This window comes from Streptomyces sp. CNZ287, from assembly GCF_007827615.1.
Map to the genome: position 1 here is coordinate 56631 of NZ_VISV01000016.1, position 57671 is coordinate 114301.

The 57671-nt window shown below is 73.1% G+C and carries 43 protein-coding genes, 1 tRNA gene and 4 pseudogenes (2 of these 48 cut by a window edge); 23 read left to right on the forward strand and 25 right to left on the reverse strand.

Going from position 1 to position 57671, the window contains the following annotated elements:
• From FB457_RS25525 to FB457_RS25550, 5 genes and pseudogenes are all read right to left on the reverse strand, one after another.
• Positions 1–34, reverse strand: the start of a protein-coding gene (locus FB457_RS25525; protein ID WP_253911429.1) for a hypothetical protein. The gene continues 200 nt to the left of window position 1, outside the view; only the first 34 of its 234 coding nucleotides appear in the window; it begins with the start codon at positions 32–34; its stop codon lies off the left edge, out of view.
• A 139-nt stretch (positions 35–173) separates the two neighbouring features.
• Positions 174–719 carry a hypothetical protein gene (locus tag FB457_RS25530; RefSeq protein ID WP_145783449.1) on the reverse strand — a complete coding sequence of 182 codons (546 nt, stop codon included), beginning with the start codon at positions 717–719 and terminating at the stop codon, positions 174–176.
• A 306-nt stretch (positions 720–1025) separates the two neighbouring features.
• A pseudogene (locus FB457_RS25535) lies at positions 1026–1204 on the reverse strand (IS1380 family transposase); the annotation flags it as partial.
• Positions 1205–1269: 65 nt separating this feature from the next.
• A complete protein-coding gene (locus tag FB457_RS25540) occupies positions 1270–2319 on the reverse strand; it encodes an LLM class flavin-dependent oxidoreductase (protein WP_047020386.1) in 1050 nt (349 codons plus the stop codon).
• A 192-nt stretch (positions 2320–2511) separates the two neighbouring features.
• Positions 2512–2790: a hypothetical protein gene (locus FB457_RS25550; RefSeq protein WP_145783451.1), complete on the reverse strand. Its 279-nt coding sequence runs from the start codon at positions 2788–2790 to the stop codon at positions 2512–2514.
• A gap of 708 nt (positions 2791–3498) precedes the next feature.
• Here FB457_RS25550 and gndA point away from each other — a divergent pair.
• On the forward strand, positions 3499–4938 hold the full coding sequence (gndA, locus tag FB457_RS25560) for an NADP-dependent phosphogluconate dehydrogenase (RefSeq protein ID WP_047018109.1): 1440 nt from the start codon (positions 3499–3501) through the stop codon (positions 4936–4938).
• A 772-nt stretch (positions 4939–5710) separates the two neighbouring features.
• On the opposite strand, the pseudogene FB457_RS25570 reads toward gndA, so the two are convergent.
• Positions 5711–5809, reverse strand: a pseudogene (locus FB457_RS25570) (CGNR zinc finger domain-containing protein); the annotation flags it as partial.
• A gap of 224 nt (positions 5810–6033) precedes the next feature.
• Here FB457_RS25570 and FB457_RS25575 point away from each other — a divergent pair.
• The gene (locus FB457_RS25575; RefSeq protein ID WP_145783453.1) at positions 6034–7041 is read left to right on the forward strand and encodes an ADP-ribosylglycohydrolase family protein; all 1008 of its coding nucleotides are present in this window, start codon (positions 6034–6036) and stop codon (positions 7039–7041) included.
• A 122-nt stretch (positions 7042–7163) separates the two neighbouring features.
• On the opposite strand, the gene FB457_RS25580 is transcribed toward FB457_RS25575, so the two are convergent.
• From FB457_RS25580 to FB457_RS25595, 4 genes and pseudogenes are all read right to left on the reverse strand, one after another.
• A complete protein-coding gene (locus tag FB457_RS25580; RefSeq protein ID WP_253911646.1) occupies positions 7164–8330 on the reverse strand; it encodes a ferritin-like domain-containing protein in 1167 nt (388 codons plus the stop codon).
• Between the two features lie 5 nt (positions 8331–8335).
• Positions 8336–10309 (reverse strand): GMC family oxidoreductase, encoded by a 1974-nt coding sequence (locus FB457_RS25585; protein ID WP_145783455.1) that lies wholly within the window; start codon positions 10307–10309, stop codon positions 8336–8338.
• Between the two features lie 3 nt (positions 10310–10312).
• On the reverse strand, positions 10313–10996 hold the full coding sequence (locus FB457_RS25590) for a hypothetical protein (protein WP_047018113.1): 684 nt from the start codon (positions 10994–10996) through the stop codon (positions 10313–10315).
• A 620-nt stretch (positions 10997–11616) separates the two neighbouring features.
• A pseudogene (locus FB457_RS25595) lies at positions 11617–11903 on the reverse strand (DUF7873 family protein); the annotation flags it as partial.
• Positions 11904–12153: 250 nt separating this feature from the next.
• On the opposite strand from FB457_RS25595, the gene FB457_RS25600 reads away from it, so the two are divergent.
• The 3 genes from FB457_RS25600 to FB457_RS25610 all read left to right on the forward strand — a co-directional run bounded on the left by FB457_RS25600 (position 12154) and on the right by FB457_RS25610 (position 16392).
• Positions 12154–13404, forward strand: coding sequence for an NAD(P)/FAD-dependent oxidoreductase (locus tag FB457_RS25600; RefSeq protein ID WP_145783456.1), 1251 nt, complete (start codon positions 12154–12156; stop codon positions 13402–13404).
• Positions 13405–13564: 160 nt separating this feature from the next.
• Complete coding sequence (locus tag FB457_RS25605) at positions 13565–14779, forward strand: lycopene cyclase family protein (RefSeq protein ID WP_145783457.1); 1215 nt, start codon at positions 13565–13567, stop codon at positions 14777–14779.
• Positions 14776–16392, forward strand: a complete 1617-nt coding sequence (locus FB457_RS25610) for an FAD-dependent oxidoreductase (RefSeq protein ID WP_486589134.1) — start codon at positions 14776–14778, stop codon at positions 16390–16392. Before FB457_RS25605 ends, FB457_RS25610 begins: the two co-directional genes overlap by 4 nt.
• 50 nt (positions 16393–16442) lie before the next feature.
• Here the strand turns inward: FB457_RS25610 and FB457_RS25615 are convergent, their stop codons facing one another.
• The 9 genes and pseudogenes from FB457_RS25615 to FB457_RS25670 all read right to left on the reverse strand — a co-directional run.
• Positions 16443–17453 (reverse strand): DUF5914 domain-containing protein, encoded by a 1011-nt coding sequence (locus tag FB457_RS25615; RefSeq protein ID WP_145783458.1) that lies wholly within the window; start codon positions 17451–17453, stop codon positions 16443–16445.
• Complete coding sequence (locus FB457_RS25620; protein ID WP_047018117.1) at positions 17450–18445, reverse strand: phytoene/squalene synthase family protein; 996 nt, start codon at positions 18443–18445, stop codon at positions 17450–17452. The genes FB457_RS25615 and FB457_RS25620 overlap by 4 nt, the downstream gene beginning before the upstream one ends.
• Positions 18432–20003 carry a phytoene desaturase gene (locus FB457_RS25625; RefSeq protein ID WP_047018118.1) on the reverse strand — a complete coding sequence of 524 codons (1572 nt, stop codon included), beginning with the start codon at positions 20001–20003 and terminating at the stop codon, positions 18432–18434. Before FB457_RS25625 ends, FB457_RS25620 begins: the two co-directional genes overlap by 14 nt.
• A complete protein-coding gene (locus tag FB457_RS25630) occupies positions 20000–21142 on the reverse strand; it encodes a polyprenyl synthetase family protein (protein ID WP_047018119.1) in 1143 nt (380 codons plus the stop codon). The genes FB457_RS25625 and FB457_RS25630 overlap by 4 nt, the downstream gene beginning before the upstream one ends.
• 136 nt (positions 21143–21278) lie before the next feature.
• A complete protein-coding gene (locus FB457_RS25635; RefSeq protein ID WP_047018120.1) occupies positions 21279–22775 on the reverse strand; it encodes a cryptochrome/photolyase family protein in 1497 nt (498 codons plus the stop codon).
• 960 nt (positions 22776–23735) lie between these two features.
• Positions 23736–28676 (reverse strand): DNA repair ATPase, encoded by a 4941-nt coding sequence (locus tag FB457_RS25650; protein ID WP_047018121.1) that lies wholly within the window; start codon positions 28674–28676, stop codon positions 23736–23738.
• A gap of 48 nt (positions 28677–28724) precedes the next feature.
• Positions 28725–30764, reverse strand: coding sequence for an SPFH domain-containing protein (locus tag FB457_RS25655; protein ID WP_047018122.1), 2040 nt, complete (start codon positions 30762–30764; stop codon positions 28725–28727).
• 34 nt (positions 30765–30798) lie between these two features.
• A complete protein-coding gene (locus FB457_RS25660) occupies positions 30799–31455 on the reverse strand; it encodes a hypothetical protein (protein WP_047018123.1) in 657 nt (218 codons plus the stop codon).
• A 450-nt stretch (positions 31456–31905) separates the two neighbouring features.
• Positions 31906–32366, reverse strand: a pseudogene (locus FB457_RS25670) (transposase); the annotation flags it as partial.
• Between the two features lie 686 nt (positions 32367–33052).
• Between FB457_RS25670 and FB457_RS25675 the strand changes: the two are divergent.
• The 3 genes from FB457_RS25675 (at position 33053) to FB457_RS25685 (ending at position 36139) form a co-directional block, all read left to right on the forward strand.
• A complete protein-coding gene (locus FB457_RS25675) occupies positions 33053–34165 on the forward strand; it encodes a DUF6421 family protein (RefSeq protein WP_047018124.1) in 1113 nt (370 codons plus the stop codon).
• Between the two features lie 116 nt (positions 34166–34281).
• Positions 34282–35115: a DUF6202 family protein gene (locus FB457_RS25680; protein WP_047018125.1), complete on the forward strand. Its 834-nt coding sequence runs from the start codon at positions 34282–34284 to the stop codon at positions 35113–35115.
• Between the two features lie 7 nt (positions 35116–35122).
• Positions 35123–36139 carry a GNAT family N-acetyltransferase gene (locus FB457_RS25685; RefSeq protein WP_052770469.1) on the forward strand — a complete coding sequence of 339 codons (1017 nt, stop codon included), beginning with the start codon at positions 35123–35125 and terminating at the stop codon, positions 36137–36139.
• A gap of 25 nt (positions 36140–36164) precedes the next feature.
• On the opposite strand, the gene FB457_RS25690 is transcribed toward FB457_RS25685, so the two are convergent.
• Positions 36165–37058 (reverse strand): ATP-grasp domain-containing protein, encoded by an 894-nt coding sequence (locus tag FB457_RS25690; RefSeq protein WP_047018126.1) that lies wholly within the window; start codon positions 37056–37058, stop codon positions 36165–36167.
• Positions 37059–37257: 199 nt separating this feature from the next.
• Between FB457_RS25690 and FB457_RS25695 the strand changes: the two genes are divergently transcribed.
• The 8 genes from FB457_RS25695 to FB457_RS25730 all read left to right on the forward strand — a co-directional run bounded on the left by FB457_RS25695 (position 37258) and on the right by FB457_RS25730 (position 48565).
• Positions 37258–38904, forward strand: a complete 1647-nt coding sequence (locus FB457_RS25695; protein WP_047020390.1) for an AMP-binding protein — start codon at positions 37258–37260, stop codon at positions 38902–38904.
• Positions 38901–40529, forward strand: coding sequence for an MFS transporter (locus FB457_RS25700; protein ID WP_052770472.1), 1629 nt, complete (start codon positions 38901–38903; stop codon positions 40527–40529). The genes FB457_RS25695 and FB457_RS25700 overlap by 4 nt, the downstream gene beginning before the upstream one ends.
• Positions 40522–41652, forward strand: coding sequence for an NAD(P)/FAD-dependent oxidoreductase (locus FB457_RS25705; protein ID WP_216725723.1), 1131 nt, complete (start codon positions 40522–40524; stop codon positions 41650–41652). The genes FB457_RS25700 and FB457_RS25705 overlap by 8 nt, the downstream gene beginning before the upstream one ends.
• A 36-nt stretch (positions 41653–41688) precedes the next feature.
• Positions 41689–44736: a non-ribosomal peptide synthetase gene (locus FB457_RS25710; protein WP_052770473.1), complete on the forward strand. Its 3048-nt coding sequence runs from the start codon at positions 41689–41691 to the stop codon at positions 44734–44736.
• Between the two features lie 92 nt (positions 44737–44828).
• Positions 44829–45812, forward strand: a complete 984-nt coding sequence (locus FB457_RS25715) for an aldo/keto reductase (protein WP_047018128.1) — start codon at positions 44829–44831, stop codon at positions 45810–45812.
• Positions 45809–46558 (forward strand): sulfotransferase-like domain-containing protein, encoded by a 750-nt coding sequence (locus FB457_RS25720; RefSeq protein ID WP_047020393.1) that lies wholly within the window; start codon positions 45809–45811, stop codon positions 46556–46558. Before FB457_RS25715 ends, FB457_RS25720 begins: the two co-directional genes overlap by 4 nt.
• 23 nt (positions 46559–46581) lie before the next feature.
• Positions 46582–47418, forward strand: coding sequence for a family 3 encapsulin nanocompartment shell protein (locus FB457_RS25725; protein ID WP_145783460.1), 837 nt, complete (start codon positions 46582–46584; stop codon positions 47416–47418).
• Complete coding sequence (locus FB457_RS25730) at positions 47411–48565, forward strand: MFS transporter (protein ID WP_047018129.1); 1155 nt, start codon at positions 47411–47413, stop codon at positions 48563–48565. Before FB457_RS25725 ends, FB457_RS25730 begins: the two co-directional genes overlap by 8 nt.
• A gap of 40 nt (positions 48566–48605) precedes the next feature.
• Here FB457_RS25730 and FB457_RS25735 read toward each other — a convergent pair whose 3' ends face one another.
• Entirely contained in the window at positions 48606–49025 is a 420-nt protein-coding gene (locus FB457_RS25735; protein WP_253911430.1) for a hypothetical protein, read from the reverse strand.
• A 124-nt stretch (positions 49026–49149) separates the two neighbouring features.
• Positions 49150–49530, reverse strand: coding sequence for a hypothetical protein (locus tag FB457_RS25740; protein ID WP_145783461.1), 381 nt, complete (start codon positions 49528–49530; stop codon positions 49150–49152).
• Positions 49531–49533: 3 nt separating this feature from the next.
• Here FB457_RS25740 and FB457_RS25745 point away from each other — a divergent pair, with 3 nt between their 5' ends.
• A complete protein-coding gene (locus tag FB457_RS25745) occupies positions 49534–49998 on the forward strand; it encodes a transposase family protein (protein WP_145783462.1) in 465 nt (154 codons plus the stop codon).
• Here the strand turns inward: FB457_RS25745 and FB457_RS25750 are convergent.
• From FB457_RS25750 to FB457_RS25760, 3 genes are all read right to left on the reverse strand, one after another.
• Positions 49988–50401, reverse strand: a complete 414-nt coding sequence (locus FB457_RS25750; protein WP_145783463.1) for a PIN domain-containing protein — start codon at positions 50399–50401, stop codon at positions 49988–49990. The genes FB457_RS25745 and FB457_RS25750 overlap by 11 nt on opposite strands.
• Positions 50398–50661, reverse strand: a complete 264-nt coding sequence (locus tag FB457_RS25755; protein ID WP_145783464.1) for a CopG family transcriptional regulator — start codon at positions 50659–50661, stop codon at positions 50398–50400. The genes FB457_RS25750 and FB457_RS25755 overlap by 4 nt, the downstream gene beginning before the upstream one ends.
• 390 nt (positions 50662–51051) lie before the next feature.
• A tRNA-Arg gene (locus FB457_RS25760) sits at positions 51052–51123 on the reverse strand.
• Between the two features lie 163 nt (positions 51124–51286).
• Between FB457_RS25760 and FB457_RS25765 the strand changes: the two genes are divergently transcribed.
• The 6 genes from FB457_RS25765 to thrB form a co-directional block, all read left to right on the forward strand.
• Positions 51287–51739 carry a response regulator gene (locus FB457_RS25765; RefSeq protein ID WP_047018133.1) on the forward strand — a complete coding sequence of 151 codons (453 nt, stop codon included), beginning with the start codon at positions 51287–51289 and terminating at the stop codon, positions 51737–51739.
• A gap of 63 nt (positions 51740–51802) precedes the next feature.
• Positions 51803–52843 (forward strand): DALR anticodon-binding domain-containing protein, encoded by a 1041-nt coding sequence (locus FB457_RS25770; RefSeq protein ID WP_145783466.1) that lies wholly within the window; start codon positions 51803–51805, stop codon positions 52841–52843.
• A gap of 70 nt (positions 52844–52913) precedes the next feature.
• Entirely contained in the window at positions 52914–54302 is a 1389-nt protein-coding gene (gene lysA, locus FB457_RS25775; protein WP_047018135.1) for a diaminopimelate decarboxylase, read from the forward strand.
• Positions 54303–54447: 145 nt separating this feature from the next.
• Positions 54448–55740, forward strand: a complete 1293-nt coding sequence (locus FB457_RS25780) for a homoserine dehydrogenase (protein ID WP_047018136.1) — start codon at positions 54448–54450, stop codon at positions 55738–55740.
• A 36-nt stretch (positions 55741–55776) separates the two neighbouring features.
• A complete protein-coding gene (gene thrC / locus FB457_RS25785) occupies positions 55777–56856 on the forward strand; it encodes a threonine synthase (protein ID WP_047018137.1) in 1080 nt (359 codons plus the stop codon).
• 407 nt (positions 56857–57263) lie between these two features.
• Positions 57264–57671 carry the start of a homoserine kinase gene (gene thrB, locus FB457_RS25790; RefSeq protein WP_047018139.1) on the forward strand. Its footprint extends 564 nt past the window's final position, so the window shows 408 of its 972 coding nt (coding positions 1–408); its start codon is at positions 57264–57266; its stop codon lies beyond the right edge, outside the window.

Below are 57671 nucleotides of genomic sequence, written 5' to 3' on the forward strand. Positions count from 1 at the left end.
CCAGGAAGCCACGGCGGGATGGTCGTTGCGACATGTCGTCTCCAGACGGTCGTGGGGGTACGTCGGCTGACTCGCTCGCGCACCAGAGGTACAGCACACCGGTAGCGCCCCGGTTGCGCCGCCCGGCGGCCATGCAGCGGACGGTGCGTGGGTCCGCCCGTCCCGGCCTGCCGCTATCCGACCCGGGAACGTTGCGGAACGGTGGCCGGGTCGGCCGGGCGGCCGCGGGTGAGGTACTGCGGTACGGGGGTGCGGTTGTCACCGGTGTCGCGGACGAGGCCGTAGCGGACGATGCCCGTCGCCGGGTCCGGCGCGGTGTGCAGGTCGCGCAGGATGGACGCGTGGTCCGTCGGCTGGACGAAGACGTTGTAGTCCTCCCCGGTCTCGTTCTGGTGGAGCGTGACCGCGCCGTCGAGCCAGAAGAACTCGCTCTGCCACATCTGCTGGGCGCCCTCGGGCAGCACGGTGGTGCCGATGCCGGGTGATTCCATCCAGGTCTCGCCGGCTCCGCCCGGCTTGACGTCGTCCATCCGCCGGCCGCCGCCGGAGGCCGCATGGAAGAGCCTGCCCTCCAGGCCCGTCCAGGTGGGCATGGTCAGGCTGCCGCCGGGTTCTGCGGTGACGATCTGCCAGCGGACCAGCACGTATCCCGTGCCGCGCAGGGTCGCGCTCTCGCCGCGGTGGGTGAGGGTGACGTCAGGTCCGACGGTGCTGGTCACGCCCCGTTCCGGCCGGCGGGGCAGTGGGCCGGGCGGCCGGTCGGGGTCGGGCGGGGAGTCGACGGCGTCGACCACGCTGCCGTACCGGGCGGCGGGAGTGGACGTCGGGACCGCGGTGCCCGGTGGGGTGGTCGGCGGCGTGCTCGCCGAGGGGGTGCTCGCCGCCGGCGGGTCCGCCGGCGGCGTACCGGCCCTCCCGGACGTGGGCGGGGCCGGGGAGGGTGGTGTCGTGCAGGGGCGGGTTGCGCAGGCCGGTGACCGGGCGGTCCGGATGCGGTCCTCGGCGCGGGCCCGCCGGCGGTGCCGGGTGCGGATCAGGGTCTGCCACCCGCGCCGGTAGCCTTCGGTAGCTGGGCCAGGGCCAACCGGCAGGTGGTGACGTGATCGGCGGCAGCGTTGCTGCCCGCGTTGCCGGGCCACAGCAGGGCCGCGACCGGCTCGCCGGAGCCGGGACGGCCGTGGTCGGCGAACGCCATCAACGGATGAGGAGCCCGTACGTCGCAGGCCCGGGACATCAGGCGAACCTGGCGGGTGTGGTTCGCATCCCGGGTCAGGTGAAGGCCGTCATGATCCGCTCCCTGATCAGCCGCAGTTGCGTGTTCACGTCGGCCGCCGCGGTGAGGTCGCGGCCGGTGAAGGCTTTGACCATGGTGCGGTCGGTGATGGCGCAGATCATGTGGTTGACACCGCTGGGTGCGATGTCCCGCTGGATCTTCTCCAGGCACTCCTCTGGCGTCCCTGCGATGGAGAGCCGCTCGGCGACCTGCGGCGAGGTCAGTTCGATGCCTCGGGCCAGGTCTCCGGCGGCGATCGCCTCGATGGCCGGCTTCAACTCCGCCGGGTCGACACCGTTGCGGAGCAGCTGCTCCTCGGGCATGGAAGAGGCGTAGATGCCCACCATGCTGCGCGCCGCCTCCTTGGCGACCGCCGAGTCCGGCCCGGTCGCGAAGACCACCCAGGCCCCGATGTCGAGCGATCGCCAGTCCTTGCCGGCACGCTCGGCCCCGGTGCGGATGTGCCGTACCGCGTACTCGTACGCCTCGCGGGTGTAGCTCAGCGCGTGATGGCAGCCGTCCGACAACTCCCCGGCCGCCTCGAAGGACTTGGGCCCGCGCATCGCGCCGAGCTTGAGCGGAACGCGTTCCTGCACGGGCCGCGCGAAGGTGAAGAGCCCGTCGTAGGCGAAGAACTCGCCCTCGTAGGTGAGGGCGCCCTCGTCCAGGAACGTACGCATCACGTGCAGCGCTTCCTTCACGCGCGACAGCGGCTTCGTGCGAGCCCAGTCGATCCGGTACTGGGCGAGCAGTCCGAAGTTGCCGCTGGACAGCACGCCTTCGGCGCGGCCGCCGGTGAGCTCGTCCAGGGTCGCGAGTGCCTGCGCGATCAGCGTCGGCTCCCGCAAGGTCACCGGCGACACACTCGGCCCGAGCCGGATCCGCTCGGTACGGCCGGCTGCCGCCGCGAACAGCAGCCACAGATCCTTGTGCCAGGTCTCGTCGGCCGCGTAACAGGCATAAAAGCCCAGGTCGTCCGCTAATCGAATGGAATCCAAGGACTCGGCCGCGGGGTAGTCGGGGAGCATGGCGTAGCTGAACTTCACGAGCGCCACCTTCGATCGGGGACCTGCATGCGGTGTCCTGCGCTACGTAAGCGCCATGCCCGCATCGAGAGTGCCTCAAGCGCACCGCGTCGAACATCTGCCGGTGGCAATAGCCCTCCGGTCGCCCACCCCGGCCGGCCGGCCGTCACGGCGCCGGCAGCAGGTCCCGCACCAAGGCCCACTCGGCATCGCTCATGTCCGAGCCGTACCGGGCCCGGCGCCCTTCTTCCCCCGGACCAGCAACCCGCCCAGGACTTCTTCCGGGAGAGCCACGTCGGCCGCACGAAGGCCGATCTCCTCACCGGAGTGAAACGCCGCCGACACCAGGGAGAGCGGGAACGGGTAGACGGCGTGCTCGCCCTCGGTATCTTCCTGCACTCGTACGAGCAGGAACCGGAACGGGTGAAGGCATTTCAGGAGTGCGTACGCGCGAGAGCCCCGGATCTCTCCGGGGCCCGCGTCATTCGTCATCTCGGGGTTGCCTACTCGTCCTCTCCGGGCCCTTGCATGATCCGGTCGTTCATCTTCCACACGCCCGAATACGAGGACGCCGCGACGACGTTGCCCCGCTCACCGGCGAAGAGCCGGCCTTACCGAACTCCTTCAGGTGCGCGCAACAGCCGCACGAGCGGCGGAGGAATGGGCACGATCCGCACCTCACCGTCCGCACGTTGCTTGAGGCCGCGCCGGTCGCGCGCCTCGCCGGAGTCGGTCCACGCCTTGCCCGCCGAGGGCCGGGTCTCGGCCAGTTCGATTCGCCGTTCATCCGTACACGAGTGGGGACGTTCACGTGGACGCCGACAACGTGCGTCTGGATGGCAGCGGAGCCGTCGCACTCCTGGCCGACCGTCTGCCGGAAGAAGCGACTGTCGATCCCTCCACGTGCACATGCTTTGCAGTGGCCGACCTCCCGGCGTCTCCCCCGATGAGGTGAGCAATGCCCATGCTGTTCTTCCGCCGCCGGAATCTGCAGGCCAACGGCGTGTAGTACCTGCGCGGCCTGCGAATTGCGCGACTATCGGCGTGATATTGCTGGTGGCGTAATGGCCATGCGGTCCCGGTTACGGGCGCCAATCCGGAGGGCGTCGCCTGACAGCGGCCGCACTGCCGGGTGTCGCGGTGGCGAAGCCCTCGCCAGGATGCGAGCACGGGTAGGGACACCGAGGAAGGACTGCAGTAATGAGCGCTACGGCAGAGATCGGCGTCACGGGACTTGCCGTGATGGGTCGCAATCTGGCGCGCAACTTCGCCCGTAACGGCTATACCGTGGCGCTGCACAACCGCACCGCCTCCCGCACCCGTGACCTGGTGGCGGAGTTCGGTGGCGAGGGAGGGTTCGTGCCCACCGAGAGCGCCGGGGACTTCGTGGCGGCGCTCGAACGCCCCCGACGGCTTGTGATCATGGTCAAAGCCGGCCAGGCGACGGATGCCGTGATCGAGCAGTTCGCACCCCTGCTCGAGTCCGGCGACGTGATCATCGACGGTGGCAACGCGCATTTCGCCGACACCCGCCGTCGCGAGCAGGCTCTGCGCGAGCAGGGAATTCACTTTGCCGGCACCGGCATCTCCGGAGGCGAGGAGGGCGCACTGCACGGGCCGAGTATCATGCCCGGAGGCAGCGTCGAGTCGTACACTTCGCTCGGCCCGATGCTGGAGAAGATCTCGGCGAAGGCGAAGGACGGCGCCCCCTGCGTGACGCATGTCGGTCCGGACGGCGCGGGGCATTTCGTCAAGATGGTCCACAACGGGATCGAATACTCCGACATGCAGTTGATCGGCGAGGCGTTCCAACTGCTGCGGGATGTCGGTGGGTATTCCCCGGGCCAGATCGCGGAGATCTTTCGCACCTGGAACACCGGCCGACTCGATTCGTACCTGATCGAGATCACGGCAGAGGTCCTGTCCCATGTGGACGCGGACACCCGCAAGCCCTTCGTCGATGTCGTCGCCGACCAGGCCGAGCAGAAGGGCACCGGCCGCTGGACGGTGCAGACCGCACTCGACCTGGGGGTACCGGTATCGGGCATCGCCGAGGCGGTCTTCGCCCGTTCCCTGTCCGGGCACGCCGATCTGCGCGCGGCATCCAGGCATCTGGCCGGCCCGAAGCCGCAGCGCCTGAGCGAGGCAGAGACGGACGCGTTCGCCGACCAGGTCGAGCAGGCCCTCTACGCCTCGAAGATCGTGTCCTACACGCAGGGCTTCCACGAGATCGCCGCGGGCAGCACCGCGTACGGCTGGAACATCGACCCGGGCGCCGTGGCCCGCATCTGGCGCGGCGGCTGCATCATCCGCGCCGCGTTCCTCGATCGCATCAGTGCGGCGTACGGCGCCGAGCCCGCATTGATCTCGCTCCTTGCGGACGAGGGCTTCGCGGGTGAGATCGCCGCCGCACAGAACGACTGGCGGGCGGTGCTGAACACCGCGACCGCCCAGGGCGTCCCGACACCGGGCTTCGCGGCGGCGCTGGCCTACTACGACGCGCTACGCGCCGAGCGGCTGCCTGCGGCGCTCACCCAGGGCCAGCGTGACTTCTTCGGCGCCCATACCTACCGGCGAAGCGACCGCGAGGGGACGTTCCACACCCGCTGGGGCGGTGATCGCGCAGAGGTGCCGTCCTGACTGCGACCTCGCGCTTTCACGGGATGCGTCGTCCGAGACGTGATCCCCCGGCCAGCGCCCCTTCGAAGTTGGAGCACATCCATGCGTTCACCGCATCCCGGTCCGGCCGACGAGCCCTCCTTGAGCCCGTCCCGGCGCGGCCTGGTGCGAACCGCCACCACCGCCGGACTGGCGACCGCCGTACCGGTCGTCCTGGGTACGGACCTCGCGTCCGCCACGGCCTCCGCCGGCGATGTCGGCCCGCTGCACCTGCCGCAGGCCACCGCCGGATCACACCGCTGGACCTGCGCGTGCGTTCGTGAAGGCGACCGGCCCCCTGACCGACCCCGCGGCGCACGGCGGCAGCCCGCCCCTCGCTGCCGGGGTTCGGCTTCTCCGACCGGCCCGGCACCACCGGCTGGACCAACGCCCGCATCGCGGCGGCCTGGGCCGCCCTCATGGAACGCCCGGGCTACACCCGGTACATCGCCCAGGGCGGCGACTGGGGCGGCGCCGTCACCACCCAACCGGGCAAGCTGCGGCCCAAGGGCCTGCCGGGAGCGCAGCTGTACTTCCCCGAGTACACCTCACCCCGCCGGTCACCGGCACGACCACTCCCGCCGAACAGACGGCACTCGCCCAGATCCAGACCTTCTTCAGCCGGCTCTCCGGCTACTCCCTGGAACAGCCGACCCGTCCGCAGACCATCGGCTACGCCCTCGCCGACTGGCCCCCGGATTCGGGTCACGGCTGCTGATCCGCCGGGTGGCGGACGAGGCCGGGGTTCGGTGGGTCAGCGGGCGGTTCGGGCGCGGTGTCGGCGTACCGCGTCGCGGTTGGCGCACCGTTGGGAGCAGTAGCGCTGCCGCCCGGTGCGGGAGGTGTCGGCGAAGTCCCCGAGACCGGGAACTTCCAGGCGCATCGCCGGCCTCACTCTGAACCGGAACCCAGGGCCGCTCGAAGACCGCGTCAACCGAGCACTCATCGTGCCCGCTCCACCAGAGTCGTGCCGGAGCCCCTCGAAGTGAACGAACGCAACCATGACGCCGCCGCCGGCGTCGTCGTCCAGGGCGCCCAGGACCGGTGGGCCGGGACGACGTTGGGGGTGGGTGCGGGATGACGCGTGCGACGGGGGCACTGCTGGGGCTGGCCATCGGGGATGCCATGGGCTTTCCCACGGAGTTCAACACTTTCGCCCGGATCGAGGCGGAGTTCGGGGAGTGGCGTTCGCTGCCGCTGCCGGTCTCCTCGGGCACGGCGTACGTCACGGACGACACGCAGATGACGCTCGCGCTCGGCGAGGCGCTGCACACGGTGCTGGCCGGCGGGCCGCTTACCGCCGGGCGCATGGAACCGCCGGTGCGGGCGCACTTCCTGAGCTGGTATCACTCGCCGGAGAACAACCGGGCTCCCGGGGGGACGTGCCTGCGCGCGTGCGAGGCGCTGGAGCGGGGCGGTCCCTGGCAGCGGGCGAGCGTGGTGGGGTCCAAGGGCTGCGGGGCGAACATGCGGGTCGCGCCGATCGGCCTGGTCCCGGGGCTGAGTGCTGAACAGCGCTCCGGCGCGGCCCAGTTGCAGTCGGGCCTCACCCACGGGCACCCCACCGCGCTGGCAGCCGGCGATGTGACCGCGCACACCGTCCACCTGCTGGTCCAGGGCACGGACCCGCAGGACTTGCTGCCTCTGCTGCGTGCCTACGCGGAGGCGAACCGGACGGTGTACCGGGCCGACTGGCTGGGCGATCTGGCCGAGCACGCCCAGGATGTGGACCGGGTCTCCTTCATCTCCCGCGGCTGGCAGGAGTGCCTGGCCGTCCTGGACCGGGTCGAGGCCGCGCTGCCGGACGCCGATCCGGACGCCGACCCCTGCCTGGCCACCGGCGAGGGGTGGATCGCCGAGGAGGCGTTCGCCACCGCGCTGTTCTGCTTCCTCCAGCACCCCGACGACCCGCCGGCCGCCGTGCGCCGCGGCGCCTACTCCGGCGGGGACTCCGACTCGATTGCCGCGCTGGCCGGGGCGTTCGCCGGCGCGTGCCACGGGGCGGCGGCCTGGCCGCCGGAATGGGTCGAGGTCATCGAGTACCGCGAGCGCCTGCTGGCGCTCGGCGCGGCCTGGGACCAGTAGCCCGCCGCAGCGCCGGATCCCCCAGGTGCCGTGAACCGGCCGGAGTCGGTGCAGGCGCCATAATGGAGCGGCAGGCTGTAGGGGTACGCGAGCGGGGAGTCGGCCCTCGTTGGTCGTGGTGCTCATGAGTGCTGTTCTTCCTTCTGCGCGCCGACCGGCCCCGTGGCTGTCTGGGCGGGGATCTCCGGGGGAGCGGCGAGCAGTTCGGTGAGGTGTTCCCTCGCCCGCCGGAGCCGGGAGTCGTCCAGTTCGAAGGTGGGGCTGGCGTGCAGACCCGGCTTGTCGGCCGTGTCGGGGTGCGGATTGCGGTAGATCCGCTGGGCGAGGTCGCGCAGCTCCAGCATCAGCGGCACCGCCTTCTCCATCTCGCGCGGCTTCCCGTCGAAGACCCTCTCGAAGAGCACGAGCAGCCGGGCGTAGGTGTCGTTGAAGTCCTCGACCGCCCGATGGATCTCCGGGTACGGCGCGAAGTGCGCCGACTTCGCCTCCGGATCGATGGGGTACGCGTCCTGCCAGGTGACGTCGATCAGCGGGCCGCTCGGCTGCGTACGCGGCAGGTCGTGGGGCCCGTAGCTGCGGCCCGTGACGATTTCGTTGAAGCGGAAGTAGTGGGCCACCTGCCGCTGTTCGCCGAAGATCTTGTCGTCGCTGTCCCAGATCGAGTCCTGGGCCCCCTCGCCCTGCTCGCTGATCACCTCGATGGCGAGCAGGGCGCTCTTGAGGTCGGTGATGCGGAAGGTCTCGCCGCCGGAGTTGTAGAAGTCCTCGGGGCCCACCTGCTCTGCGGGGTCGCCGGTGAAGATGGTCTGCTCCGCGCTCCGGGCGGTTTCCTCCAGGGCGATGATGCCGCGCCTGATCGCGTCGTAGAACTGTCCGATCGAGGTCCAGCCGGTCTCGTCCGGATTCGACGGCACGAAGGAGTGGGGGCGCTCGATGAGCAGGAACGTCTCCAGCGCGTCCGGCGAGAAGTGCTGGAGCGCGATGGGCGGAAGGCTCGCGTCGCCGAAGGGCAGCCGGGCCGGGTATCCGGGGGTGAGCTTGCCCATGTCCGGGGTGCCGCCGACCGCGTTCAGCAGGTTGCCCGCGAGCGTCATGTGCAGCATTTCCTCCAGGAGGACGCTGCGGATCACCTCGCACGCGTAGGCGTTGGTGCCCGGCACGATGGAGTACAGGCCCGACATGTAGACGGGGATCGTCAGGTGCTCGATCTCCACCGCGGCCTGGAGGTACGTCTTCAGCTCGGGCAGGTCCTTCGGCGGCCGGTACTCCTTGGCCGCCAGGTCGTACATCGTGGTCACTGCGCCACCTCCTGGATGCGGGCTGCGCGCGGGCCCGCGACGGTGACCGGCTGGTGCAGCTCTGCCAGGTCGCGGTGGATGCGCTCGGCGCTGCGCAGGGCCAGCGCCGCCATCGTGAGCGTCGGGTTGCTGGTGCCGACCGACGGCATCGAGCCGCAGCCGACGGCGAACAGGTTGGGGTGGTCGTGGGTGCGCTGGTAGGTGTCGACGACGGATGTGCCCCGCTCTGCACCCATGACGTGCGTACCGGCCCCGTGTCCCGCCCCGTGGTACACGAGGTCCAGCTCCTCCAGCACGCCGTCGGGGGAGTGGCGGTAGTGCCCCAGCGGATAACTGCCGTCGGCCTGCGCGCCGTACGAGCTGCGGTCGGTCGCCCCCAGCAGCTTGAAGATCTCCAGCGCGGCGAGTCGCGCGGCGTACATCCCGTCCCTGACGTGCTTGGCCAGGTCGTAGTGGATGATCGGGCGGGGGTTGCCCATGGCGTCGCGGTGGCGGCTCGGGTCGATGGTGACCCGGTTGGCGGGGTCGGCGTGCTGCTCGACGGCGATCTGGAGCTGCACCTGCCGGTTGAGGTGCGAGCCCAGCGCGCTGCGCAGCGCAGGGCCGTAGCGCCCGTCGGGGTTCACCTCTCCGTCGGCATCCCCGCCGAGGCCGAGCATCCCGCTCACGCTGCTCATCGGGGCTCCCGTGGCCCAGCCCCAGCCCCAATTGCCGATCTCGACCCGGAAGGGCGCCCGCTGCCTGCGGCCCTCCGCGGTGCGGAAGCACTCCAGCCCCGAGGTGTGACCCGGGCCCCGGTACGGGCCGACCGGCATCTCCGGAGGCGTCTCGGCCCAGGCCAGCAGGGTGGGGTGGTCCATGAGGTGCTTGCCCACGTTGCCGCTGCTGTTGGCCATGTGCGAGGCGAGCAGCAGGACCGCGTTCTCGATGGCGTGCGCGGCCAGCACCACGACATCGGCCTCGGCACGGTACGCCCGGCTCGCGGGCGTCGCCGGATCGCCGTACTCGCGGAACTCCACACCCCGCACGGTGTTCCCGCGCCCCGGCAGCACGCGGCTGACGACGCAGCGCGTCGCGATCCGGACCGTGCCGGTGAAGTCCTGCTGGAGCCGGAGCGGCGAGGACTTCGCCTGTACGGGGCAGACGGGCACGCAGCTGGCGTTGCCCACGCAGCGCTCGCCGAAGTTGGGCACACCGACCGCACCGCGCGGCTTGTAGGTGCTGCCGTCGGCGGTCGGGTAGCCGGCGTTGGGCGTGCTGTTGCGGGCTTGCGGCAGCCCGTACACCTGGAGCCGGTACTCCCGGTTCCCGGCGACCTTGTCGATGACCGTCCTGGTGTCGAGCTTCTTGTGGAAGAGCTTGTCCTGGTAGCTCGGCGGGATCTGCTCCATCGGGTACTCGTGGTCCGCGGGCACGGTGCCGAGCCGGTGCTGCTCACGGCTTTCGCCAGCCGTGCCGAGCAGGTACTCGGCGTCGCGCAGGTGCTGCTCCAGGTCGGCGGCGCCCAGCGGCCAGTCCAGGCCGTAGTGGTACGCCGTCCGCGTCGAGAAGTCCTCGGGGAACATCCTGGGGACGGCACCCAGCCAGTGCATGCCCGCGCCCCCGAGGACGCGCAGGTAGTCGGTGCCGTAGGGCAGTGGCCCGGTCTGGAGGAAGTGGCCGGTGGCGCGGTAGCCGTCGGGGTTCCCGGGGCCGCCCGGGCTCAGTTCCAGGACGTCGGGGGAGGGCGCCGCACGATTGGGCCGGTACGCGGAGTTGGGCACCTTGGCGACGGCGGATGAGAAGGTGCGTACGGAGTCCTGGTAGTCCCCCCAGTTGTCGGTGCCGCCGTTGCCTGCCTCCAGCACCAGCACGCGCCAGTTCTTCCTGCCCAGGTGGCGGGCGACGAGGCTGCCCGCCCAGCCGCTGCCCACGACGATCGCGTCGTAGTGGCGGCCGTCGACGGCAGCGCCGGTCGTGTGGACGCTCATCGGTCATTCACCTGCTTCCGGAGAGGTCTCCCGCACGGGATGGGACGAGGCGGGTGGTACGGCGGACGGGGAGACGGCCCGGGAGCTGCGCGGTCCGGGCAGCAGATGGGCCGGCGTACTCCCGCCGGCTTCTCCGGCCGAGCCGTACGAGCCGGCGTCGTACGGCACGGCGCCGCCGTGGCCCGCATCCTCCGCGGCGATCCGGGCGGCCAGTTCCGCCTCGGTGGGGAGTTCGGGCGGTTCATCCCCCCAGGTTCCGAAGCCCGGGGGTTTCGCGCCCGCCGGGTGGCCGCCGAAGGCGCGCCACACCAACCCCTCGGGATAGCTTTCCGGCGAGGCGACGAACTCCTGGTTCGGCCGGTCCCGGCGCAGCTCGGCGTGGGCGGCGGGCGCGATGCGCGGGAACGCACCGGTGTACCAGAGGTAGATCAGCGCTCGCGCCAACTCCCGCTCCAGCGCGGGGAGCCGGGACGGACCGAGGCCGCCTTTGTGGGCCTCTTCCCAGACGCCGAGGAAGGCATCGAGGCTCCGGTGGCCGATCTCCCGGCGTGCGGTGTCGAAGTAGAGCTGCGCCATGCCGGTGCTGCGCAGCTCGTACGCGGTGAAGCCGGTGAGCGGCACGCACAGCCTCACGAAGCGGTCGAGGGGGGCGGGGCCGGCGTTCTGCGCGGCGTCGTGATCAGTCATGCGAACCCCTCACCGAAGGGACTGTGAGAGCAGGTGGGCGGCATGCGCCGCGCGCCGGCGCGCCGAGGTCGTGCACCGTCGGCGACGCCGGCCCGGGGCCGGTTCGTGGGCCGGCGGCCGTCCCGGAGGGCCTCCGAGGGGTCTGGCATGTGGGGGGATCTCCTTCCGCAGCGGGCAGTGCGCCTCAGCCGGATGCCAGGTGTCTGCCACACGCACGCGTCGCAGCAAACGCTCGAACCGGGAAGCGGGCGAGGGGACGCGGACCCGTGCGGCGCCCGATCCTCCGGGCGGCACGGCGAGAGAAACGGTTCTCCTCCCTGGGCTCAACGCCCCTTTCGGGAAGGAGATTTCATCACTGCGGGGGAGGGTTCGGACGGTTGAACGCGCACGCCGGCCGTGGTCAGACGGAGCCCGGGAGCATGTCCAGCTCCCGGGCTCCAGGTTGCCGCCCATTTGCGCACACCGGCGGCGTTGAAGAGCCGCGGGTCATGTGGAGATCGACGTGTTCTGCCTTTGAACTACAGCCACGGGAGAGGCGCCGGAGGGACTTGAACCCCCATCCGTCGATGTTCGCCCACGCTCGGTCGGTCCGGTGTCCGGCGGCGAATGCTGAGACTGGAGCGAGAGCGGATGGCCCGCACCGGGTCCGTCTTCCACGAGTCCGTCGAGGGGTCCAGGGTCCACGCCTCGGAGGCGTCGAGCACCGGCAGCTTGCGCACGAAGGTGTGCAGGTCGGTGAGCTGCTTCTCCAGGAACAACAGGTACGGGACGGGCACCTGGGGCAGCAGCACCGTACCGTCGACCACCACGTCCGCGGCCGCCAACCGGTTCGCCCACTCCCTCGTCGCGGTCACGTCGAAGAGCCGCGTCAGCGTCCCGCGGTCGCCCGCAGCGCGTCCCCCGCTCTGGAGTCGCCGGTGTCCCCGTGACGTGTTGTCGTCCGATGGCACTTGGTCGTGGCGCCTGGGCATCGGGCTGTGGACGTGGTCCGCTGGGCCGGTGGCCGCGGCCCCGCCGTCCGGCGGCGGGCGTTCGCCGCGCTCGCCGTACGCTCCGGCGTGGCCCGGGCCGGCCGGTCGCGGGTACCGGCCGAGGAGAGGCCGAGCGGGCGGCCTCCGCCCCAGGTGCCACGGACACGGCGTCGACCGAGGAGACGTATGAGTGACGAACATCGCCGGGCGCCGGACGCAGTCGTCGTCGGTGCGGGCCTGGCCGGCCTGGCGTGCGCCCTGGACCTGTGCCGCGCCAGATGGCGCGTGACCCTGCTGGAGGCGTCCGACGGCGCGGGCGGCCGGATGCGCACGGACCGGCGGGACGGATTCCTGCTGGACCGGGGCTTCCAGGTGTTCAACACCTCGTATCCACAGGTGAAGCGGCGTCTGGAGCTCAGCAGCCTGCGACTGCGGCCCTTCACCGCGGGCATCATCGCGCACACCCCGGACGGGCCTGTGCGCCTCGCCGATCCGACCAGGGAGCCCCGTGCGGCATGGACGCTGCTGCCGGGGCGGGTCCTGACGGCCCGCGATCTGGCCGCGATGGCGGCACTCACCGTACGGGACGCCGTTCTGCCCGTGTCCGTCACCGGAAGGCGCCGGGACCGGTCCACCTCGGCAGCCCTGTCCGGGGCGGGACTGTCGGACGCCGTGATCGCCGGCATCCTGCGGCCCTTCCTCTCCAGCGTCTTCCTGGAGGACCGGCTGGAGACCTCGGCGCGGTTCTTCCACCTGGTCTGGCGGAGCATGGTCCGCGGGTCCCTGTGCCTGCCGGCGGAGGGCATCGGCGCCGTACCGGCCCAGCTCGCCGCCGGCCTGCCCGATGGCGTCCTGCGCCTCGGCACGCCCGTCGAGGAGGTCACCGACGACGGAGTGCTGCTCGGGAACGGGAGTGAGGTGCCGGCCCGGGTCGTCGTGGTGGCGACGGAACCGGCGACCGCCGCCCGCCTGGTGCCGGACCTGACCGTGCCGGACACCCGCACCGTCACCACGTACTACCACGCCACCGGCCGCCCGCCGGCGGCCGAACCGATCCTGAGGGTGGACAGCACCGGAGCGGTCCTCAACACCTGCGTCCTCAGCGAGGTCGCTCCCACCTACGCGCCCCCCGGCACCGGACTGATCTCCACCTCCGTCCTGGGCACCGACCGGCCCGGCAGGGCACAGGCGGTGCTCCGGCGTCTGGCCGAGCTGTACGGCACCGACACCGGCACGTGGGAGCAGGTCGCTGCCCGCACGGTCGAGGGTGCGCTGCCGGCGATGCTTCCCCCGTGGTCTCTGAGCCGCACCACCCGCCTCGGCCCGGGGAGGTACGTGTGCGGGGACCACCGGGCGACCGGCTCCGTGCAGGGCGCCCTGGCGTCGGGTACGCGCGCCGCGCGAGAGGTGAGGGCCGACCTGGGACCGGAGAGGTGACGCCGGGGTGCGGGCGGGGCCGGGCCGACGCCGCACGGGTATGTCCGGTTACTCCGGCCGCCGGCTTCGGCGCCTACGGTCCCGGGCCGTGTGCTCGGACTGTGCACGAAGCGCAGGCGGCCCTTGCAGGGCTGGACGCCCTCGTCGAACGGCGAGCCCGGTGACCCCCCGCAACACCGGGGACTCCGACGTACTCGTCATCGGCGGTGGTGCGGCCGGTCTCAGCCTCGCTCACCGGCTGACGGAGGACGGCGCTGCCACCGTGACGCTGGTCGAGCCGCCGGACGGTCCGCTGCGTCCTGCAGAGCGGACCTGGTGCTACTGGGGGGCGGGCGTCGACGGCCTCGAAGAGGCGGTCAGCGGCTCCTGGTCCGTGCTGCGTCTGCATGGCACCGACGGCCGGCCGGTCACCGTGGGACCGGCACCGTTCACCTACCGCATGGTGCGCTCCGCCGACTTCGAGCGGATGGTCCACGGCCTGCTGGGCCGTACGGACCGCGGACGTCTGCTGCGAGCCACGGTGGAATCGGTGCGCGGTGTACCCGGAGGCGCGGAGGTCCGGTGCACGCTGCCCGCGGGCCGGTCCCTGACGCTGCACGCCCGGAGGGTCTTCGACTCGAGGCCGCTGCCCGGTCTGCCGCCGGCGCGCACGCGGCTGCTGCAGCACTTCCGCGGCTGGTTCGTACGCACCGGCACCGACCGGTTCGATCCCGCGGTCGCGGATCTGATGGACTTCCGGGTCCCCCAGCCGGCACACGGGCTCGCCTTCGGCTACGTCCTGCCGCTGGCGCCGGACCGGGCGCTCGTGGAGTACACCGAGTTCTCCCGCACCGTGTTGAGCACCCGGGCGTACGAGTCGGCACTCGGGCACTACTGCCGCGAGATCCTCGGACTCGGCGCGTTCACCCCGGAGCGGACGGAGCAGGGAGTCATCCCCATGACCGACGCCCGCTTCCCGCGGCGCGCCGGCGCCGCCGTGTTCCGCATCGGGACCGCCGGCGGCGCCACCCGTCCCGCCACCGGCTACACCTTCGCCGCGGTGCAGCGGCACAGCAGAGCCGTCGCCGCGACCCTGCGGGACGGCCACGGGAACGTCCCGGCACCCCACGGGCGCCGGGCGCTGGTCATGGACGCGGTCCTGCTGCGGGCCCTGGACACCGGACGGATCGACGGACCCGCCTTCTTCACCGGCCTGTTCCGCCGGATCCCGGCCGAACGCCTGCTGCGGTTCCTCGACGGCACCACCTCACCTCGGGAGGAGTGGGGCATCGGACTGCGCACCCCCGTTTGGCCGATGCTCCGTACGGCGGTCGAGGTGCCCTTTCTGCCGCGCCGCTCCGAGCCCGCCGCCCGGATCGGAGGAAGCGGCCGATGACCCGCCCACGACGCCCGCTCGACCACGACAAGGAAGTGCGCCCTGTGCCCCCCCGCCGCACCACCGCCCCCCGCCGGGGCCGCGACCGCAAGGCCGAGATCCTCTTCCCCGCGCCCGGTGCGGAGCGATTCCGACGCGGGGACGAGCCGTCCGTCGCGGTGATCGGCGGCGGAATCGCCGGACTGGCCGCGGCCACCCTGCTGGCCGAACGCGGCGCGCGCGTGACCCTCTACGAGAAGGAGGACTCACTCGGCGGCAGGCTCGCCGGGTGGCGCACCACCCTCGCGGACGGCAGCGCGGTGACCATGACCCGCGGCTTCCACGCCTTCTTCCGCCAGTACTACAACCTTCGCGGACTGCTCCGCCGCACCGACCCCGGCCTGGAACGCCTCACCCCGCTGCCCGACTACCCCCTGCGGCACAGCGGCGGCCCGGCCGACAGCTTCGCCCGCGTCCCCAGGACCCCGCCCCTCAGCGCGCTCGGATTCGTCGCCCTCAGCCCCACCTTCGGGTGGCGGGATCTCGCCGCCATGGACGCGCGAGCCGCACTCCCGCTCCTCGATGTGCGCGTCCCCGAGGTCTACGAGCACTTCGACACCGTCACCGCCACCGGGTTCCTGGAAAGCGTGCGCTTCCCCGACGCCGCGCACCACCTGGCCTTCGAGGTGTTCTCCCGCAGCTTCTTCGCCGATCCGCGCGAACTGTCGGCCGCGGAACTGCTGCTGATGTTCCACGTCTACTTCCTCGGATCGGCCGAGGGCCTGCTCTTCGACGTACCGGGCGATCCCTTCCCCCAAGCGCTGTGGGACCCGCTCGGCGACTACCTGCGGTGCCTCGGAGCGAGCGTGCGCACCGGCACCCCCGTGCTCGGGGTCCGCACCCGCGACGGCGGGGGAGCGGACGTGATCACGGATACCGGTACCGACGGCCACCAGGCCGTGGTGCTCGCCCTCGACGCCGCGGGCCTGCGCCAGGCCGTCGCTGCGTCACCCGGCCTGGGCACTGCCGCATGGCGTGACGACATCGCCGCCCTGCGCACCGCGCCGCCGTTCCTCGTCTCCCGGCTCTGGCTCGACCGGGCGGTCCGCGCCGACCGGCCCGGATTCCTCGGCACCAGCGGCTACGGCGGGCTCGACAACATCAGCATCCTGGAGCGGTACGAGGGCGAGGCCGCCCGCTGGGCGGCGCGGACCGGGGGCTCGGTCGTGGAACTGCATGCCTACGCCGTAGATCCGGCGGCGGAACAGGAACAGGAACAGGACGTGCTCGTCGACCGGCTGCACCAGGTGTACCCGGAGACCCGCGAGGCACGCGTCGTCGACGCGCGGCACGAATGGCGCTCGGACTGCCCGCTCTTCGCGGTCGGCTCCCACCGTCGGCGCCCCACCGTGCGTACCCCCCACCCATGGCTGACCCTGGCCGGTGACGGAATCCGCTGCGATTTGCCCGTGGCCCTCATGGAACGAGCCGCCACCACCGGCTTCCTCGCCGCGAATGCCCTGCTCGCCGACCGGGGGGTACGCGGACAGGTGCTGTGGACGGTTCCGCGCTCGGGCCGGTCACCCCTGCTTCGGGCACTCGGGGCGGTCGCAGGACGGCATCCGGTCCGCTGACCCCGCGCCGCTCCCGGGTAGCCGAGAGGGGCGGCCACCGGGGCCGCGCGTCACCCGGGGAACCGCCCCGTGCTGCGCAGCGTCCAGCGCCGTTCGGCGTAGGCCAGGTCGTCGCGCCACAGGCGCCCGGCCGTACGGCGCATCAGCGGGCGCAGCACGGGGGCGGCGGCTCGCGCCACGGCGAAGCCGGGCCGGTCGGACGCGGCGACGACCGCCTCGACCACGGCGGTGCGCGGACGCTCGTGGTCCGGCCCGGTCAGCGGTGTCGCATGCGTCTCGACCACGGACGTGGCGCCCTCGCCGCCGGTGATGCGCATGACGACCGTGCGCGGCTCCGGCGCCGTGAACTCGGCCCGTACGGGGACCACGAGCCGCCCGGCCACACGGAATGAGACATCGACGACGAAGGCGTCGTCCTCGTCGCCCTGCGGCTCCCGCACCACCGACAGGTCGACGAACGCATACGGGTGGAACCACGAGCCGTGCCACGGATCGAGCCGGTTGGCCACCACGTCCTGCGGTTCGCACCGCCCCGCCGCCGTGAAGACCGCGTCCACCCCACTGCCCGTCGTGGGCCGCGGGGGCACGACAGGCAGCTCCGTGGGCTCCTCGCCACCCACGTCGTCCAGCCGCACCCAGACGAGCACGCCGTCGTCGTGCACGGGAAACGGCTCCCAGCCGGCGGCCGGGGAACCGTCCAGGGCCAGCCCGTGCCAGCGGCAGACCAACGTGCCGCACACCACCCGGCCGTCGCGCAGGGGGGCGCCCAGGTGCGGGCAGACACCCGAACCGGCGTGGGGCTCGCCGTCGTCCGAGCGCCACAGCACGACCTCCACCCCGCCGACCGTCCGGCCGTACGGGCGGTCGCCCGCGCGCACGTCGCGGGAAGCGCCGGCCACGAACCAGTTGCCGGACGGACGGGCGGATGCCCGCTTGAGCGCGTCGGCGATGAGCGCCGGGCGCGCCCGGCGCCACGTCGCCTCCTGCGCCGTCCAACCCGGCCCGGAGCCCCGCCGCCGCAACGGCGGCGACCAACGCTTGCCGCCCCTTCGACCGCTCACCGCACCGGTCCCTTCCACTCGACTGCCGCTCCGGCCGCCGGGCCCGCCCGCCACGGGGCGCGGGTACGCCACCGGGCGCTGGCCACGCCCAGTACACCGCCCGCGGCGGTTGCCGCGCGACGCCGGCGCGACACCACCGCGCGACGATGCAGCACGGTGTAGTCCTGCTCGGCGATCGCTTCGAGAATCCCGCCGTAGAGGGTGAACGCGGCACGGATGCAGGGGCGCACCCGCGGATCGAGTATGGCGATGCCCGGCTCCGCCGTCCGGTACACGTCCCGCGTCATGGCCTCCGCCGCGACGAGAGCGGCGCGGATCCGGCGGTCACGGCGCCCGGTGCGCCTGCTCCACTCCAGCAGGGGCCTGTCCACACCGTGCGCGGCCAGCAGGTCGCCGGGCAGGTAGACACGGCCCCGGTCGAGATCCTCGCCCACGTCGCGCAGGAAGTTGGTGAGCTGGAACGCCACACCGAGCGCGGCTGCGTGCGGTGCCGCCTCCTCCCGAGCCGTGACCGTGCCGAGGACCGGCAGCATCTGCAGGCCGATCACCGCCGCCGAACCATGCACGTATCCCTGCAGATCGGCGTACGTGGGGTAGTGGGTCACGGTCAGATCGGCACGCATCGAGGACAGGAAGTCGGCGAACAGCGCGTGGTCGATGTCGTACCGGTCGGCGGTGTCCGCGACGGCCCGGACCACCGGTTCGCCGCCCGCTCCGGTGCGCAGTCCGCCGGCCAGGTCGCTCTCCAGGCGGCGCAACTGCCGGTCGCGCTCCTCGGCCGTGCGATGCCGGTCGTGGTCGTCGACGATGTCGTCGGCCCGGCGGGCGAAGCCGTACAGGGCGTGCACGGCCGAGCGGCGTTCGAGCGGCAGCAGCCGGGTTGCCAGGAAGTAGGTCTTGCCGTGGCGGGCGTTGAGCCGCCGGCACCGGGTGTAGTCGGTGCGCAGCGCGGGATCGGTGATCCCGGCGGCGTCCAGTTCACGACGGGTCATCGGCACCTGCTGGGACCGGAACGGGAGCTGTGCCGGGGACGGCCGGGGGCCGGCGCGGCGGGGCGGGCCGGGGGCCGCCTCCGCCGGTGACGCGGGCGGCGGCGAGTTTGCCGCTGATGAGGACGGTCGGAATGCCGACCCCCGGAGTGGTCCCGCAGCCTGCGAGTACCACGTTGTCCAGCCCCCGTACGAGGTTGCGCGGGCGGAACGGTCCGGTCTGGGCGAAGGTGTGGGAGACCGAGAAGGGGCTGCCGGCGGCGTGGCCCTGCCTCGCCCAGTCGAGCGGCGTCACCAGGAGCTCTTCCCGGACACTGTCCGCGAACCCGTCCAGGCCCCGGCGCTCCAGTTCGCCCACCAGGCGGTCGCGGTAACGGGGGCCGAGCTCCTGCCATGCGAGGGCCGCGGGACCGACCGCGGTGTTGGGACAGGGGGCGAGGACGTAGTGGAGATGGCGTCCCGGCGGTGCCAGGGCGGGGTCGTGTGCGGTGGGGCGGGTGATCAGGAGGGAGGGGTCGCTCATCAGCTTGCCCGTGCGGGTCAGCTCCTCGAAGGTGCCCTCCCACGCGGCGCCGAAGGAGAGGGTGTGGTGGGCGAGGTGCGGCCAGGTGCGGTCGGTGCCCGCGTGCAGGATCACGGCGGACGGTGAGTGACACAGCCGGGCCGGCCGCCGGGGCGTCCGCCCCAGCAGCCCGTAGGCGGCAGGCAGCTCACACGTGAGCACCACCGCGTCACAGGGGATGCGGTCGCCGGAAGCCAGGCGGACGGCCCGTACGCGACCCACGGAGTGCTCCAGCGCGCGTACTTCGGCCTTCCAGCGCAGATCGGCACCCGCTTCCGCCGCCGCATCGGCCATGGCGCGGGGGAGAGCGTGCACGCCGCCCTTCGGGAACCAGACGCCGGCCACGGTGTCCATGTACGCGATCACCGCGTACGCCGCGAGTGCGCGGGCCGGGGTCACCCCGGCGTACAGCGCCTGGAAGGAGAAGATGCGGCGCAGGCGCTCGTCGGAGAGGAAGCGGCCGATGCGGCCGTCCAGCCGTCCGAAGCCGCCCAACGCCGCCAGCCGGGCCAGATCCGGGTGCAGCAGTTGGAAGGGTGAGTCGAAGTTGGCGTCGATGAAACGGCTCATCTGTGCCCGGTAGAGGCGTTCCAGCCACTGCCGCAGGTCGCGGTAGCCGGCCGCCTGTGCCGGTCCGGCGAAGCGGCGCACCTCCGCCTCCATCGCCTCGCCGTCGGTGTGCACGTCGAGCGAGGACCCGTCCGCGAAGCAGGCACGGTAGGCCGGATGCAGAGCCGTCAGCTCTACCCGGCGGTGGAGGCTGTCGCCGACGGCGGCGAACGCCTCGTCGGCCAGGTGCGGCATGGTCAGCACGGTGGGGCCGGTGTCCATCTCGTAGCCGCCCTGCAGCACGCGGCCGGCCCGGCCGCCGGGGCCGGCGTCCCGTTCGACGACGGTGACGCGGCGGCCCGCACCCAGCAGGTGCAGGGCGCAGGCCAGTCCGGACAGCCCGGCCCCCACCACGACGACATGGCCGGTCGGTCCCGGCACCCTTTTCACGCGGCCTCCTCCCCTCCGCGCGGGTCCACGCGTGTCGCGCGCTCGACCAGCGCGGCGAACTCGTGCCGGGGGGCAGGGGGCGCGCCGGAGCGGTCGAAGTGCACGAGGCTCAAGCCCGCCAGTTCCTCGATCTTCGCTTCCACCAGATCCCGGGCACCGATCCGGCGCAGCGCGGACCGCACCTGCCGCACGGCCTTCCCGGACCCCGGGTCCGCGTCCGGGGCCAGCGCTGCGGCGGCCTGGTGATCACCGGTTGCGTCGGCGAGCCGGACGGCGACGGCGAGGAGGTAGGTGAGCTTGCGGGAGCGCAGGTCGTCGTCGGCCGGTTTGCCGGTCAGCGCCGGGTCACCGAAGGCACCCAGGAGGTCGTCACGGAGCTGGAAGGCCAGCCCGGCGCACCGGCCTGCCGCCCGCAGCGCGTCCAGCGCGGGCGTGTCGGCCCCGGCCAGGGACGCTCCCAGCGCGAGGGGCCGGGCGGCGGTGTACAGGGCGCTCTTCAGGGTGGCGATGGTCAGCGCCTCACCGACACCGGACGCACGTGTGGCCTGGGCGCGCAGGTCCCGGTACTGTCCGGCGACCATCTCGGTGCGCATGGCACGCCACTCCTCGCACAGACGCGAGCCGTGCGGCGTACCGAGCGCCGTCTCGGTGAGCACGTCGTCCGCCCAGGCAAGCGCCAGATCACCGGTGAGAACGGCGGCCGAGGTGCCGAAGGACTCCGAGGAGCCGTGCATGCCCGCTGCCCGGTGCCTGCGGGCCATGTGGACGTGCAGGGCCGGTGCGCCCCGTCGCCGCACTGATCCGTCCATCACGTCGTCGTGCAGGAGGGCGCACGCCTGGAGCAGTTCGAGGGCTGCACCCGTCCGCAGGAGGGCGGTGGCTTTCCCCGAGCCGCCTGCGGCGCGCCAGCCGCAATGGGCGAACGCGGTGCGCAGCCGTTTGCCGCCCTGCACGGCCAGTGTGGCGAGGCGGTCGGCCAGCTCCCGGGCGAAGACGGGATCGACGGCACGGGAGTGCCGCAGCCGTTCGCCGAGTACCTGCTTGAGGACGGTGCCGACGGCGTTCGCCGCGTCGGTCGCGGTGAGAGGGGCGTCGACGGGGTCGGCCGGCGGGGCCGCCGTCGGCGGCAGTCCAGTCATGCGGAGCCCCCTTCTCATTCTTGGTCGTCCGGACCCCGCTGCCTGCGCCGGGTGCCCTGTTGCGGATGCACTGATTCCTTCCCGGTCCGGAGCTGAATCCGGCCGAACTCACCTCAGTGGCGCAACGTCATGGGGCTCATGGCGGTATGTCGCCCCGCGCGTGTTCCTGTTCGCGTACGTCCGTGAGGTCGGCGAGCCGGTCCAACTGCCGCAGCGGCCGGGCGACGCGCTGGTTGCCGGCCAGCAGGTCCCGGTGGCGGTCGAAGAAGGCCCAGTAGCCGGCGGTGTACGGGCACGCGTGGTCGCCGGTGCGGTCGCCTGGCCGGTAGACGCAGGGGCCGCACAGGTCGCTCATGCGATTCACGTAGGCGCCGCCCGACGTGTAGGGCTTCGTCGTCATCCGGCCGCCGTCGGCGTACTGGGACATACCGACGACGTTGGGCAGCATCACCCAGTCGTAGCCGTCCACGAAGCAGCGGTGGAACCAGTCCGTGACGGCGGCGGGGTCCCAGCCTCGCTGGAGTGCGTGGCTGCCGAGGATCATCAGCCTGGGGATGTGGTGCGTCCAGCCGGTGTCACGCACCTGGGCCAGGACGGTGCGCAGGCAGTGCGCCCGGACGGCATCCGCGTCCAGGTCGTTCCACCAGTCGGGTGGCGGGGCGGTGTGCCGCAGCTCGTTGGAGCGCCGGTAGTCCTCGCCGAAGTACCAGTACACCTGCCAGACGTACTCGCGCCAGCCGGCGATCTGGCGCACGAAGCCCTCCACGCTGTTCAGCGGCGCCCGGCCCGCGCGCCACGCCTTCTCGGCCTCCTCGACGCACTCGGCCGGGTCGAGCAGGCCGAGGTTGAGGGATGAGGAGAGCAGGCTGTGGCTCATGACCGGGTCGGCGGCGAGCATGGCGTCTTCGTACGGCCCGAACGTGGCGAGCCGCTGATCGACGAAGCGCCGCAGCGCGCGCTTTGCCTCCGCCCGGGTAGCGGGGAACAGGCGCGGCCCGTCCCGTCCGACGAAGGAGACGTCGCCGTCGCGTTCCCAGCGGTCGAGGTCGTGGCGGACTTCGTCGTCGATGTCGTCCTCACGGGGCCGGTACGGGCGGGCGACCTGGAGGGCGGCGGTCTCGCGGGGCGGGGGCTCCCGGTTGTCGTGGTCGAGGTTCCACCGGCCCGCCACGGGCTGATCGCCGTCCATGAGCAGGTCGTGTCCGCGACGGACCCAGTGGTAGAAGTGCTCCTGCCGCAGGCGCCTGCCGCCCTGACCGTCCGCCCAGGCGGCGAAGTCGGCCATCGGCACGAGGAAGCCGCGGGCGGGGCCCACCGTCACCCGGGGCAGGCCGCGCACCAGGCGGAGGGCCGCGTACGAGGTGGGGTGGTGGACGCCGACCGGGCGGCCACGAGCGGCCCGGTCCAGGCCCTGGCGGTAGGTGTCGGCACGTACATACGCGACGCGGTCGCCGAGTTCGGCCGCGCGGTGGCGCATCGCGGACAGCACGAGGTGGGCCTTGGCCCGGTGGAAGCGGCGCCGCCGGAACACGGAACGCGCCTCGATCATGAGGAGGGGAGTGTCGCGAGCGGGTCCCTCTTCGCCCGGGGTGAGGAAGTGGGGGCCGAGTTGGTCGCCGAAGAGCCAGTGCATGACGGGTGCCTCCTCAGTCGCGGCCGCGGGCGTGCTCGGAGCGGGCGAGCCCTTCGGCGAGGTCGATGAGCGGGTCCGGGTGGTCGAGTCCCTCCGGCCTGGACGGGGGAGCCGGCGACGGCACCGGCGTCACGAGGCGGACCCGGTGCCCGGATACCCGTCCCGCTGTCCGTGTGGCGCCACGGTCCTTCCTGTCCGGCTCGCTCCAGGACACACCGCCCTGTCGACCGATCATGCGCCCCGCAGCGTGACGGCGCCTGTTGTGGAGAGGCGGCCCGGGACCCGAACCCCGCCACTGGTCCACTCCCTGCCGGCGGACAGCCCTCAGGTCTCCTGCTTTCGGTACCGGTCTGTGGTTCCACCCGGTGGGCTGCACCTGCCGCCGGGACATGGCGGCGGTGATGAACGACGCGACAGCCGAGACCAGCAAGATCGTAGGGTGAGGGCGGCGAGCCGGTTGCCCTCGACGGAACGTGCAGCCGTTCACGGCCGGACTCCGGACTCTCCCGGGTGAACCGCGGCGCGGGCGGCCCGGCGACCGTGGGCGGGTACTTCGACCGTGCGGGCTACCGGGCCGCGGCCGGGGGCGGGGGCCGGTGTAGCGGAGGATCCACAGGCCCTGGTTCTTGTCGGAGATGCAGATGTAGCCGCGGCGGTCCACGACCACGTCCTCTGCCTGCAGCGCGAGTTCGCCTTCGGGCATGGGGCCGTAGCGGCGGGTCGGTGCGGGGGGCATGAAGTGGCCGGCCTCGCGGTCATCCAGTTCCCGCGGGAGATCAACCCGTCGCTCTTCGACGACATCGTCGGGGGCGCAGCATGCGGCGCTGCATTCGATGGTCATCGCCCGCATCCGGACGCTGTCCGAGGGCCGGGGATGACGTTCTCCGAACCATCACGCCGCTTGTCGATCTCTTGAGACGTGAACGGCAGAGACGGACCGGGGACCGGCCGGGGAACCGCCTACATACGCGCGGATGAGACGTACGACGCCTTCACCGCCTCCCAGCGCTCCTCCTGCCGCGCCGTCAGCCGGCCGCGCAGTTCCGCGAGTTTCAGCAGGTTCGCCTCCGCGTCCTGGGCGAGCATCTGGGCCTCGCCCCGGTAGTGGTCGTCGATCAGCGCCTCCACCTCGTCGTCGTTCATCACCGGCATGATCCGCTCGGCGAGCTTGTTGGTGTTCCGGTACGAACCCTGCAGCTTGAACGGCGGTTCCGTGCGTGAGGCGTCGGTCTGCGCCGCGGAGGCGATGTACGCCGCGTTGACCGTGAGCACGGTCTGCCGCACGTGCAGCAGCCTGCGCAGCACGCCGAGGACCTGGTCCAGTTCGGCCGTGGCGTACGGGTGGGCGAGGCGGTCGGCGCGGGCGTCGGCGTCGCCGTGGGCGAGGCGGACCAGCAGGTCGATGTCGGTGCGCTCCCGGGACGTCAGAGGAGCCAGCACGGGGTTGGAGGTGAGTGCGTTCTCGATGTGGCTGAGGGCGAACAGCCGCTCCTTGCCGGACAGGACGTCGCCGAGGTTCCAGACGTCGGCGCGGTTGGCGAGCATGTCCGGTACCTGGAAGCGGGCGCCGGACTCCGTGAACGGATTGCCCGCCATGCACACCGCGAAGCGCTTCCCGCGCAGGTCGTAGACGCGTGAGGCGCCGTCCCACACGCCCTCCATGCGGCGCTGCGCGTCGCAGAGCGAGACGAACCGCTGCAGCAGTTCCGGCGACGTGTGCTGGATGTCGTCGAGGTGGAGCAGGGTGTTGTTGCCCAAGGCGAGGGCGAAGTTGATCTTCTCGACCTCCCGGCGGGCGGCGGCGTCCGGGGCCGCGGCCGGGTCGAGGGAGGTGGTGCCGGTGCCAAGCGCCGGGCCGTCGACCTTGACGAAGACCAGGCCGAGCCGCGCGGCGACGTACTCCATCAGCGACGTCTTGCCGTACCCCGGCGGGGAGAGCAGGAGCAGCAGCCCCTGGCTGTCGGTGCGGCGGGCGCCGGACTCGCCGCCGGCGGCGCCGAGTTGCCGGGAGAGGTTGTCGCCGATGAGCGGCAGGTACACCTCGTCCAGGAGGCGGTTGCGGACGAACGCCGGCATGACCCGCGGGCGGTACGCGTCCAGGCGCAGCCGCTCGCGTTCCGCGCCGACGAGGGCGGTGCGCCGGCTGAGGTACGCCCGGTAGGCCGGCACCCGTACGTCGCGGAACTCGGCGGTGCGGGTGAGGAACTCGTCCAGGCGCACCGCGAGCCGCCCGCCGTCGATGCGGCGGTGCGCGCCCAGCAGCCCGTCGACGGCCGTCTCGGTGGCGGCGTCGGAGTCATGCCGGGCGAGGGCGTCGCCGGTGGCCTCCACGGCCACGGCCTCCGCGAGGCACCAGGCGTCGGCGCCCGTGCCGGCCGCGTACGCGCCGAGCCAGGCGGCGGCGAGCTGGTGGCGGGCGGCGGGGTCGTCGGCGAGGGCACCGAGGTCGTGCTCGTACTCCTTGGCGGCGCCCGCGCCGAGCGCGTCCCGGAAACCGGTGCGCAGACCGCGGGCGGCGGGGCTGGTGACGAACGCGGGCGGGTCCGCGGCGGCCAGCTCCTCGAAGAGGTAGGCGCCGACGCCGGCCGGGGCCGGCGCGCCCGGGCAGGGGAGTCCCGCCGCGGCGAGGAACTCCGCCGCGCGGGCGGCCAGTTCCGCCGCCGGCTCCACCGCGACGCCGTCGAGGCCGAACGTCGCCCGCGCGCGGGCCAGCGACCGGGCCCGCGTCGACCAGCCGGCCCGCTCCTCCGCCCCGGTCCCGTACGCCCAGAACAGCTGCGCCGCGGCCCGGACCTCCGGCGTGAACCGCAGCAGGCCGCACTCCTCCCGCAGCCGCAGCAGCGCGCCGAGGATCGCGGCGGCGTCCTGGTCGTGGACACCGCGGTCGTACCCCTCGTCGTACGCCTCCTCCGCCGCCCGGCGCGCCAGCTCCGGCAGGCCGCCGCCCGCGGCCGCCGCCGCCAGCTCCGCCGCCGGCGTGCCGGCGAGCAGCCGTGCCGCCAGGTACTCGCCCCGGTAGACCGCCGGCGACTCGGAGACCAGCGGCTCGTCCCAGAAGGCACGGGTCTCCGCGAAGCCGGGGTCCGCCACCGGCGCCCGGTAGTCCGTGCCGGTGATCACGAACACCGGCTGCCCGTCCTGCGGCACGAGCGTCAGCTCCGCCGGACGGGTGTCGACGGCGAACCGGTGCCGCCCCAGGCGCAGCGTCCCCTGCCCGTCGTAGAGGTCGGTGCGGTCGCGCAGGGCCCGGGCCGCCTCCTGGCGGGCGGCCTTGAGCCGCCCCTCCAGCTCCTCGGCGTGCACCGTGCCGCCGAGCGTGCGCAGCTCCGCGGCGGTGGTACGGACCTTGGCCACCAACGGGTCGGAGGCGAAGAAGGTGTGGACGTCGTCCGCCGACGGCAGGGCCGCCGCCCGGCGGGAGACGGTGCCGAGGATCCGCCCGGCGGACCGCGCCAGCCGGTCGGCGTGCCGGGCACGCTCGTCGAGCTGCGCCTGCTTGCGGGCGGAGAACGACTCGTAGACCTCCTCGCGCTTCGCGGCGATCTGCTCGGCGAAGTCCTCCGCGGAGCCGAACTTCGCCTCCAGGTTCTCCAGCCGCAGCATGAGCCGGCCCAGCTGGTCGTCGCAGTCCTCCGGCGTGCCGGCCGCGGCCAGCCCTCCGGTCACCGCCTGGCCCAGCAGCGCGAACTCGGCGGCGAACTCGGCCCTGCCCTCGCGCTCGTGCAGTTCGCGGCGGCGGCCGTCCAGCAGGGCGCGGGCCCGGTTGGCGGCGCCGAGCACCTCGCCGATACGGGCGAGGATCGAGGTCCGTACGGTCGCGTCCGCCAGGTCGAGCGTGCCGACGACCTCGGTGACCGCCTGCAGCGCGCCGGCCTGCTCGTCGATGCGCTCGGCGACCGGTGCCGCCGCCGCTGCCGTCCCGACCGCGGCGGCCTCGGCGGCCAGCTCGTCGACGGCCCGGCGGGCGGCGTCGAAGGCGGTCTCCTCGCCGAGGAACGCCACCGCGCGGCGGCCGAAGGCCGCGAGCGACTCGGCGAGCTGCGCGTCGAGTTCGCCGATGCGGGCCAGGTCGGCGTAGCGCTGCTCGCGCAGTGTCTCCAGGCGGCCCTGGGAGCGGCGGAGCCCGGCGAGCCGGCGCACCCAGCCGTCGGCGGTGTCCGGGGAGGTGCCCCGGGCCCGGCGCACCTGGCCGGTGATCCGTTCGGCGGCCTCGGCGACCGCCGCGGCGGCCTGGGCACGCAGCTCCTCGACGCGCCCGAACTCGTCGATGACCTGCGCGGCGGTGGTACGGACGGCCGCCAGCGGCTCGGCGAGGTCCCCGCAGGCCGCCTCGCCCAGCCAGTGGTGGCGGTCGGCGACGCGGACGGCGGCGGCGACGATGGCCTCGAAGACGGCGCCGTTCGGCTCCATCCCGTCGGCCAGCCGGGCCACCGACAGGCAGTCGGAGACTCCCCGTACGAGTTCGGCGTTGCCGATCCGGGCGAGGGGCCCGGTGCCGGCGGGCCGGGCGGCGGCGTAGGCGTCCGAGACGTACGGCGTACGCCAGACCTGCACGGGGTGCACGCGGGTCGGCTCGCTGCCGGCCGCCGTCCTGAAGACGATCAGCGTGCCGTCGTCGAGGAGCGACCAGCCGCGCGTCTGCCAGAGGGTGGCGACCTCCTTGCGGATGACGTTGTACGGCAGCAGCAGGGTGCGGCCCTCGGCGCGGGCGTGGAAGACGTAGAGGACGTCCTCGCCGTTCGGGGAGCGGACGAGGCCCTCGTATGCGAGGTCCTTCGTCTCGGTGTCGAAGGTCCGCGCGGCGCTGCCCGCGGGGACGTCGGCGAGGTAGTAGCCGCCGGGGAAGACGACGCCCTGCTCGTCGGGCAGCCGGCGGCATCCCCGGCCGAGGCCGTCGAGCCGGACGACTTCCGCGGTGCGGGTGTTGTAGACGAGGTGGCGGCGCGTCTTCTCCTTGTACGGGAGGATCCGCAGCAGGACGAGCGGGCCCACGACGGCGTACTCGATCTCGGCGTCCGCGAGCGACTGCAGCGGTTCGTCCACGGGCTCGCTGTGGACCCCGGCGCCGGTGCCGGTGCTGTCCTCGGCCTTGAGGGTGAGGGTGCCGCCGACGCACGCGACGAAGACCAGGCCGCGGACGGAGACGTGCGGGTGGCGGCCCTGCACGTGGTCCGCGCGGGTGGTGGCCGTCCACTCGACGTCGTCGGCGGGCCGGACGGCGTGGTCGCGCTCGCCGCGGTCGTCGACGTAGGCGACGGAGCCGTCGGGGGCGACGCGCCAGCGCAGCACGCGGATGTCGGTGGGCGCGTTCCCGGTCCGGAAGACGGCGAGGAGGTGGGAGCGGGCCAGGCGCAGCTGGAGGAGCCGCGTCTCGCGGTAGTAGCGGTACAGCTCGGCGAAGTCCCGGCGGAAGGCGGGGTCGTCGAGCAGACCGGGTACGGAGTCCTGGGGCGCGGTGCGGAACCGTATCGCCGCGCCGTCCCCACTGCCCCCGTCCGCGTCGCCGTCCCCGCTTCCTCCGCCTTCCGCGCCCTTCCCGCCGTCCTCGTCGGACCCGGTGGATCCGGCGAACTCCAGGTGCTGCAACGAGAACACGTCGCCGACGCCGGTCCCGGGGCCGCGGCCGGCGGGGGCATTGGAGCCGAACAGCAGCATGCCGCCGATCTGCACGATGTCGCGGGGCACGCAGTCGTGGTCGGTCCGGATGTGCCCGGTGCCCGCGAGCCGCGCCCCGGAGCCGCCGAACTCCGCCACGCGGCGGGCGTTGAGCGCCTCCGTCCGGCGGGCCAGCTCCTCGGCGGCCGTGCGCAGCCGGTCTCGCAGCACCTCGTACGTGCCCGCCGTCAGGGCGTCCGGGCTGCCGTGTACCTCCGGCGCGGGGGTCTCCACCTCGTCCTCCACCTCGTTCTCGTCGTCCGTTCCCGTCGTCCCACTCCCCGTCGCCCGGAGCTACTCCTTGGCCAGGGACGGCGCGCCGTTGACCGCCGCCCGGCCGGCCAGTGCCGCCACCGGGAGATCCGCCGCTCCGCTCGCCCGGGCCGCCTCCAGCAGCCCCGTCAGGGCCGCGGTGTGCGGACCGTCCGCCGCGATGAGGCGGGTGAGCAGGCCGGCGAGGCTCAGGTCCCGCAGGCCCGTCGCGCCGAGTCCGGCCGTCATCGCCGTCAGGTCGGACGTGAACGTGCTGTCGGGCCGCAGCCACGGACCCGCCATCGCCTGCACCGACTCGGAGCTGCCGACGAAGCCGTCGACGCTCTTGCCCATCGACACGGCGTTGACCAATTTGTCGAAGAAGACGCTGTCGCCGCCGACGATGCTGATGTCCGCGTTCTCCAGCCCGGTGGCGAGCACCGTCGCCTGCGCCTCGGCGATCTGGCGGCCCACGTCGACCTGCGCCAGCCGGATGTCCTTCTCCGCCTCCAGCCGCAGCCGGTACTCCTCGTGCTCCCTGCTGGCGGCGTCCAGCGCGGCCATCGCCGCGGCCTTCTCGTTGATGCCCGCGGCCTCCGCCCGGAACTTCTCCCGCATCCCCTCGGCGCCGGCGAGGGCCTTGTCCCGCTCCACGTCGGCCTCCGCCCTGCCGACCTTGGCGATGGCCTCCGCGCTGCGCTCCTGCACCTGGGCGGCGGCGAGCCCGGCGGCTGCCGCGTCGGCCTGCTTGCCCTCGGCCAGCCGGATGGCCGCCGCCGCGTCCAGCTCCGCGGCCTTGCGCCGGGCCTCCGCCATCGTGAGCTCCTCCGCGGCCCGGTGGTCCGCCGCCTGCTCGGCGGCCTCGGCGGCCTTGATGTCCTTGACCAGCCGCTCCTGCGCCTCCGCCTCCGCGGCGATGATCAGCGCCTGGCGCTCGCGCTCGGCCTCCTCGACCGTACGCAGCTTCTTGATCTCCTCCTCCTGCTGCGCCACGGTCTTCTCGACCGCGATCCGCTCGCGTACGACGTCGGCGATGTCCCGCTTCTCGCCCTCGACCTCCTTGTCCTTGGCGATCCGGGACAGTTCGGTCGCCCGCTCCCGGGCGATGACCTCCAGCAGCCGGTCCTTCTCGATCTTCTCGTTCTCGATGGCGACGACGCGCTCCCGGTTGAGCTGCGCGACCGCGATCTCGCGCTCGCGGTTCTCGTTCTGGATGCCGAGCTGCTCCTCGGTCCTGATGTGCGCGGTGTGCGCCTTGAGCCGCTCCTCGGCCTGGACCTTGGAGGTCTCGGCCTCCTCCCGCGCCCGTACGATCCCGACCTCGCGCTGCTGCTTCGCCTCGGCGTCGGCCTGGCGGCGCTCCAGTTCGAGGACCGCCTCGCGGGCCTCGACGTTCTTGCGGGTGATCTCCTTCTCCTCGTCGCGCCGCAGCTCGTTGGTGCGCACGTTCTCCACCGCGGTCAGCTCGGTGATCTTCCGGATGCCCTGGGCGTCGAGGATGTTCTCCGCGTCGAGCTGGGCCATCGGGGTCTGCTCGAGGTAGTCGATGGCGGCGTCCTCGAGGCTGTAGCCGTTCAGGTCGGTGCCGATGACGCGGATGATCCGGTCGCGGAACTCGTCGCGCTTGGTGTAGAGGTCGGCGAAGTCGAGCTGCTTGCCGACGGTCTTGAGGGCCTCCGAGAACTTGGCGTTGAACAGCTGCTGCAACGTGTCCTGGTCGCTGGCCCGCTCGGTGCCGATCGCCTGCGCCACCTTGATGACGTCCTCGACGGTCTTGTTGACCCGGACGAAGAACGAGATGCGGATGTCGGCGCGGATGTTGTCCTGGCAGATCAGCCCTTCCTTGCCGGTCCGTTCGATCTCCATGGTCTTCACGGAGATGTCCATCAGCTCGGCCTTGTGCAGCACCGGCAGCACCACGGTGCCGGTGAAGGTCACGTCGACCTTGCGCATCTTGGAGACGATGAGCGCGTGGCCCTGGCGCACCTTGCGGAACAGCCTGCTCACGGCGAACAGCAGCGCGAGGGCGATGAGCAGGACCACGGCTACGAGCACGCCGAGCCCCGTGGTGATGGCAGTCATGGGTACTTCCTTCTCTGCGGTACGGACGTGCGTGTCAGCCGAAGGAGCCGGAGGCGCCGGGGACGCCGTCGGCGGGTGCGACGCGGAAGAACTCGCCTTCGGCGTCGTATGCGAAGATCAGCGCGCGGCTGCCGGCGGCGAGGCCGTTGCCGGCGTCCGCCCTGACCTGGACGGTCGCGCTGGAGCCGTCGGCCGCGGTCACCTCCGCCTGGCCGTACGCGGGCGTGACGCCCGAGGTGCGCACGACGCAGGTGCGGCCGACGAAGTCGCGGCGGCCGACCGGCCTGCCGGTGCCGCCGAGGCGGCGCAGCGGGCGGGCCAGCAGCCAGGTGGCGTACCAGCCGGCGGCCAGGGCCAGCACCAGGCCGGCCGTCCTGGCCGGCCAGTCGAGCCACACGGGCGGCCCGGCGGCGCCGACGGCCACTCCGGCGGCCAGGGCGGTGAACCAGGCCACCGCGACGACCAGCGACAGCACCACCGTCACCGGCACGCCGCCGAGTCCGAGGGCGGCCGGCAGGACGGTGAACCCGCCCGCGCCGCGGCCGGCTGCCGCCATGTCGCCGTCCGCGCCGACGGCGTCGCCGACGAGGCCGGTCACCGCGGCGAACAGCCAGTAGGCGATCACGACGAGCAGCGCGAAGCTGAAGACGACGGCCGGAAAGCCCAGCGCCGCATCCACGAAAGCACCCATCACCGCCCCCCTCCACCACGCCGAACGGAGGCCCCCCGCCGTCGGCGCCGACGGAACTCACCTTGTCAGCAGGCGCGTTCGAAAACATTTCCTGGTTCCGGCAGGGTTTGTGCACCGTGACTGCACGGATACGGTGAGGCACGGCCGTTCCGGGCATCCCGGCCGGGGAGCGCTCCGCGGCGGCCCCGGCGTCCGGGTGACGGAGCCGGGTCGCCCTTCTCGTATGGACCACCGCCGAGTGCGGGGACACCGGTCCCGCCACCGACCGAGCGTGTGTCCGAGCAACGCGAACGGGGGGCCCGCCCTGCCGCGAAATCCACCTCGAAGCGCACTTCCGGGACGGGAGCCGACCACGCGGTCGACGGGCCCGGGGAGGCCGCCCGTCCACCTCCACCCGCTCACGAGCGGCGACCTCCCGCGCCTCCGACAACCCCCGCATCAAGCCGAGACGAGCGGCCGGTTCTGCCACTCGGCCATGCCGTCCATCACGCTGTCGGTGATCGTGGTGATGGTCGGCTTCGACACGCCCGCGCCGTAGACCTCGGCCAGGTGGCGGAGATCTCGCCGTGCGTGAGGCCCTTGGCGGACAGCGACAGCACCCTCTCGTCCACCCCGGTCGGCCGCCTCTGCCGCTTCTTCACGATCTGCGGCTCCAGGCTGCCCTCGACGTCCCGCGGGACGCTGATCTCGACCGGGCCGACGTCGGCGGTCACCGTCTTCGAGCGGCGGCCGTTGCGGGAGTTGCCGCCGTCCCGGCCGGCCGCCTCGTGCTTCCCGTAGCCCAGGTGGTCGGTCATCTCGCCATCGAGAGCGGACCCGACGACCCGCTTGGTCAGCTGCGGCAGCAGCCCGCCCTCGCCGGTCAGATGCAGCCCTCGGCCCGGACCCGGTCGACCAGCATCCCGACCAGCCGATCGTCCACGACCGGCACCCCAGCAGCCCCCGGCTCCGGCGGCTTCACGTTCTCAACCTCAGGTACAGCATCCGACATTCGGTGTCACTCCGTGATCCAGTCCACCGTCTGTCGTACACGCCCGCGATCGAGGCGACGGGAGTGCTGGGCCGCGATAAGGCTGGCGCGGGCTTCGGCGATACGAGAGGCGTCACGCTCCTGCGCCCGTGCGGCCCCGCCTGTCACACGAGGTGCCGCCTGCCATGCCCGGTCACGCAGGTCCGCCGCCTCCTGCCCGGCCCGTCCCATGCCCCCGGCCGCGGCGGCGACCGCCTCGCCCGTCGCCGCCCCGCCGCGGAACGGACTGCCTCGGCAGGACCCCGGCCGCCGCCGGCGGCTCGGGCTCCCCGCAGCCGCTCCCGGGCCCTCGCTCCTCCCGCGGCTCCCGCTCGGCCGGCGCGAGCTGCTGGGCGGAGACGAACGCCGCTGGCTCCCACGCCGTGTTCTCCGCACGCCGCCGCCCCTCCTCCCGTGTCGCGGCCGGCGGGGCACTGCTCGTGCTCCCCGGCCGCGAAGGCGCTCTCGAATGGTAATGCGCACGTACCCTAGCCACGGTCTTGACACGGAGTTAGGATCCCCTGGTCGACTCGCGATTCCGCGACTCCGCTCGTTCACCTGAATCCCGCTCCGGTCCGGAGGCATTGGATGGATCCGCTGAACTCGCTGTGCGCAGAGACCGATGAAATCCGCCGGGACCTCGGCGACCGTGCCTCATTCCGGGATCCGGAGATGCTGGCCCGACTCGCCCGCCGCATCGAGGAAATGCCGGGACTGTGCCGGGAACCCGCGGTCCGTGCCTTTCTGGACGACATACGTGACTTCATCCCGGGTCGGCGGCTCTCAGCCGTCAAGGAACACATCAACACGAGGCGGGACAACCGGCTGTTCTCCCTGTTCGACGCCTCGTACTTCCCCTCGCTGCGGTTAGAGTTCCTGGCGTACGAAACCCTGCCCACGAATCCGCACATGGCCGATCGGTATGCCAGTAATACGATGCCGGTGAACATCGTGGCCCGCTCCGCGGGATTCGGCAGCCGGCCGGTGGTGGCACTGTTCCCGGAGAATCACATCGACGGGGTGCAGGAGCCGGACGACCAGATCTTCTACTTCATCGACAAGTTCGTTGAGCGGCATCGCCGAATTACCCGCCGCATGCTGGGACCGGTCCTTGCGGAAGGGAGTCTGCCACTTGTGCAGAAAGCCACGGACACGGAGATAGAGCTGGCCTCGTCCTGGTGGGTGCGACTGCACGAATACCACCACAGGCAGGGCGATATGCCCATCCCGGAGTTCCTCCCGGCGAAAAAGTCGAAGCCGCTGGCCGGGCTGGAGGAGCTGCGCGTCGACGTGTCCGGCATGCTGGCGCTCCTCGGCGACGCCGCGCTGCCGGCGGAGCCGGCGCGGTTGACGTACGAGTACATCCTCGCCGAACGGCTGCTGCGCTACGCGGTCGAGGGCATACCCCGCCCCAACTACGACGCCGTCGCCTCGCAGCTTCTCTTCTCCTATCTCACGGAGCACGGCGGGCTGCGGCTTCGGGGCGGCCTGATCCACCTCGACCGGGACCTCCCCCGGGTACTGGCCGGGTTCCTCGGCGAGATCGAGGCGATCGAGCGCAGGATCCACCAGGAGCCGGTGGCCGCGGTGAAGAAGCGGCTGCTGGAGTTCACCCACGCCTACACGGACTACGACGCCGAGGCCGGCGACTACCGGCACATCCCGTACTTCGCGGCGGTCAAGGCATCGCTGGGCGTGTAGGGCACGGCCCGGACCGGCCCGGCCGCCGCGCGTCACCGCGCGGCGGCCGAAGGAACGGCGCGACCCGCACGGAACGGAAAACAGGAGCACACCCCGACGGACACCCTGGAGTGCATGTGACTGCTGCAGCGGAACTGCCCGCGGTCGACCGGAACCGGCTCGACGACCGGGTGGAGGAGCAGATCGACAAGGCGCAACTGCGCCGGACGGACAACCCGTTCTTCGCCGCCGCGCGCGACGCCGGCTCCGTCACCCCGGAGGCCGGGCTCGACATCGCCGTGTGGTGGCGGGCGATGACCAAGGGCTTCATGTTCACCACGCTGGCCGGGCTGGGGGTGATCGCCCGTTCCTTCGCGGCGGACCGCGACCCGTCCCGTACGCTCCTGGGCGCCCTCCAGACCGTCTACCGCGTCATCGGCGACGACCTGGACAACGCCGCCCCCGAGTTCAGCTCGGTCGCGCCCCGCGGGCCGGCCGGCATCCACTACGTCTGGTGGGACGACACCATCACCGCGCCCCTCGCCGCACGCGTGGACGAGTCGGCGCGCGCCCGGGCGCAGGAGCTGCCGGGCCCGGTGGCGGAGCTGCTCGCGAACATGGACCGGCTCGCCGACTCCCCGCACGGCGCCGCCGTGCAGTTGCGCGTCGTGGAGACCATCGCGCTCGACATCGCGGTGGCGTTCCGGCGGATGTACGGGAAGGTGACGGCGGGCGGCGAGAAGGTCTTCACCGAGAAGGAGCAGTTCACCTGGATCGACGCCCACATCAAGGCGGAGACGGTGCACGCCGCGCAGGTCAGCGATGACGAGACCGGCATGACCACGCTGGTCACGGACGACGCGGAGGCGGCGGAGTTCCTGCGGCTGGTCGAGGAGTACGCCGGCAGCTTCTCACGCGCGCTGCAGTGCTTCGCCCGGCGCCTGGCCGAGCCCGCAGCGGCCGGCGCGTAGCCCGGACATGGAGCTGCGGGACCACTACGGCCTGGCGCTCGCCGTGATCGAGCCGGCGGAGCTGGACCGCCGGCCCTGGGCACAGGTCCGGGAGCGGATCGACGTGGTCCGGCTGCCGGAGCCGCCTCCGGGGCTGGCCGGTGAGCTGGCCGCGCGCGGCTTCGTGGTCAAGCCGTCCGCGGTGACGTGGCTGGCGGAGCTGGGTGTGGACGAGGCGGCGTTCCTGGGCAGGCTGGAGCGGGCCGACCGGCAGTCGATCCGCAGGGCGCAGCGCCGCGCCGCCGCGGCGGGGCTGCGGGAGGTGGTGGCCGACCCCATCACTCCGGAGCTGCTGGACAGCTTCCTCGTCCTGTACGCGGCGCGCGTGGCGCGGATGCGCTTCGGCGTGCCGTTCGCCCTGGACTACCGGGACACGGTCCTGAACGGCCCGGACAAGTTCTTCGGCGTCTTCGCCGTCGCCGCGGACGGCGTCGGCGGCGAGGGCGTGAACGGCACCGACGTGGTCGGCGGCGTGCTGGTGCTGGAACGGCCGGACATCCGGACCGCGGTGCTGCGGTTCTCCGCGGTCAGCGCGGGGTGGCGGCGCCGCAGCCTGCCGCGGGCGCTGTACACCGCGGCGCTGCGCATCGCCCGGGAGAAGGGGTACGAGTACGCCACGCTCGGCGACGAGCCGAACCTGTCGGGGCACCTCACCAAGCCGGGCCTGTTCGTGTTCAAGGCCGGGCTGGGCTTCCGGCCGGTGCCCGCACAGGACTTCACCGACCCGGCGGTTACGGACGAGGCCGACTTGGTGCTTCGGCTCGGCGCACTCAGCGACCCGACGCTGATGCTCGGCTATCCGGTGTCCGCGCCGGGCGGCGAGCACACCGGCGCGGGCGGCACGGACGGCGGGAGCAGCCCTCCGGCCGCCGCCGGCGGTCCGCGGCAGCTCGCGGTCAACCTCGTCTGCGAGTCCCCGGTGAACTCCGCGCTGTACGCGGCTCCGTCGCTGGCGCCGACCGTGCTGCGCCGACCCGGCGGTTGACGGAGAGCCCGGCGGCGGTGCCCGCTCAGCCCGCCGCCATGCTCCGCTCCACCCAGTCGAACACGCCGCCGAGCACCTGCCGGTGCTGTTCCCTGCCGAGCAGCGACAGAAAGCCCGGCACCGCGTTGACCTCAAGGATGACGTAGCCGTCGGAGGTCGGCAGGACGTCGAGTCCGGCGAGTGTGAGGCCCATGGCGCGGGTCGCCGCCACCGACAGCTCGATCAGCTCGTCGGGGGCGTCGAAGCGCTCGAAGCTGGAGCCCTCCAGCGTCTTGCAGCGCCAGGACCCGGCCGCCGGCAGCTTCAGCATGTTGATCGGGGCGACCTCCCCGGCAACGGTGATCCGGTACTCACCGCCCTCGGTGGGGTAGTACGGCTGGCACACCAGCGTGCGGTGACGGGAGAGGAGTTCCTCGGCGAGTGCCTTGCCGGCGGCGTAGTCGGCGATCCGCTCGACATCCTGCCCGCGGTAGCCGAACGACGGCTTGATGATCACCGGGCCCCATTCGGCGCACGCCGCCTCGACCTCGGCGGTGGTGGTCACCGACCGCAGCGGCGGCACGGGCAGCCCGGCCGCCGCCAGCCGCTGCGCCATCTGGAACTTGCTGTACCCGGTCAGCCACGCCTCCGCGGGGTCGAACATGCGCGGGCCCGGGGTGTCGCTGAGCATCGTCAGCCGCTCGACCCGGTCCTGCCAGTCGTCGCCGTACAGCTTGGCCCGGTTCAGGATCGCGTCGAAGGCCGCCGCGGGCTCCCCGCGCAGCGACAGCTCCACGTCGCCGCCGGACCCGGTGCGGTACGCGATCTCCTCCAGCGTGAAGAACGACATCTCGTGCCCGCGTTCACGCCCGTACTCCACGAGGCTCGGGCCGTCGGGATCGATACCGGTGTAGTCCCAGCCCAGCAAGCCGATCTTCACGGTGCTCCCCTCGGGTGCGTGGCCGCGCGGCCCTCCGCCTTCCCGTGCCGGAGCCTCCCGGCAGGACGAACTCCCTGTCAAGGCCGTTGGCAGCACAAGAATTTGGCCACACAAGTGGTCTACCGCTCGGCCGCACCGTCCCGTTAGCATCAGCCGCCGTATTCGTGCTCGCGTACGAGGGGGGATTGCTGCCGTGGGCATGTGGGGAACGCTCGTCAGGCCAGGCCGGAAAGAGGCCGACGCGTACCGCACGGCGGGCTGGTGGCGGGACGAGACCTTCCTCGACGACCTTGAGGCGGCGGCCCGTTCACGCCCAGCTCACCCCGCGATCATCGCGTACGAGGGTCGTGATCACGCCAGGACGCTCACCTACGCCGAGCTTGCGGACGTCGTCGAGCGGTTCGCGGCGGCGCTCGCGGCGCTCGGCGTCGGACGCGGCGACGTCGTCGCGCTGTACATGCCGAACCGGTGGCAGCTCACCCCGCTCTTCCTGGCGTGCCACCGGATCGGCGCCGTCACCTCACCGGTGATCCCCGCGCTCGACGTGCGCGAGTTGGCGTACGTGCTCACGGAGAGCGGCGCGAAGGTCTGCGTCACGGTGGACCGGATAGGCGAGACCGACTACGGCGCCCGGCTGGCCGAGGCCGCGCCGAAGACGCTGGCGCACCGGGTGGTGATCGGCGACGCCGCCGCGTCCGGTGCGCTGGACTTCGAGGGGTTCTTCGTACGGACCGACCACCCGCCGGTGGCATCGGCCGCCCCGCTCGGACCGGACGACCCGTCACTGCTGCTCTACACCTCCGGCACCACCGGCCGGATGAAGGGCGTGGTGCACAGCCAGAACACCCTGCACGCCGCGGTGCTCGCGGTCTCCCGGCCGCACCGGCTGACCGCCGGCGACATCATCTCGATCCCGGCCTTCGCCACGCACATGGCCGGGTTGACCTACGCCTGCTACATGCCGCTGCTGCTGCACGCCACCTGCGTCACGCAGTCCGACCACCTCGACGTGGAGCTCTTCCTCGACCTGCTCGCCGAGCACCGCATCACGTGGGCGTACGCCGCGCCGGCGCGGCTGGTCGACATGCTGGAGATCCAGCGCGCTCAGCCGCGGGACACCTCCGCCGTGGTGCAGGTCGTCTCCGGCTCGGCGCCCATTCAGCCGCGGCTGATCTCGGAGATGCGGAAGGTCTTCGACCTGCCCGTGCGCGCGCTGTGGGGCATGACCGAGAACGGCGCGGTCACCGTGACCCGGGACGGCGACCCGGAAGGCTGGGCGGCGCACAGCGACGGCCGGGCGGAGCCGTCGATGGAGGTGCGCATCGACGCCGGGCCGGGCAAGCCGGAGCCGGCCGTGGGCCGGCTGCTGGTCCGCGGCGCCTCGCAGTGCCTGGGCTATCTGGGCCAGCGCGAGGTGTACGAAGCGTGCCTGGACGCCGACGGCTGGTTCGACACCGGCGACCTGGCGCGCCACGACGGCCGCGGCGGTATCCGCATCACCGGCCGCCGGGTGGACCAGATCAACCGCGCCAACGGCCAGAAGATCGCCACACTGGAGGTCGAGTCCGTCCTCACCCGGCACCCGAACATCAGGGAGGTCGCACTCGTCGGCTACCCCGATCCTCAGCTGCCCACCGCGGAGCTGGTGTGCGCGGTCGTGGTGGCGGACGGCGAACCGCCGACGCTGGAGTCGGTGCACGCGCACCTTGCGGCCGAGAAGATGGCCCGGGTGCTGTGGCCGGACCGGGTGCAGTTCGTCTGGGAGCTGCCGAAGAACTCGCTGGGCAAGGTGCTGCGCCATCCGCTGCGCGAGCGCCTCGAGATCGAGTACGCCGCCCGCCGATGACGGCCTCGCCGGGCTCCCCGCCCCCCTGGGGGTCCTCCCCCCCGGCGGGCTCCGCGGAGCCCGGCGGCGTCCCCGCGTCCCACGCGGCGCGCAGGCGGCGCTCGGTCGCGCTCCTGGTGATCTCCACGGCGCAGTTGATGTTCCTGCTCGACGCGACCATCGTCAACGTCGCGCTGCCCAGCATGCAGCGCTCGCTCGATCTGTCGGGCTCCGACCTGGAGTGGGTCGTCGCGTCGTACTCGATCGCCTTCGGCGGGCTGCTGATGCTGGGCGGCCGGTGCGGCGACATCCTGGGCAGGCGGCAGGTGTTCACCGCCGGCATCGCGCTGTTCACCGTCGCCTCGCTGCTCGGCGGCATGGCCTGGGAGCCGTGGCTGCTGGTGGTGTGCAGGACGGCGCAGGGCGTGGGCGCGGCGGCGGCGTCGCCGGCCGCGCTCTCGCTGATCGCGGTGACGTTCCCCGAGGGGCCGGAGCGCAATCGGGCGGTGGGCTGGTACACGGCGGTGGCCACGGCGGGCGGCGGCGTCGGCATCATGGCCGGCGGGCTGATCACGTCGTATCTCTCCTGGCGCTGGGTGCTGTTCGTCAACGTCCCGATCGGGGTGGCGATCCTCGCCGTGGGCCGGCGGGTGCTGAAGGAGACGGAGCGGCGGCGCGGCGCGTTCGACGCGGTGGGCGCCGTCACCGGGACGCTGGCGGCGCTGCTGCTGGTCTACGGGCTGATCGACGGCGCCGCGGACGGCGGCAACTGGAGCTCTCCCGCGGTCGTCGGCGCGCTGGTGCTCGCGGCGGTGCTGCTGCCGGTCTTCGTGCTGGTGGAGAAGCGGAGCAAGCAGCCGCTGGTGCCGCTGCGGCTGTTCGCGGGCCGCACCAGGCCGGGTACGTACGCGGTGTTCGCGCTCACCAGCACCGCGATGTTCGGCATCTTCTTCTTCCTCACGCTCTTCCTGCAGCGGGTGTGGGACTACTCGCCACTGAAGACGGCGTTCGTGTACATCCCGCTGACCGGCCTGCTGGTGCTGGGCGCCAAGGTCAGCTCGCGCCTCGTGGCGGTGGCCGGCACGAGGCCGCTGGTGTGCGGCGGGCTGCTGGTCGCGACGGTCGGCATGCTGTGGCTGTCGCGGATCGGCGACTCCGCCGGGTACACCACCGGGATGCTGGTTCCCACGGTGCTGACGTACGCGGGTCTCGGTGTGGTCAGCGTGCCGCTGACGATCGCCGCGCTCGCCGACGTACCGGACGAGGACTCGGGCGCCGCCTCCGGCCTGTTCAACATGTCCCGGCAGATCGGCGGCGCCACCGGCCTGGCCGTGCTCGGCACGGTGGTGTGGGCGACGGTCGAGGCGCAGGACCACGCGGACGCGGAGGCCGCGCTGTCCGAGGGCGTCGGCCGCGGGTTCCTCGTGGCGGCGGGCGTCACGGCGCTCGCCCTGCTTCTCGCGCTGCTGACCGTGCCGGGGAGGGCCGAGCCGGGAGCCCCGGCGGACGTGCGCACCGCGGCGGGCGGTACGGACGGGCCGAAGACGACGGACGGGCCGGCGGCCGGAACCGCCGGTCCGGCCGAGCCGGCGGCTCCCGGTGCCGCGGGTCCGGCGGAGCCGGGAAGGGCGGGTGACGGTGGCTGACGTCCTTGTCATCGGGGGAGGCATCGCGGGTGCCGCGGCGGGATGGTTCCTCGCCAGGCAGCGCGGCGGCAGCCGGGTGACCCTGCTGGAGGCGGAGCGCGCACCGGGGATGCACGCGACCGGGCGCTCCGCGGCGCTGTTCAGCGAGTACTTCGGCAACGCGACGGTGCGGGCGCTCACCGGGCACAGCCGGGCCTTCTACGCGGCGCCGCCCGCGGGCTTCGCCGCCGGCGCGCTGCTCACGCCGCGCGGCGTGCTCGCCCTCGGCACCCCGGAGACCGCCGCCGCCTTCGAGGCGGCGAAGGCCGCGGGGGCCGGCGCGCCGCGGCCCGCGGTGGAGCTGACCGCCGCGGCGGCGCTGGCGCTCTGCCCCCTGCTCCGCCCCGGCGCCTTCGACCGGGCGCTGCACAAACCCGGCGCCTGCGACATCGACGTGGGCGCCGCGCACCAGGGCTTCCTGCGCGGGCTGCGTGCCGCCGGCGGCACGGTGGTGACCGGTGCACGGGTCACAGGGCTCTGCCGCCGCGGGGGCCGGTGGCACGCCGCCACCTCCGCCGGCGGTTTCTCCGCGCCGCTCGTCGTCAACGCCGCCGGCGCGTGGGCGGACGACGTTGCGCACCTGGCCGGCGTGGCGCCGGCCGGGCTCGTCGCGTACCGCCGCACCGCCGCCCTTGCGCCGGTACCCGACGGCCACGACGTCACCGGCTGGCCGATGGTCACCGACGTCGCCGACACCTTCTACGCCCGCCCCGAGCCCGGCGGCCTGCTGCTCTCCCCTGCCGACGCGACGCCGATGGTGCCGGGTCGAGCACGGCACGACGATACCGACGTGGCGCTGGCCATCGCGCGGTTCGAGGCGATGGTCGCACTCCCGCTGCGGCACGTCACGCACGCCTGGGCGGGGCTGCGCACCGCCGCGCCCGACGACACCCCCGTGATCGGGCCCGACCCGGACGCGCCGGGGTTCTGCTGGCTCGCCGGACTCGGCGGCTACGGCATCCAGACAGCCCCCGCGGCCGGCGCGCTGCTCGCCGCCCTCGCCGCGGGGGACGCACCACCCACCGCACTGCGCTCGCTCGCCACAGACGTCACCCCTGTCCACACCCGCACGGCACCTCTCTGACCTCAACCCCCTTCCGGGAGAGAGAGTTCGCTGGACATGTCGGATACGATCTGGCACCTCGCCGGTGGCCGGGCCGACCACGGCCCGTACCGTCCGGTGACCGCCCTCATCGAACAGCAGCGTGCCCGCACGCCGGACCGCCCCGCCGTCACCTACCGCGGCACGACCGAGACCACGCTCACCTACGCGGAGTTCGACGCGCTCGCCAATGGCCTGGCCGCCGAACTGGCCGAGGCGGGCGTGCGCGCCGGAGACGTCGTGCCCGTCGTCCTCGGCAACAGTCTCGAACTGCCGCTGTGCATGGTGGCCCTGATGAAGCTCGGCGCCGCCTTCACGCTCTGCGACCCCGCCTGGCCCGAGGAGCGGCTGCGCGCCGTGCTCGTGCACCCCGCCCCGCGGCTGGTGCTCACCGCGACCGCCGCCGTCGTGGAGCACGGCGCGCACGTGGTCGCCGCGCACCGCATCCGTCCGCGTGGGCGCGGGCCCGACGTGCCGGCGCCGGGCGCGGACGCGGTGGCGTACGGGGTGTTCACCTCGGGCAGCACCGGTCCGCCGAAGTGCGCGCTGAACCTGCACCGCGGGCTCGCCAACCGGCTGCGCTTCATGACCCGCTGGTTCGCCGCCACCGGCGACGAGGTCGTCCTGCAGAACAGCCGGCACACCTTCGACTCGGCGATCTGGCAGTTGCTGTGGCCGCTGACGACCGGCGGTCGCACGATCGTCCCAGAGCAGGGCGAGTTCCTCGACCTGGAGCGGACGGTGGAGATCATCCACCGCTACCGCGTCACCGTCACGGACTTCGTGCCCGCGATCCTCGGCATGCTGCTGGCCCTGCTGGAGGCCGAGCCCGCGGCGGTGGCGAAGGTGGCGTCGCTGCGTCACCTCGTCGTGGGCGGCGAGGAGATCATCCCGCACGCCGTGCACCGGCTGCGCGACCTGGTTCCGGGCCTTGAGATCACCAACGGCTACGGCCCGTCCGAGACCGCGATCGGCATGGTCTTCCACCGCATCGCCGGCGACGAGGGCGACCGCATCCCGCTCGGCCGCCCCATCGACAACTGCTACGCGGTCGTCGCCGACGACACGCTCACACCGCTGCCCGCCGGCCGCACCGGGGAGATCCTCGTCGGCGGTGATTGCGTGGGCGCCGGCTACCTCGGCGACCCGGAGCGGACCGGGCAGGTCTTCGTGCCGAACCCGTACCCGCAGATCCCCGGCCCGCGGCTGTACCGCACCGGCGACCTCGGCTGGTTCGACGAGGCGGGCCTGCTGCGCTTCACCGGCCGCCGCGACCGGCAGGCGAAGGTGGACGGGGTGCGCATCGAGCTGGCCGAGGTCGAGACGGCGGCCGAGGGCTGCGCCGGAGTGATCCAGGCCAAGGCGCTGACCGTGCGGCGGGGCGGCCGCAACAAGCTGGTGGTGGCTGCCGCCGCCGAGGAGGGCACCGCGCCGGCGGCGCTCCGCGCGCACCTGACGTCGGTGCTGCCGCGCATCCACCTGCCGCAGCACTGCATCGTCGTGGAGTCGCTCCCGCTGACCGACAACGGGAAGGTCGACCTGGAGGCGCTTCGCCGGATCGTGGCGGAGAAGCTGGAGGCCGGCGTCCGATCCGCCGCCCGCGACGACGATTCGCCGGCGGAGCGCGTCGCGGACATCGTGCGCGGCGTCCTCGGGCTGCCGGACTTCGGCGTGGACGACGACTTCCTCGCCCGCGGCGGCGACTCGCTGAGCGCGCTCGGCGCCACCATCGCCGTGCGCGACGCGCTCGGCGTGCCGGTGACCGTCTCCGACCTCTACACCCACCGCACCCCCGCCGCGCTCGTCGTCGCCGTCCTGCGCCGTCCTGCGCGGGACGGCGACGACGGCGCGCAGGAGGAGTCGGCGCTGATGGAGCGCGACGCGCTGCCGCCGGCGGACCTGGCGCACGCGGCGGCCCGCGCCGCCGGTGCCGCCGCGGTGCTGCCGCCGCGTACGGTGCTGGTCACCGGGGCCACCGGCTTCGTCGGCTCCCGGGCGGTGCACCGGTTGCTCGACGGCACGCAAGCCCGGGTGGTGTGCCTGGTGCGCGCCCGCGACGACGCTCAGGCCAGGAGCCGGATGGTGGCCGCGCTCCGCGCCCAGGGGCTGTGGGAGGAGTCGCTGGGGCAGCGGCTGGACGCCCGCGCCGGCGACCTCGCCCTGCCCCGCTTCGGCTGGCCCGAGCGGCGGTGGGAACGGTACGCGGCGGAGTGCGACGCGGTGCTGCACGCCGGCGCGCTGGTCAATTTTCTGCTCGGCTACCGGGACCACCGCGCCGCCAACGTCACGGGGACCGCCCACGCGCTGCGCTTCGCGCTCGCCGGCCGGCCGAAGCCGCTGCACCACGTGTCCACCCTGGGGGCGCTGGACCGGCATGCGCTGCACGCCGGCGCACCGCTCGGCGAGGACACCGACCCACGGCGGGTGACGGTCCCGGCCAGCGGCTACAGCCGCTCCAAGCTGGTGGCGGAGAAGATGCTGATGCGGGCGCGCGAACTGGGCGCGCCGGTCACGATCTACCGGCTCGGCGAGATCATGCCGGCCGCGGACAACGGCGTGCCCAACCCGCGGGCGCTCACCCACCTGTTACTGTCCGCCTTCCACGAGGCCGGGGTACGGCCCGCGGTGCCGATGCGCACCGACTACACGCCGGTCGACGAGACGGCCGCCCGGCTCGCGGCGGGGCTGGCCGAGGGGCCGACCGGTGCGGACTACCACGTCTTCCGCACGGAGAGCGTCGACCTGGGGACCGTCGGCCTGGCCCCGGCCGGCGAAGCGGACGCGGCGGACGGCGGAGCGCGCCCGCTGCCGCCGCGGGAGTTCATGGCCACGCTCGCCGCGGCGGCCGAGGCCGACGAGCGGTCGGCCTCCGCCCTGCTGCACGCCGTGCTGACCTCCCTCCCGGCCACCGGGGCGGACGGAGTACCGGACTTCGCCGGGCTGTTCGTCGACAACCCGCGGCTGTTCACCAGGGCCGGGTGCGCGGCGCTGGACGAGCGCCACGGGCTGCGTGACGGCCCACTCGACAAGGCGTTCGCCGCCTACCGCGCCACGCTCACCGGCTGACCGCGAGAGCGGCCCGGCCGGCGTGGCGGCCGGGCCGGAGGTACCACAGGCAACCCGACGGAACCGAACGGAACAGCGACGGAAGGGAACTCGTGCAGAATCGGACCATGGGCCGGCTCGGCTGGCAGGTCAGCGAAATCGGCTACGGAATGTGGGGCATCGGCGGCGGCCCCGGCGGCTTCACCGGCTGGGACTACGACGTCGCGCCCGACTGCCTGGACCTGGCGGTGGAGCTGGGCTGCACCTTCTTCGACACCGCCTGGGTCTACGGCAGGGGAGTCAGCGAGCAGTTGCTCGCGGCGCTGCTGAAGCGCCACCCCGAGCGGCGGCTCTACACCGCGACGAAGGTGCCGCCGCGCAACCGCGAGTGGCCGCCCGGAAAGGACGACACGCTCGACGACGTCTTCCCGCCCGACCACGTGCGCGAGTACGTGCACCGCAGCCTGGAGAACCTCGGCACCGACAGCATCGACCTGCTGCAGTTCCACGTGTGGGAGGACAGGTGGGCCGGCGACGAACGCTGGCAGCGGGTCGTCGCCGACCTCAAGGCGGAGGGTGTGATCGAGGGCTTCGGCATCAGCGTCAACCGCTGGGAGCCGGAGAACTGCATGCGGGCACTCGACACCGGCCTCATCGACGTCGTCCAGGTGATCTACAACATCTTCGACCAGGCGCCGGAGGACGAGCTGTTCGAACGCGCGCAGCGCGACGGCATCGGCATCATCGCCCGCGTCCCGTTCGACGAGGGCGGGCTGACCGGCACGCTCACCCGCCAGACCTCGTTCCCCGAAGACGACTGGCGCGCGGTCTACTTCGGCCCGGACAACCTCGGCCCCACCGTCGACCGGGCGGAGGCGCTGAAGAAGGTGCTCCCCGAGGGGATGACGCTGCCCGAACTCGCGCTGCGCTTCATCCTCCACCACCCGGCCGTGAGCACGGTCATTCCCGGCATGCGCAAACCCGCTCACGTGCGCGCCAACGTCGCGGTCTCCGACGCCCCGCCGCTCGACGCCGGGCTGCTGGCCGAGCTGCGCCGGCACCGGTGGGACCGGCGGCCCACGGCCTGGTCGATGTGAGCGGGGGCGACGGCGCGGGGGCGCGGGCGGGCGTCATCGCCCTGTGGGCGCACCCGCGCTCGGTGTCGACGGCGTTCCTGCGCATGATGGCCGAGCGCGGCGACGTCACCGTGGTGCATGAGCCGCTGGTGCTGCTCACAGATCACGGCGAGGTGGCGCTGCCGGGCACCGGCGGCGGCACGACGACCGTGCGGTCGTACGCGGAGCTGCTCGCGCACCTGGCCGAACTGGGCGCGGCGGGCCCGGTGTTCTTCAAGGACACCCTGGAGTACCGCTACGACCACCTCTTCGCGCACCCCGGGTCGATCGCCGGCTTCCGGCACACGTTCATCGTCCGCGAGCCCGCGGCGACCATTGCCTCGCACCACGCCGTCAAGCCGGAGTTCGCCTGCCGCGAGGTCGGCTACGAGCACCAGTGGGCGCTGTTCGAGCTGGCGTGGAAGACCACCGGCGTCCGGCCCGTGGTCGTCGCCGCGGAGCGGCTGCTCGCCGACCCGGCCGGCACGGTCGCCGCGTACTGCGCGGCGGTCGGCCTGCCCTTCCTGCCCGCCGCACTGACCTGGGCCCCGGGCGAGCTGCCCCAGTGGCGGCAGAACCGGCGCTGGCACCTGGACGCCAGCGCCAGCTCCGGCTTCACCGCCCCGCGCTCCCGGCACCGGGTCGCCGTCGAGGACGACCCGCGGCTGCGCGCGTACTACGACCACCATCTCCCCTACTACCAGCGGCTCGTCGAACACGCCCTCTGAAACCCCGGCACAGGAGGAGAGACATGCCCGCGACGGAGATCCGCACCGCCACCCCCGGTGAGCAGTTCGCCCACGCCTTCCGCACCGACCCGGCGTCGGCGGAGGTCCGCTTCGACTTCACGCTCAGCGACGCCTTCCAGCCGACCGCGGACCGCCCCCGGCTGACCGTGCGCAACCTCTTCCGCAAACAGCGCGTCGACACCGGCGCGCTCGTTTCCTGGTTCGAGTCGCGGCCCGGCGGGTCCGCGCCCCGCACGGCGGGCGAGCGGCTACGGGAGGCGGACTTCCGCTTCGCCACGGCGGCATACGGCGTCGCGCCCATCGCCGGCTGGGTGCAGATACCCGACCGGCTCGCGGACGAGCCGGAGGCGCTGGCGTCGTTCGTCGACCGCCGCCTGATGGTGCGGCTCGGCACCGCGGAGAACCGCGCGCTCACCGTCGACCTGCTGCGCCACCCCGACCTGGCGCCGCTGCCGTACTCCGGCTCGTACGCGCAGGGGGTGCTGGCCGCCTTCGACGAGATCGAGCAGACCGGCGGCACCGGGCACGCAATGATCGTCAACCCCCGGGACTACTACGGCGAGCTGGTCGGCTCCGGCAGCCTGCTGACCGACCTGGCCCGGGAGAAGGTCATGATCTGCCGCAACCGGCACGTGGCGCCCGGCCACGCGATCGTCGGTGACTTCGCGATGGCGGCGCGGCTGCTGGAGGCCGGCCACTCCTTGATCAAGGTGGCGGAGCCGCCGCCCGGGACCTTCGCGGCGCCCGGCACCGCCGTGTGCGCCGAGGTCTACGAGGGCGTGGCCCTGCAGTTGCCGACGCACTTCTACCACGTGGTCCCGGGCGGGGCACATGACTGAACAGCGGTGGCCACGACGCACCTTCGCCGGCCTGATCGCCGCGCTGCTCTGCACGTTCACCGCCGTCGGCATGGTGATCCCGATCATCCCCAAGCTGGTCACCGCCGAGCTGGACGGCTCGGCGTTCGAGGTGGGCGTCACCTTCACCGTCTCCGGCGTGGTGGCTCTGCTGGTGCGCCCGTACGCGGGGCAGCTCGCGCAGCGCACCGGCTGCCGCCGGGTGATGCTGTGCGGCGCGGTGCTCATCGTGGCCACCGCCGGCCTGTACGCGCTGCCGTTCGGCCTGCCCGGCCTGTACGCGGCGCGGGTGCTGCTGGGCGTCGGCGAGGCGATGCTCTTCATGGCCGGGTCGCTGTGGACGGTGTCGCTGGCCCCGCAGGACCGGCGGGCGCAGATCGTCGGCTTCTACGGGCTGGCCATGTGGAGCGGCTTCGCCCTCGGCCCCGTGCTCGGCGAGCTGGTGCACCGGGCGGGGTCGTTCGGCGCGGTGTGGGCCACGGCCGCGGCGCTGCCGGCCGTCGCGTTCTGCGTGATCTTCGCGCTCACCGACCGGGTGGAGCGGGGCGCCGCGGTCTCCCGCAAGCTGCTGCCGCGCTCGGCCGTGCTGCCGGGGGTGTCGCTGGCGTGCGGCTCCTTCGGCTACGCGATGGTGGCGGGCTTCGCGGCGCTGGCGATGACGCACCGCGGCGTGGCCCACGGGTCCGTCGTCGTCAGCGCGTTCGGCGTCGCGTACGTGACGGTGCGGGTAGTGGCGGGCCGGATCCCCGACCGGGTCGGCGCACTGCCGGTGGTGGTGTTCTCCGCGTCGGTAGAGGCGCTGGGCATGGTGCTGATCGCGTTCGCGTCCGACCTGTGGCTGGCGGCGCTCGGCGCACTGATCGCCGGCGGCGGCTTCACGCTGCTCTATCCCGCGCTCGCGCTCATCACCATCGACGCCGCGCCCGAGTCCGAACGCGGCGCCGCGCTGGGCGCCGTGACGTCGTTCTTCGACGTGGCCATCGGCCTGTCCGGGCTGATCGGCGGCGTACTCGCGGAGGTCAGCTACACGCTGACGTTCCTGATCGCGGCCGGTGCCGTGCTGGGCTCGCTGTACGCGGGCACGGCCGCGGCCCGGGCCGCCGCGGCCCGGGACCCGGCGGCGGCCTGAGCCGCCGGGCCCCGGCCCGCAGCGATCCGCAAGCGCCGCGCTACCGGGGCCAGCCGGCAGACGGGGCGTCGGAGCCCTCGCCCTCGTACCGCTCCGCGCAGCGCTTCTTCACCTCGCGCTCCACCAGCTTCCGGGCCGCGGCGTCGCCGTTGTTCCGCCGCTCCTCCCTGGCCTGCTCGACGACATCGAGCAGGATCGTGTTCTGCCCGTCGGACAGGCCCTTCTGCTGGTAGTCCGACTGGCTGCCGCCGCCGGGTTTGAGCTGGTCGTGGGCCCAGTAGGTGATCAGCCGCACGCATACGGCCTCGTGGGAGGTCGCGCTCGGGGCCGGGGCGGCGGACGAGGAGGACGGCTCCTCACCCCGGTCGCTCCGGTCGGCGGCGTCGTCCGAGCCACCGCACGCGGTCAGCGCGGCGGCGAGCAGCGCGGCCGGCACGAGTAACGATCGTGTTCGCGTCATCGCCATGACCATGACCGTGACCGTACGCGAACGAGGCCGCCGTCGGCAGTGCAAAAGCCCGTCCGGGTGCATCCGACCGAACGGCTCCGCCCGCGACGCCACCGCCGCCTTCCCGACGACCGGGTCACCGCCGGCCCGCGGGCCGGCCCTGCGGGGCTCGCGGTGAGGGCAACGAAGCGGTCGGCGGCGGTGGCCCCGGCGGCGCGGATGCCGTCCTCGCCCGGCGGAGCCTCGCCGAGCCGCACGCGGATCTGCAGATGGCGCACCACGAGGCCGTAGAAGAGCTGGAAGGCATCACCGGGTCGTCGTTGCGCAGATGCCCGTCGTCGGCGAGCCGGAGGAGGCAGTCGGCGACCAGCGGGCCGGTGGTCTGCCCGCTGTGGCGCAGCAGGAGGGCCGCCGGCTCGGGTGAGGTCATGGCCGCCCGGTTCAGCGCGACGGAGACATCGCCGACGAGGAGCGCCGGCAGGTCGCGCTCGACGGTGAGGAGGGAGTCCGAGGGCATCTCGTGCCTGCAGAAGCCGGCCCGCCGGGCGCCGCGAATACAGTCACCACCTGCGCGGACTTCCGCATCCGCGCCGCCGCGTTCTTCCACCGGCACGGCGTAGACCGGATCGGGCGGATTCCGACTGACAACGCCTGGGCCACTGCAAGGGCCTGGCCTGGAAGAACGTTCCTGGCCAGCCTCAGCGCAACCGGGACACTCGTCCGCCCCTGCCGGCCAGAGACCAACGGCAAGGTCGAAGGCTTCAGACCGCACCTGGCCAGCGTGGGCAACCGCGAGCTGTTCCGCACCTGCGCGCGCCTCAGTCCGCGCGAGGGGATGACGAGGACGCCGTGGCCCAGGCCACCAGCGTCATCCCTGAGCGTGCTGGCGCATCGAGCAGCTACCGGGCAGACCGATGAACTGAATCAGCGCCTGACCTGGCATGCCGAGCGCAAACGCCCGCAGTTGCTGGAGTTCAGACCTTGATGACGGTGGCGCGCGTGCCGCAGAGGGGGATGAGGTCCTCGGTATCGGAGGTGAGGACTGTGACAGGAGCGGGAGCGGCGAGTGCGGTGGCGCTGAGCATGGCGTCGATGGCGTGCTTGTGGCCGTGCAGTCCGGCGTCGGCCAGGAGGGCGGTGGCGTGGCGGGCGATCGGCTCGGTGACCGGCTCGACGACGAGCCGGGACAGCGTCCATTCCAGGGCCGGGCGGTTGATGCGGGGGTGGATCACTTCGACGAGGGTGGCTGCGGAGGTGATGACGCGGAGGTCGTCGGCGCGTGCGAGGGCCAGCCAGGTGGTGACGGCGCGGTCGCGCAGGACGGCCTTGGCGAGGCCCTCGCTGTCGAGGACGAGGGTGCCGCCGGGCACGGCGGGAGAGCGGGTCACGCAGCGTCCGCTCCGTTGCTCGTCTGCTGCTGGCGGGCCTGGTGGAGCTGGTCGCGCAGGGCCTGGATCTCTTCGTCGGTGATGGGGCCGTGCTCGGCCTCGGCGACGGTGATGAGTTCGTTGAGGTTGTCGCGCTCGATCTGGCGGGCGACGGCTGCGGCTACGTAGGCGGACAGGCCGGAGTGGCCGCTGCGGGAACGGGCGGCTTCCGCGATGTCACGCGGCATGGTGATCGAGTACTTGCCGGTAGGCTCACTCATGCTACCTATCCTACCAAGGGTCCTCTCGGCGAGGTGGCGAAGTCTCTGACGTGGCATCTGCATGTGAGGTTTGAGCGTTTACCTGACCCGGAGGGCAGTGGACGCCATGAGGAGCCCCAAGCGCGAGGTGACGGCGCGCTGGCTGCGAAAGCGCTAAACGGGCCACGCCCAGGGCGCCGAAGCGCGACGCGAGCACGTGGGGAAGAGGGCTTCGGACGACGCTTCCGAGGCGCAGGGCCCGGTACATCTGGGCGGTGGGAAAGGCGGCCCGCCGGCCAGCTCGGAGCGCTGGGGCAGCGAACTCTCAGGGCGTTTGAGGCCGTTGCAGTTTTAGCATGCACAAGAAAGGCTCTGACCGGCGTTTCCGCTGGTCAGAGCCTTGATTTCCGGTGCCCCCGGCAGGATTCGAACCTGCGCACACGGCTCCGGAGGCCGTTGCTCTATCCCCTGAGCTACGGGGGCGTGTCCGCCGCGTGGTGGTGCGGTGACGGGTAGAACCCTACCAGCTTCGCGGGGGTGGTCGGTACGGGGTTTTGGGGGTGGGGGGCGGGGTGTGTGTGCAGGTCAGGGGCGGAAGTGTCCAAAAGCCGGACGTAGGGGGGCGGGCGCGCCTACTCTTTCCCGTGTGCCTGGCTTGTCCGGTCGGGTCCTTGTCGTCGATGACAACAAGGTGATCCGGCAGTTGATCAGGGTCAATCTCGAACTTGAAGGTTTCGAGGTCGTGACCGCGGCCGATGGTGCCGAGTGTCTGGAAGCCGTCCATCGGGTGCGTCCCGATGTGGTAACGCTCGACATCGTCATGCCCCGGCTCGACGGGCTGCGGACCGCGGCCCGGTTGCGGGCCGATCCGCGGACGCGGGGGCTGCCGATAGCGGTGGTCAGCGGGTGCAGTGAGCTGGAGGCCGAGGCGGGGCGGGCGGCCGGGGTGGATGCGTTCGTGGCCAAGCCCTTCGAGCCGGTCGATCTCGTACGGGTCGTGCGGCGGCTCGCCGCGCGGCGGGCCTCGCAGCGGGTCGGCGGGGGCGTCGCCGGGGATGCCGCCGATGACGCGGAGCCCGCCGGGTCTCCGGTGTGCTGAGCCGGGGACGAGTCCGGTAAAAGGGTTCGCCTCCCCACCCCGTCCCTCTCGTACGCTGGTCCCGTGGACCCCGCAGAGCTCACCGGCACCGTCCTGCGTACGGTGCGATCCGCCGCGGTGGGTGAGTTCGGCGCACCCGTGCCGGCGCGCGTCGTCGTGGAGCGGCCGCGGCCCGGGGGGTCCGGGGACTACGCCACCAACGCCGCCCTCCAGCTCGCCCACGCCGCCGGCCGCGACCCCCTCGACGTCGCCGCCCTGCTGCGCGACCGGCTCGCCGTCCAGCCCGGCATCGCCGCCGTGACCGTCACCGGGCCCGGGTTCCTCAACATCACCCTTCTGCATGAAGGCGATCCCGTCGAGGACGCCCTCGCCGCGGGTGAATCCTTCGGGCACGGCGACTGCCTCCGCGGGCGCTCCTTCCGCCTCGTCGCCGACGAGCATCCCCGTGCCCTCGTCCTCGCCGACTCCCTCCGGCGGCTCCTCCTCGCCGCCGGTGCGTCCCTCGGCGAGCAGGGGGATCTCGTACGGGTGACGGGTGTCGCGGCCCCGACCGGAGCCGGAATCGGAGCCGGGGCCGGTCGCGGTCTCGGAGAGCTCCCCCCCGACGTGCTGCGGTGGGCCTTCCTGCGTGCACCCGCCCGGCAGCGGCCCCGTCTCGCGCCCGAGCTGCTCCTCCGCCGCGAGGCCAACCCCCTCTTCCGTATCCAGTACGCCCACTCCCGCACCGCCGCCCTCGCCCGCGCCGCCGCCCAGCTCCGGATCGACACCCGCGTCGGCACCCGCGCCGACGGACCACCCGCCGTGCCCCCCGCCGCCCCCGTACGGCACACTCGCTCCGACGGCGTCCTCCTCGCCGCCATCGGCGAGCTCCCCGCCGTCGTGGAGACCGCCGCCCGCCGCCGCGCGCCCGACCGGCTCGCCCGGCACCTCGACGTCCTGGCCGGCGCCTTCCTCGGCGCCGAGGCGGCCCACCCCGCCCTGCCCAGCGGCGACGAGGAGCCCACCGCCGTGCACCGGGCCCGGCTGCGCCGGGCCGCCGCCGCAGGCGTCGCCCTGCGCAACGGGCTCGCCCTGCTCGGGATCCGGGCCCCCCGGCACCTCTGAGCCACAGCCACCGCCCAGCCACCCGACAGCCACCTGCGAACACCCCGCACCACCGAAGGAGTACCCCGCCGTGAGCCGATCCGCCCACCCCGCCGGCCCCCGGCACGGCGACGTGCTGCCCGAAGGGCACTACGCCGCACCGCCCGCCGACCTCAACGACCTCGACTCCCGCGTCTGGGCCCGTACCGTCGCCCGCGGCGCCGACGGCGTGGTCACCGTCGGCGGGCTGCCCGTGACCCGGCTCGCCGAGGAGTTCGGCACCCCCGCCTACTTCCTCGACGAGGAAGACTTCCGCGCCCGCTGCCGCGCCTGGACCGACGCCTTCGAGGACGCCGACGTCTTCTACGCCGGCAAGGCGTTCCTCTCCCGCGCCGTCGTCCGCTGGCTGCGCGAGGAAGGGCTGAACCTCGACGTGTGCTCCGGCGGCGAGCTGGCGACCGCGCTGGCCGCCGGGATGCCCGCCGAGCGGATCGCGATGCACGGCAACAACAAGAGCCGCGCCGAGATCGAGCGGGCCGTCGGGGCCGGCGTCGGGCGGATCGTGCTCGACTCGTTCCAGGAGATCGTCCGCGTCGCGCACATCGCCGAGCGGCTCGGGAAGCGCCAGCGGGTGCAGATCCGGGTGACGGTCGGCGTCGAGGCGCACACGCACGAGTTCATCGCCACCGCCCACGAGGACCAGAAGTTCGGCCTCGCGCTCGCCGAAGGACAGGCGGCCGAGGCGGTGCGGCGGGTGCTGAAGCTCGACTCCCTGGAACTGGTCGGCATCCACAGCCACATCGGCTCGCAGATCTTCGACATGGCCGGCTTCGAGGTCTCCGCCCGCCGCGTCGTCGGGCTGCTCACCGAGATCCGCGACGAGCACGGGGTGGAGCTGCCCGAGATCGACCTCGGCGGCGGCCTCGGCATCGCGTACACGCCCGAGGACGACCCGCGCGAGCCGCACGAGATCGCCAAGGCCCTGCGCGACATCGTCTCCCGCGAGTGCACCGCCGCCGGTCTCGCCGTGCCCCGGCTCTCCGTCGAGCCGGGGCGCGCGATCGTCGGCCCCACGGCGTTCACGCTGTACGAGGTCGGTACGGTCAAGGAGCTGGCGGGGCTGCGCACGTACGTGAGCGTGGACGGCGGCATGTCGGACAACATCCGCACCGCGCTCTACGACGCGGAGTACTCGGTGGCGCTGGCCTCCCGCGCGTCCACCGCGGAGCCGATGCTCGCCCGCGTCGTCGGCAAGCACTGCGAGTCCGGCGACATCGTCGTACGCGACGCCTACCTCCCGGCGGACCTCGCGGCCGGCGACCTGCTCGCGGTGCCCGCCACCGGGGCGTACTGCCGCGCCATGGCGAGCAACTACAACCACGTGCTGCGCCCGCCCGTGGTGGCCGTGGCGGACGGCGCGGCGCGGGAGATCGTGCGCCGCGAAACGGAGGAGGACCTGCTGCGGCTCGACGTGGGCTGAGCGGCAGCGCGGTCATATCTCCCGCATATCTCAGGACTTAAACGGTACGTCTCGCCATCCGGACAGGGCCTCGCAATCGCCCCCCGCTGCGTGAGACTGGAACCGGCCCCCATCGGTGCACGTGAGGAACGAGGAACGAGGTCGTATGAGCGAGAGGCGTCCGCTGAAGGTGGCGCTCCTGGGCTGCGGGTCCGTCGGCTCCGAGGTCGCGCGCATCATGACGGCGAACGCCGCCGACCTCGCCGCCCGGATCGGCGCCCCGGTCGAGCTGGCGGGCGTCGCGGTGCGGCGCGCGGGGGTGGCGCGGCCGGGGATCCCGGACGAGCTGGTCACCACGGACGCCACGGCGCTGGTCAAACGCGGCGACATCGACATCGTCATCGAACTGATCGGCGGCCTGGAGCCGGCCCGTACGCTCATCACCACCGCCTTCGAGCACGGCGCCAGCGTCGTCACGGGCAACAAGGCGCTCCTCGCCGAGGACGGCCCCAGCCTGCACGCCGCCGCCGCCCGGCAGGGCGTCGACCTCTACTACGAGGCCGCCGTCGCCGGCGCCATCCCCCTGGTCCGCCCGCTGCGCGAGTCGCTCGCCGGCGACAAGGTCAACCGCGTGCTCGGCATCCTCAACGGCACCACCAACTTCATCCTCGACCGCATGGACACCTCCGGCGCCGGCTACGCCGAGGCGCTGGAGGAGGCCACCGCGCTCGGCTACGCCGAGGCCGACCCCACCGCCGACGTCGAGGGCTACGACGCCGCCGCCAAGGCCGCGATCCTCGCCGGCATCGCCTTCCACACCCGGGTCCGCCTCGACGACGTGCACCGCCAGGGAATCACCGAGATCACCGCCGCCGACATGGCGTCCGCGACCCGCATGGGCTGTACGGTCAAGCTGCTCGCCATCTGCGAGCGCACGCCCGACGGCACGTCCGTCACCGCGCGGGTGCACCCTGCGATGATCCCCAGGACCCACCCGCTGGCCTCCGTGCGCGAGGCGTACAACGCCGTCTTCGTCGAGGCCAGCGCCGCCGGGCAGCTCATGTTCTACGGTCCGGGCGCCGGCGGCGCGCCGACCGCGAGCGCCGTGCTCGGCGACCTGGTCGCGGTCGGCCGGCACCGGCTGAGCGGCGGCAGCGGTCCCGGCGAGAGCGCGTACGCGCAACTGCCGGTGGCGCCGCCCGACGGCGTCGTGACGCGGTACCACATCAGCCTGGACGTGGCCGACCGGGCGGGCGTGCTCGCGCACGTGGCCGCGGTCTTCGCCGAGCACGACGTGTCCATCGACACGGTCAGGCAGCAGGGCAAGGACGGCGAGGCGTCGCTCGTGGTGGTCACGCACCGGGCGACGGACGCCGCGCTGGCCGCGACGGTCGAGGCGCTCCGGCGGCTGGAGACCGTCCGCGGCGTGGCGAGCACCATGCGGGTCGAAGGGGAGTGACGTAAGGAAATGGACGCAGTGATCGACGAACCGCGAATGTCCGGCACCCGCCAGTGGCGGGGCGTCATCGAGGAGTACCGCGACCGGCTGCCGGTCACCGCGGGGACTCCGGTGGTGACGCTCCGGGAGGGCGGGACCCCGCTGGTGCCCGCCCAGGTGCTCTCCGCGCGCACCGGGTGCGACGTCCACCTGAAGGTGGAGGGCGCCAACCCCACCGGGTCCTTCAAGGACCGCGGCATGACGATGGCGATCTCCGTGGCGAAGGAGTCCGGCGCCCAGGCCGTCATCTGCGCCTCGACCGGCAACACGTCGGCCTCCGCGGCCGCTTACGCGGTACGGGCCGGGCTGACCTGCGCCGTGCTGGTGCCGCAGGGCAAGATCGCGCTGGGCAAGATGGGCCAGGCGCTCGTGCACGGCGCGCGCATCCTCCAGGTCGACGGCAACTTCGACGACTGCCTGACGCTGGCCCGCGCGCTCAGCGAGCAGTACCCGGTGGCGCTGGTGAACTCCGTCAACCCGGTGCGGATCGAGGGTCAGAAGACCGCCGCCTTCGAGGTCGTGGACGCGCTCGGGGACGCCCCCGACATCCATGTCCTGCCCGTCGGCAACGCCGGGAACATCACCTCGTACTGGAAGGGCTACCGCGAGTACCACGACGCCTCCTCCCCGCAGGGGGCTCTCGCCACGCACACCCCCCGGATGTGGGGCTACCAGGCGGCGGGCGCGGCGCCGATCGTGCACGGCGAGCCGGTGAAGGACCCGAGCACGCTGGCCACCGCCATCCGCATCGGCAACCCCGCCTCGTGGGAGCTGGCCGAGCGGGCGCGCGACGAGTCCGGCGGGCACATCGAGGCGGTCACGGACCGGCAGATCCTGCGGGCGTACAAGCTGCTGGCCGCCCAGGAGGGCGTGTTCGTCGAGCCGGCCTCGGCGGCGAGCGTCGCGGGGCTGCTGCAGGCGGCCGAGCAGGGCCGGGTCGACCCGGGACAGCGGATCGTCTGCACGGTCACCGGCAACGGCCTGAAGGACCCCGACTGGGCGGTCGCCGGTGCCCCGCAGCCCGTCGCCGTGCCGGTCGACGCGGACCGGGCGGCGGAGCGGCTGGGGCTGGCCTGACCGGGGCGCCCCGCGGCCCGCGTACCGGCCGGCATACCCGCGTACGGCACGGGCGCACCGGCGTACGGCACCGGCGGCAGCCCGTCCGGCCTGGGCGGACGTGCGTACGGCCGGGGCCGGGGGCGCGCGCCGTACGGGCTCTTCCGCCGCGCGCCGGGGACGTGCGCGGGCCGCGCATCGAGCGCCTCCTGTGCGCCCTATGTCGCAGGGGAACCCACCTTCGATAAGCTGGCGTTGAGCCCGCCGGTCGAGTGTCCCGGGCACCCCCTTCCGTATGCCGTCCGCACCGCCCGTCCGCGCGCGCACGCCATGCCGCGGGGGCACCGGTCGGGCAGAGTCGTAACCGAGCTGATTTCCCCCACCGCCCGGGAGACCGGGTGAGAGTCACAAGGAGAGTCACGCAAGCGATGGCCGGTCCAGCCTTCCGCGCCGCGCCCGTACGCGTCCGCGTACCGGCGACCAGCGCCAACCTCGGCCCCGGCTTCGACACGTTCGGCCTCGCCCTCGGGCTGTACGACGACGTGGTCGTCCGGGTCGCCGAGTCCGGGCTCCACGTCGACATCGCCGGCGAGGGCGCGGAGAACCTGCCGCGGGACGAGTCCCACCTGCTCGTACGGGCCATGCGCAGCGCCTTCGAGGCGCTGGGCGGCCAGCCGCGCGGCCTCGAGGTGGTGTGCGCCAACCGCATTCCGCACGGCCGCGGGCTCGGTTCCTCGGCCGCGGCGATCTGCGCCGGCATCATCGCGGCGCGGGCGGTGACGATAGGCGGTGCCGAGCGTTCCGGCGTCCTGGACGCCCCCGAGCGGGCGGCGCTG

Bases quoted from the DNA above. Each gene is read 5' to 3' on its own strand.
- FB457_RS25550 (WP_145783451.1), bottom strand. From the start codon at position 2,790: ATGACGAATGACGCGGGCCCCGGAGAGATCCGGGGCTCTCGCGCGTAC.
- gndA (WP_047018109.1), top strand. From the start codon at position 3,499: ATGAGCGCTACGGCAGAGATCGGCGTCACGGGACTTGCCGTGATGGGT.
- FB457_RS25575 (WP_145783453.1), top strand. From the start codon at position 6,034: ATGACGCGTGCGACGGGGGCACTGCTGGGGCTGGCCATCGGGGATGCC.
- FB457_RS25580 (WP_253911646.1), bottom strand. From the start codon at position 8,330: ATGTACGACCTGGCGGCCAAGGAGTACCGGCCGCCGAAGGACCTGCCC.
- FB457_RS25585 (WP_145783455.1), bottom strand. From the start codon at position 10,309: ATGAGCGTCCACACGACCGGCGCTGCCGTCGACGGCCGCCACTACGAC.
- FB457_RS25590 (WP_047018113.1), bottom strand. From the start codon at position 10,996: ATGACTGATCACGACGCCGCGCAGAACGCCGGCCCCGCCCCCCTCGAC.
- FB457_RS25600 (WP_145783456.1), top strand. From the start codon at position 12,154: ATGAGTGACGAACATCGCCGGGCGCCGGACGCAGTCGTCGTCGGTGCG.
- FB457_RS25610 (WP_486589134.1), top strand. From the start codon at position 14,776: ATGACCCGCCCACGACGCCCGCTCGACCACGACAAGGAAGTGCGCCCT.
- FB457_RS25620 (WP_047018117.1), bottom strand. From the start codon at position 18,445: ATGACCCGTCGTGAACTGGACGCCGCCGGGATCACCGATCCCGCGCTG.
- FB457_RS25630 (WP_047018119.1), bottom strand. From the start codon at position 21,142: ATGACTGGACTGCCGCCGACGGCGGCCCCGCCGGCCGACCCCGTCGAC.
- FB457_RS25635 (WP_047018120.1), bottom strand. From the start codon at position 22,775: ATGCACTGGCTCTTCGGCGACCAACTCGGCCCCCACTTCCTCACCCCG.
- FB457_RS25655 (WP_047018122.1), bottom strand. From the start codon at position 30,764: ATGACTGCCATCACCACGGGGCTCGGCGTGCTCGTAGCCGTGGTCCTG.
- FB457_RS25660 (WP_047018123.1), bottom strand. From the start codon at position 31,455: ATGGGTGCTTTCGTGGATGCGGCGCTGGGCTTTCCGGCCGTCGTCTTC.
- FB457_RS25675 (WP_047018124.1), top strand. From the start codon at position 33,053: ATGGATCCGCTGAACTCGCTGTGCGCAGAGACCGATGAAATCCGCCGG.
- FB457_RS25685 (WP_052770469.1), top strand. From the start codon at position 35,123: ATGGAGCTGCGGGACCACTACGGCCTGGCGCTCGCCGTGATCGAGCCG.
- FB457_RS25695 (WP_047020390.1), top strand. From the start codon at position 37,258: ATGTGGGGAACGCTCGTCAGGCCAGGCCGGAAAGAGGCCGACGCGTAC.
- FB457_RS25700 (WP_052770472.1), top strand. From the start codon at position 38,901: ATGACGGCCTCGCCGGGCTCCCCGCCCCCCTGGGGGTCCTCCCCCCCG.
- FB457_RS25710 (WP_052770473.1), top strand. From the start codon at position 41,689: ATGTCGGATACGATCTGGCACCTCGCCGGTGGCCGGGCCGACCACGGC.
- FB457_RS25725 (WP_145783460.1), top strand. From the start codon at position 46,582: ATGCCCGCGACGGAGATCCGCACCGCCACCCCCGGTGAGCAGTTCGCC.
- FB457_RS25730 (WP_047018129.1), top strand. From the start codon at position 47,411: ATGACTGAACAGCGGTGGCCACGACGCACCTTCGCCGGCCTGATCGCC.
- FB457_RS25735 (WP_253911430.1), bottom strand. From the start codon at position 49,025: ATGACGCGAACACGATCGTTACTCGTGCCGGCCGCGCTGCTCGCCGCC.
- FB457_RS25740 (WP_145783461.1), bottom strand. From the start codon at position 49,530: ATGCCCTCGGACTCCCTCCTCACCGTCGAGCGCGACCTGCCGGCGCTC.
- FB457_RS25755 (WP_145783464.1), bottom strand. From the start codon at position 50,661: ATGAGTGAGCCTACCGGCAAGTACTCGATCACCATGCCGCGTGACATC.
- FB457_RS25780 (WP_047018136.1), top strand. From the start codon at position 54,448: ATGAGCGAGAGGCGTCCGCTGAAGGTGGCGCTCCTGGGCTGCGGGTCC.
- thrC (WP_047018137.1), top strand. From the start codon at position 55,777: ATGTCCGGCACCCGCCAGTGGCGGGGCGTCATCGAGGAGTACCGCGAC.